Source organism: Pseudomonas sp. TZ252 (genome assembly GCF_056110345.1).
In genome coordinates, this window is record NZ_CM148566.1 from 2,510,082 (window position 1) to 2,565,665 (window position 55,584).

The window sequence follows — 55,584 nt, forward strand, 5'->3', positions numbered from 1 at the left end:
CCTGGTGGAAAACAGCCTGCTGCTGGACGAGACGCAGCGCCGCGAGGCGGCCGGGGTCGAGCTGATCGGCTGGCAGTTTCCCGGCCAGCCGGCACAGGTCCTCGACCTGCTATCGCTGTACGAAGGCGACAACGTCCAGGGCCAGGTGGAATTGCAACAGGGCAACCTCGCTTACCTGGCGCGCCAGGTCCAGACCCGCATCCGCCGCGACTACCTCTGGTACCGCCTGGCCCGGGACGGCTTCGGCCCGGCAGAGCGGCAGGGCGTGAGGACCCTGGTGCGGGACAAGCTGGTGCGCCATCGCTATCTGCACCAGATCGGCCTCTACAGTGATTTCCACCATGAGTCCGATGCGCTGCGGGAACTCGCCGGCAAGGTCAGCGACAAGGACGCCGAGGCCTACTATCGGCGCAACCTGGAGCGTTACCGCAACGTCGCGCAGGTGCAGGCGGCGCATATCCGCCTGGCCGACCAGGCGAGCGCGGACAAGGTCTACGCCGAGTTGCGCGGCGGCCTGGCCTTCGACGAGGCGGTACGCCGCTATTCCCTGGCCGACGACAGGGACCGCGACCCGCCCGGCGACCTAGGCCTGATACGGCCCCAGGACGGCCGGCTCGACCTGCTGCGCAAGACTGCGCTGATCCAGAAGGCCGATACGGTTTCCCAGCCGATGCGCATCGACGGCGCGTTCGAGATCGTCCGGGTGCGTAGCCGCGAGGATCGCCAGTTGCCCCTCGACGACCGCAGCGTGCGCTTCGAGGTGAACCAGGCGGTGGCGCGCGAGCAACTGGCAGCGCAGTTCGAGACGCGCCTGCGCAACCTGCTGGCCGGCGCCAGGGTGGAAGGCCTGTGAAGCGCTGGCTCGGCGTTGCCCTCGGCTGCAGCGGGCTGGCGATCGCCCTGGCCTGCGCCGGCGTGTTGCTGGCGCCTGCCGATATGGCCGCTTCCTCGTCTTCTCCGTCGCCAGCCAGGACGCTTGCGGCACTGCCCGCGGTCGACGACCGTCCGCCGCCGCCGGCGCCGGTGCGATCGCAAGCGGCAGCACCGGCGTACGAGGCGGAGCCGCCGGTGGCGGAACTGGATCGCGAGCAGGCGATCCAGTTCATGCAGATGCTGCGCGACGAGGGCGACCCGCGCAGCCCGCCGCTCGGCGGCCTGCAACCACGCCAGGGCGCGACGGCGCAGGAGCTGGCCGATCCGAAGCAGTACCAGGCCTTCGAGGAACGACAGACCCGCGAACTGGTACAGGCCTACACCAGCGGCGTACAGCAGATACCGGAAATCCGCGCGCGGATCGAGGCGGCCGAACAGGGTGGCGAGCGCAGCGCCGAGGAAATCGACGAGGCTCGCGCCGCCCTTGGACAGTTGGAGATGATGCGCGACAAGCTGCAGCGGGAATCGCCGCAACTGCTGCCCGGCGACAGCGCACCGACATCGCCGGCGGCGCCCTGAGCGTCAGCCTTCGTAGTGCAGGCGGCAGCCTTCGTCGGCCTGCCGGCCCAGCGCTTCGCGGACCTGCGGGCGGGCGTGGCGCAATACCAGGCGGCGGCCCTCGGCGTGCAGGCGGCGGGCTTCCTGCTGCAACAGCACTGCGCCGGCGAAGTCGATGAAGTTCACCTGGCGGGCGTCCAGCACCAGCCGTGGCCTGTCGCATTGGCGCATGAGGCGTTGCAGGTAGTCGCAGGCGCCGAAGAAGATCGAGCCTTCGATGCGCAGCACTTCTTCCTCGTCGTTGCGCTGGCGCAGTACGCGTGGTGTCGAGGTGCGCCGCAGGTAGAAGACCAGCGACGCCAGCACTCCCGCGTAGATGGCGTTCTGCAGCGGCAACAGCAGCGTGGCCAGGGCGGTTAGGCCGGCCACCAGGCATTCGGCGCGGCCGCTGCGGTAGAGCGCGCGGAGCGCCGGGCGGTCGATCAGGCCCCAGGCGATCAGCAGGATGCCTGCGGCCATCGCCGGCAACGGCACATGCTCGATCAGGCGCGCACCGAGCACGGCCAGCAGTGCCACCCAGAGCGCCGAAAACGCACCCGCCAGCGGGGAGCGCGCACCGGCTTCCAGATTCAGCCCGGAGCGGGTGAAGGAGCCCGCCGACAGGCTCGCCGACAGCCAAGGCCCGAGCAGGTTCGACAGGCCCTGGGCGCGGACCTCCTGGTTGGCATCGAACGCGTCTCCCTGGCGCGCGGCCAGGGCGCGGGCGATCGACAGGCTGGTGACCAGCCCGAGCATGCCGCAGGCCACCGCCGCAGGTAGCAGGTCGAGGATCGATCGGGAATCGAAGACCAGCGGATTCCAGCCCGGCAGTGCGCTCGATAAGGCCTGCACATGGGCTACCGAGGCGAAGGTCCCGGGTAGCGCCCAGACCAGCGTGGCACCGCCCAGCAAGCCAAGCAGCAGGGCCGGCCAGCGCGGTCGCAGGCGCCTGACCAGCAGGCTGAGCGCGAAGCTGAAGCCGCCCACCAGCAGCGATGGGCCATCGAACTCGGCGAACCGCGCCAGCAGCCGCCAGCCGTTTCCCGGCGCTGCGCCCTCCCCGCTCGCGGCCAGGCCGAGAAGATAGGGCAGTTGGCCGAGGACGATCAGCAGCGCCGCGCCAAGGGTGAAGCCGAGCATCACCGAATGCGAGACGAAATTGACCAGCGACCCGACGCGCAGGACGCCGAGCAGCCACTGGAAGGCGCCGGCGAGAAAGGTCAGCAGCAGCACGGCCTGGACGTATTGCGGGCTGCCCAGCGGCGCCAGCGGGGCCACCGAACTGAACAGCAGCACCGAGATCGCCGCGGTGGGACCGCTCACCAGGTAGCGCGACGAGCCCCACAGGCAGGCGATCGCCACTGGCAGCATCGCCGCGTACAGGCCGTACTCCGCTGGCAGGCCGGCGATCAGCGCATAGGCCATCGATTGCGGCAGTGCCAGGATTGCGCCATTCAGGCCGACCCAGGCCTCGCGCCCGAGCATGCCCCGGTGCAGCCCCGGTAGCCAGGCGAGGAACGGCAGCAGGCGCGTCCACATGGCGCTATGGCTGGCCGCGAACCGCGGCCAGGGCGTCGCCGCCGTCGCGGCTGGTCACCCCTTGCAGCCAGGCCTCGAGCACCTGCGGGTTGGCCTTGAGCCAGGCGCGGGTCGCCGAGGCCGGAGTCGCCGTGCCTTCCAGCGCGTCGCTCATCAGGCGGTTCTCCATATCCAGGTCGAAGCGCAGGTTGGCCAGCAGCCGCGCCGGGTTCGGGCACTGCGCGGCGTAGCCCTTGCGTGCCAGGGTGTAGACCTGGCCGCGGTCGCCGAAGTACTGCTCGCCGCCTTCCAGGTAGCGCAGGTCATGGCGGATGTTCATCGGGTGCGGCGTCCAGCCGAGGAACACCAGCCAGCGCTGGCGCTTCTCGGCCCGGCCGAGTTCGGCGAGCATCGCCTGCTCGCTGGACTCCACCAGCTTCCAGTCGCCGAGGCCGAACTGGTTGGCGTCGATCATCTTCTGGATCGACTGATTGGCCGGCGCGCCGGAGCCGATCCCGTACAGCTTGCGGTTGAAGCGTTGCCCTTGCGCGGCGAGGTCCTCGAAGCGGTGTACGCCGGCGTCCCAGACGTAGCGCGGCACCGCCAGGGTGAAGCGGGTGCCGTCGAGGTTGCGAGCGAGGCGTTCGACCTGGCCGCTGGCGACGAACTTGTCGTGATAGTCCTGGTGCGCGGGCATCCAGCCGCCGAGGAAGGCGTCCACCTGGCCGTCGCGCAGGCCGCCATAGATGATCGGCACCGACAGGGTATCGATCTTCACCTGGTAGCCGAGGCTTTCCAGGAGAAACGCGGCAGTGGAGTTGGTCACCGCGATATCGCTCCAGCCTGGATCGGCCAGCCTGACGCGGGCACAGGCGGGGTCTTCGGCGTATAGCGAGGCGCTGGCCAGGAACAGGGTGGCGGCCAGCAGGCAGGTGGGAAGCCGGTTCATGGAAGTGCCCTCGTGCTCAGGGTTGCGGGAAGCGCGCGCGGCGCTCGAGATCGTCCAGGTCGATATGGTTGCGCATGTACTGCTGGCTGGCGTCGACCCACGGCTGGTGGTCCCAGCTGGCCAGCCGCCCTCGCGCCAGCGCGGCGGCCACCAGGCGTCGGCGGCGCTGGCTGTCGAGTACGGCGCGGGTGATCGCGGGGATGTCCCAGCGTCGCCGGGCCTCGTCGAGGAACGCCTCGAACGTTCCGCGGTGGGCCGGACTGGCGGCGAGGTTCTCGCGCTCCTGCGGGTCGTTGCGCAGGTCGTAGAGCAGGCAGGGGTCCTGCTCGGAGTAGATGAACTTGTAGTCGCCGCGGCGGATCATCATCAGCGGGCTGAGGGTGCCCTCGGCGGTGTATTCGCCGATCACCTCGTCATGCCCGCTGCCGTCGCGCAGGTGCGGCAGCAGCGAGCGGCCTTCCAGCGGCAGGCGTGGATCGACCTGGCCGCCGGCCAGCTCCACCAGGGTCGGCAGCAGGTCCACGGTGGATACCGAAGCGCCGATGCGGCGCGGCGCGAAGCGCGCCGGCGCATGGACCAGCAGCGGCACGCGCGCGGCCATCTCGAACCAGTGCATCTTGTACCAGAGGCCGCGCTCGCCGAGCATGTCGCCATGGTCGCCGGAGAACACCACGATGGTGTCGTCGGCCAGCCCGCATTCCTCCAGGGTCGCCAGCAGCGCACCGATCTGCGCGTCGACGTAGCTGCAGGCGCCGAAGTAGGCACGCCGGGCGGCGCGGATGCGCTCCTCGGGCAACGGCTTGTCCCACAGGTCGATGACCTTCAGCAGGCGTTGCGAATGAGGGTCCTGCTCCTCCTGGGCGAAGCGCTGGCGCGGCAGCGGGATGTCCTCGTCGCGGTAGAGATTCCAGTAGCTCGCCGGGATGCTGTAGGGGTCGTGCGGATGGGTCATCGACACGGTCAGGCAGAATGGCTGGCCGGCGTGCTGGCGAACATGGTCGTAGAGGTACTGGCGGGCCTTGAACACCACCTCCTCGTCGAAGTCCAGCTGGTTGGTGCGCACGCAGGGACCGGCCTGCAAAACCGAGGACATGTTGTGGTACCAGCTCGGGCGCACCTCCGGCTCGTCCCAGTTCACCGCCCAGCCATAGTCCGCCGGATAGATGTCGCTGGTCAGGCGTTCCTCGTAGCCGTGCAACTGGTCGGGACCGCAGAAGTGCATCTTGCCCGACAGCGCCGTGCGATAGCCGAGGTTGCGCAGGTAGTGGGCGTAGGTGGGGGTATCGGCGGCGAAGTCGGCAGCGTTGTCCCAGGCGCCGATGCGGGTAGGCAAGCGACCGCTGACCAGGGTGAAGCGCGACGGCGCGCAGAGCGGGCTGTTGCAGTATGCCGAGTCGAACACCACGGCCCGTTCGGCGAGGCGCGAGAGGTGAGGCATGCGCAGCGCCGAGCGCGGATCGTGAAGCGGCAGCAGCGGCGCGGCCATCTGGTCGGCCATGATGAACAGGATGTTCGGCGAGGTCTTCATCGGGCGGCTTATCCCATGCGATTGGGTTATGCGATAGTGCTGCGTCGATCATCAGTGCATCGAAATCCCTGGTAAACCGCATGGGGCTGGATGCGTTGGATAAGCCGGGCTTATGTGAGAACACCTCATGCCGCCATCCCTCGACCTGCTCCGGGTATTCGAGTCCGCCGCCCGCCAGCTCAGCTTCACCGCTGCCGCCGAGGAGCTGGGGACCACCCAGCCTGCGGTCAGCCAGCAGATCAAACGCCTGGAGAAGGAGCTGGCGACCCCTCTGTTCCAGCGCGTTCATCGAGGCATCGTGCTCACCGACGCCGGCCAGCTCCTGCTCCGCCACGTGGCCGCCGGCCTCGAGACGATCGATGCCGGCATCGCCGCGCTGGGCGCGCGCCAGCGCCACGAGGTGCTCCAGGTGGCCACCGACTACGCCTTCGCTGCCTACTGGCTGATGCCGCGCCTTCCGCGCTTCCACCAGGCCCATCCGCACCTGGACGTGAGCCTGGTGACCAGCGAGCGCGGCCTGGCCGGCCAGCGCGGCGATATCGACGTGGCGATCCTGTTCGGCGACGGTCGTTCCAAGCACGGCGAAGCGCACCGGCTGTTTCGCGAGGAGGTGTTCCCGGTCTGTAGCCCGCGCCTGGTCGAGGGATTGCAGTTGCCGCTGGCCAAGGCGCACCTGGCGCGCCTGCCGATGCTGCATCTGAAGCCGGCGCAGCACGCCCGCTGGTTCGACTGGCCGGCGTTGTTCGAAGCGTTGGCCATCGATCGGCAGCCGATTCCGGCGGTGCTCAGCTTCGACAACTACACCTTGCTGATCCAGGCGGCCATCGCCGGCCAGGGCGTGGCCATCGGCTGGCGCCACCTGGTCGACGGCCTGCTCGAACAGGGGCTGCTTTGCCGGCCCATTGGCGAGAGCTGCCTGTCGCGATACGGGTACTATGCGGTATTGCCGGAGCGCAAGCGGCGCCAGCGGCTGGTCGACGGTTTCGTCGACTGGCTACAGGCCGAGTTGCAGGCCGGCGGCGCTTGAAGAGGTGACGATGAACGAGTATTCCACCCCCCGCATCCAGGGCTTCCATGCTCACGTCTATTTCGATGCGCAGAGCATCGAGCGAGCCCGCGCCCTTTGCGAAGAGGCGGCGCGGCGCTTTCCGCTGAAGATGGGGCGGGTCCATGAGCGGCCGGTAGGGCCGCATCCGGACTGGAGCTGCCAGCTGGCGTTCGCTCCCGAGGTGTTCGGCGAGCTGGTGCCCTGGCTGGCTATCCATCGGCAGGACCTGGTGGTGTTCATCCACCCGGTCACCGGCAACGATCTGCTCGACCATCGCGACCGAGCCATCTGGATGGGAGCCATTCGCCCGCTGGACCTGTCGATCCTGGACGAAGGCCCGCAACGCTATGACTTCGCCGTGCCTTGAGGCGCGGTCATCGTCATCCAGTCGTGCAGTTCGCATTGCAGCTCGCCCAGTGCCGTCACCAGGTCGTCGACGGCATCGGCGAGCTTGCGCACGGAGCTTTCGCCGCAGGCGATCTCCAGTTGGTGGCAGGCGCGTTCCACGGCGTGGGCGTGGATCAGCGAGGCCATGCCCGCCAGGCGGTGCGCCAGCTCGTTGAGTTCCTGGGTCTGCTCGCGCTCCTGGGCGCGCCGCAGCTTGCGGGTGTCTTCGTTGTTGCTGGTCATCAGCTGCGCGACGAGCAGGCGGCTGATCTCCGGTTGGTTGGCGCGGTCGCCCAGGGCGGCGGTCAGGTCGAACGTTCGCATGGGATCCTCAGATCAGCTCGTGGCGGCGGGCGAAATCGATCAGGCCGGCCAGGGAATGGGCGTTGAGTTTCAGCATGATGCGTGACTTGTAGGTGCTCACGGTTTTCTCGCTGAGGAACAGCTGCTGGGCGATGGCCTTGTTGGTATTGCCGTTGGCCAGGTACTGCAGCACGGTCATCTCGCGGTCGGAAAGGCTTTCCAGCATGCGGGCCTCGTTGTCGCGGCTCTGCTGGTTGATGCTGCGCAACGCCCCGGTGGGGAAGTGGATGTAGCCGGCCAGCACGGCCTTGGCGGCGAGCAGCAGCTCGGAGAGGTTTTCCCTTTTGCTGACGAAGCCCATGGCGCCGGCCTGCAGGCATCGCGGGGCGAACTGCGCCGGATTCTGCCGGGTCAGGACCAGGACCTTGGTGTCCAGCTTCAGGGACTTCAGGCGGGCTATCACTTCGAGACCGTCGATCTTGGGGATGCCGATGTCCAGGATGGCCAGGTCGGGAGACTTCTTGCGGGCTACCTGCAGGGCTTCGGCACCGTTGTCGGCCTCGCCGACGATGGTGAAACCGTCGCGCTCGAACAGCAAGCGCACGGCCAGGCGGATAGCGGGATGATCATCGACGATCAGCACCTTACTCATGCGAACCTTCTTTGAATGCGTTGGCTATTTGGGTGAGGCGCTATTCAAGGCTTCGGCAGAGTCGGCGGACAATAAGACGTTTCTGAAAGTGACCGTGAATTTTTCCTCACGGTTCTGGCAGCGTGCAACGCAAGGCCAGGCGCAGCGGGTTGCCTGCGCCTGGCGAATGCCGCTGTCAGGGTCTGTCAGCGTGCGTTGCGCACGCCTTCGGCCAGCTCGCCGCACAGGGCGAGGACATCCTTGACCGCCTGGGCATTGTCGCGGGCCTTGGCGATCCGGTCGATCAGCGCCGAGCCGACCACCACGCCGTCGGCCAACCGCGCGACCGCGGCGGCGTGTTCGGCGCTGCGGATGCCGAAGCCGATACCGATCGGCAGGTCGGTATGCCGGCGCAGGCGCGCCACCGCTTCCTCGACGTGTTCCAGGGTCGCCGCGTTGGCGCCGGTGACGCCGGCCACCGACACGTAGTAGACGAACCCGGAACTGCCTTCGAGCACCGTCGGCAGGCGCTGGTCGCCGGTGGTCGGGGTGGTCAGGCGGATGAAGTCGAGGCCGGCGGCCTGGGCCGGGTGGCAGAGGTCTTCGTTGTGCTCCGGCGGCAGGTCGACCACGATCAGGCCGTCCACCCCCACCTCCTTCGCCTCGGCGATGAAGCGTTCGACGCCGTAGTGGTGGATCGGGTTGAAGTAGCCCATCAGCACCAGGGGCGTCTCGCTCTCGCCGCTGCGGAATTCGCGGACCATCTGCAACGTCCTGGCCAGGGTCTGGCCGCCGTCGAGGGCGCGGATGTTGGCCAACTGGATGGCCGGGCCGTCCGCCATCGGATCGGTGAACGGCATGCCCAGTTCGATCACGTCGGCTCCGGCCGCCGGCAGGCCTTTGAGGATTTCCAGGGAAGACGCGTAGTCCGGGTCGCCGGCGGTGACGAAGGTCACCAGGGCGGCGCGGTTTTCCTGCTTGAGCTGGGCGAAGCGGGTCTGCAGGCGGCTCATGCTTTCGACTCCTGTTGCATGTGGTGCATGACGGTCTGCATGTCCTTGTCGCCGCGACCGGACAGGTTCACCACCATGATGTGCTCCTTGGGCAGGCTGGGCGCACGCTTGAAGACCTCGGCCAGGGCATGGGAGCTTTCCAGTGCCGGGATGATGCCTTCGAGGCGGCAGCAGGTGTGGAAGGCCTCCAGGGCTTCGTCGTCGGTGATCGAGGTGTACTCGACGCGGCCGGTGTCGTGCAGCCAGGCGTGTTCCGGGCCGATGCCGGGATAGTCGAGGCCGGCGGAGATGGAGTGTGCGTCGATGATCTGGCCATCCGCGTCCTGCAGCAGGAAGGTGCGGTTGCCGTGCAGCACGCCGGGAACCCCGCCGTTCAGGCTGGCCGCGTGCTTGCCGGTGTCGATGCCGTGGCCGGCGGCTTCCACGCCGACGATCTGCACCCCGGCGTCGTCGAGGAACGGGTGGAACAGGCCCATGGCGTTGGAGCCGCCGCCGATGCAGGCGACCAGCGAATCGGGCAGGCGCCCTTCCTTCTCGGCCAGTTGCTCGCGGGTTTCCTTGCCGATCACCGCCTGGAAGTCGCGGACCATCGCCGGGTACGGATGCGGGCCGGCGACCGTGCCGATCAGGTAGAAGGTGCTGTCGACGTTGGTCACCCAGTCGCGCAGCGCCTCGTTCATGGCGTCCTTCAGGGTACCGGTGCCGGCGGTCACCGGGATCACCTCGGCGCCCAGCAGCTTCATGCGGAAGACGTTGGCCTGCTGCCGGTCGATGTCGGTGGTGCCCATGTAGATCACGCACTGCAGGCCGAAACGCGCGGCGACAGTGGCGGTGGCCACGCCGTGCATGCCGGCGCCGGTCTCGGCGATGATGCGTTTCTTGCCCATGCGCCGGGCCAGGAGGATCTGGCCGATGCAGTTGTTGATCTTGTGCGCGCCGGTATGGTTCAGCTCCTCGCGCTTGAGGTAGATCTTCGCCCCGCCGCAGTGCTCGGTCAGGCGCTCGGCGAAGTACAGCGGGCTCGGTCGACCGACGTAGTCGCGCTGGAAGTAGGCCAGTTCCTCCTGGAACGCCGGGTCGTCCTTGGCCTTCTCGTACTCGCGGGCGAGGTCGAGGATCAGCGGCATCAGGGTCTCGGCGACGTACTGGCCGCCGAAGCGGCCGAACAGGCCCTTGGCGTCGGGGCCGTTGCGATAGGAAGTCATGGAGGGCTCCAGGAAATGACGTATGGGCAGAATCTAATCCCCCCGCCGGGTAAAAGAAACCGATAAGATTGCTCAAACCTGTCAGGAAAACTCACGAATAGCCATGAGCCGCGACCTCCCTTCCCTGAATGCCCTGCGCGCTTTCGAAGCCGCTGCCCGGTTGCACAGCATCAGCCTGGCGGCCGAGGAACTGCACGTTACCCATGGCGCCGTGAGCCGGCAGGTGCGGTTGCTCGAGGACGATCTCGGGGTGGCCCTGTTCGGCAAGGATGGACGCGGCGTAAAACTCACCGATTCCGGCGTTCGCCTGCGTGACGCCTGCGGCGATGCGTTCGAGCGACTGCGTGGCGTCTGTGCCGAGCTGCGCCGGCAGACCGCCGAGGCCCCGTTCGTCCTCGGCGTACCCGGCAGCCTGCTGGCGCGCTGGTTCATCCCGCGGCTGGACCAGCTCAACCGTGCCCTCCCCGACCTGCGCCTGCAACTGTCCACCAGCGAGGGCGAGTTCGATCCGCGTCGTCCCGGCCTGGACGCCATGCTCTGGTTCGCCGAGCCGCCCTGGCCGGCGGACATGCAGGTCTTCGAACTGGCGCCCGAGCGCATGGGCCCGGTGGTCAGCCCGCGCCTGGCGCAGGAAACCGGCCTGGCCCAGGCGCCCGCCGCGCGGCTGTTGCAGGAGCCGCTGCTGCATACCGCCTCGCGACCCCAGGCCTGGCCGGCCTGGGCCGCGAGCCAGGGGCTGGCGGCGGAGGCGCTGCGCTATGGCCAGGGGTTCGAGCATCTCTACTACCTGCTGGAAGCGGCGGTGGCGGGCCTCGGCGTGGCCATCGCCCCGGAGGCGCTGGTCCGCGACGATCTCGCCGCAGGCCGCCTGGCGGCGCCCTGGGGCTTCATCGAGACCGATGCGCGCCTGGCCCTGTGGGTACCGGCGCGCCTGCACGATCCGCGTGCCGGGCGCCTGGCGCAATGGTTGCGGGAGCAGTTGGCAGGCTGAGCGCTGGCGATTTGCTGCACTTTTCCGGCTCGGCTAGTGTCCATTGAACAGAGGCGCCCGTCGGGCGCGAAGAACCAGGCATCGTCCGGGGAGAGAGTTCATGTCCAATCACCACACCTACAAGAAGATCGAACTGGTCGGCTCGTCCAAGACCAGCATCGAGGACGCCATCAACAACGCCCTCGCCGAAGCGGCGAAGAGCATCCAGCATCTGGAATGGTTCGAGGTGGTGGATACCCGCGGGCACATCGAGAACGGCGCCGTCGGCCATTACCAGGTGACCCTGAAAGTAGGGTTCCGTATCGCCAATAGCTGATGGCACCCTGGAAACCTGTCCACGATCGCCAGCGCCCTGGGAAGGCCGCCGCGTCTTTCCGCTTCGCCGGATCATGCACAGGCTATGAGGGCGGCGTGCCTCCATGGGCGGCGCGCTCGTCTCAACCTTGCCGCATTTGGCAAGCCTGACCCGTTCGGGTCTTCATCCATGCAACGAGGGAATGTGTTCATGAAGAAGTTGATGTTGGCAGTCGGCCTGTTTGCCGTGGCGGGCAGCGCATTCGCCGCCAAGCCCTGTGAGGAACTGAAAGCCGAGATCGATGCGAAGATCAAGGCCAACGGCGTTCCTGCCTACACCCTGGAAATCGTCGACAAGGGCAGCGTCACCGACAAGAAAGTAGTCGGCACCTGCGACGGCGGCACCAAGGAAATCGTCTACCAGCGCGGCTGATGCAGCGCCTGCGACGAGCAGTATCCGGGGCCGGCTTTCCCATGGGAGCCGGCCCTTTCTTTTTGCCGCGATGAGTACCCTGCCAACGATGGGTCTTGTTGCAGTTCGTCGAGAAAGCGTGCCATCTAACGGATTAATCCAAAAGTCTGTGTTAGGTTTTTCGGCACGCCCAGATGGCCTTGTGCCTTAATTCCGGATTGTCCGACTCATGGAAGACGGATTTCGGAATATTCCTGCTTACCCGCTGTAGCCGCTGGGCCAACATCGCGCCTTTCTGTATTTCAAGGAATGAAATCGTGGCTCTCCATCGCCTGGCCTTTATCTTCCTGTGCCTGCCCCTCATGGCCAGCGCCGCCCCCTTCACCTCCCCCGGTGACCGCGACCTGATCCGCGACCGCCAGCAGCGCCTGCTGGACGAACAGCGCAAGCGCCTGGAGGAACTCCAGCAACTGCCCGGCAAGGGAGCGCCCGCCGCTGCGGATGCCTCCGGCGACGACGAGCGCTGCTTCGAGATCCGCCGCATCGAGCTGGAAGGCGCCGGGCACCTCGACGAAAGCGCGCGTCGCCAACTGCTGGCGCCCTACCAGGGGCGCTGCCTGGGCGTCGGCCAGCTCAATGCGCTGCTCAAGGCCGTCACCGACCATTACCTGGATCGCGGCTACGTCACCACCCGTGCCTACCTGCCACAGCAGGACCTGGCCTCCGGGACCCTGCGCATCATCGTCGTCGAAGGCCGCCTGGAGGGCCTGGACAGCTCCGCGCTGGCCAGCCCGCGCGAACTGGCGATGAGCTTTCCGGGCAGGACCGGCGAGCTGCTCGACCTGCGCGAGCTGGAGCAACTGGTCGACCAGTTGAGCCGCCTGCCGTCGCGCCAGGCGCAACTGGAGCTGGTGCCCGGCAGCGAGGTCGGCGGCAGCCGGGTGCGTCTCAAGGGCGAGCGCGACAAGCCCTGGCGGGTCTCCGCCACGCGCAACAACGACGGCGACGTCAGTACCGGCGAGCAGCAGATGGGCCTGGGCCTGGACTGGGACAGCCCGCTGGGCCTGGCCGACCAGCTCAACCTGCGCGCCAACCGCGACGCGGTGACCGACCGCTGGCGCCATTCCGACAGCCAGAGCCTGTTCTACAGCCTGCCCTGGGGCTGGTGGACCTTCACCTACGGCTACAGCCAGAGCGACTACCGCACGCGCAACGAGGCCAGCGGCTTCCCCTTCAAGCTCGATGGCGACAGCCGCAGCCACCAGTTCCGCGCCGAACGCGTGCTGCACCGCGACGGCGTGAGCAAGACCGCCATGAGCCTGGGGCTCAGCCACCAGCGCACCAACAACTATGTCGAAGACACCCGCCTGGAAGACCAGAGCACGCGGATCACCGAGACCCAGCTCGGCTTCAACCATGGCCGGCGGATCGGCAGTGGCTTCGTCAACCTCGACCTTGGCTGGCAGCAGGGCATCGGCGCCCTTGGCGCGCAGGGTCGCGGCCACCCGCACGCGGGCGATCCGAATGCGCGCTACGACAAGTACAGCCTGACCCTCAGCTACCTGCAGCCGTTCCAGCTATGGGGCGAGCGCTTCAGCTTCGACAGCCTGGCCACCGGGCAAAGGAGCGAGGACGTGCTGTTCAGCCCGCAGCGCATCAGCCTCGGCGGCAACAGCTCGGTGCGCGGCTTCAAGGACCAGACCCTGACCGGCGACAGCGGCGGCTACTGGCGCAACCAGTTGCGCTGGCGGCGTGCGGTGGAATGGGCGCCGCTGCGGCCCTGGCTGCAGGAATACGGCGTGGCCTTCGCCTACGACGTCGGCGTGATCCGCCACGACCGCTACAACGACGGCGCCAGCGGGCGCATGAGCGGCAACGCCATCGAACTGGATGCCCGCGGCCGCTATTTCGCCGCCAGCGTCGGCTTCGCCCGCTCGCTGGAGCGGCCCAGCGCCATCGAGCGGCGCGAGCACCCGATCTATTTCCGGGTCGACGCGTTCTTCTGAAGACGCGGCGACCTCCTGAACGCTTTAGGAAAGCGCCTACCTGCATCGAGGCCCTTTCCTTGGAAAACCTTGCTTAACCTCGCCGGGCCCCTACCCGCCAAGGAGTAACGATATGGACATCCGCAGCCCGCTGAACCAGTGCATCGCCCTGTCCCTGGCCGGCATCCTGTTCCTCAACCCGATCGTCGCCGCGGCGGCGGGGCTGGCGCTGGACAAGGCCGCCGGCGGCAACACCGGCCTGGGCCAGGCGGGCAACGGCGTGCCCATCGTCAATATCGCCACGCCCAACGGCGCCGGGCTGTCGAACAACCATTTCCGCGACTACAACGTCGGCGCCAACGGGCTGATCCTCAACAACGCCACCGGCAAGACCCAGGGTACCCAGCTCGGCGGGATCATCCTCGGCAACCCCAACCTCAAGGGCCAGGCGGCGCAGGTGATCCTCAACCAGGTCACCGGCGGCAACCGCAGCACCCTGGCCGGCTACACCGAGGTGGCCGGGCAGTCGGCGCGGGTGATCGTCGCCAACCCGCACGGCATCACCTGCCAGGGCTGCGGCTTCATCAACACGCCGCGCGCGACCCTCACCACCGGCAAGCCGATCATGGACGGCCAGCGCCTGGAGCGCTTCCAGGTGGACGGCGGCGACATCGTCGTCGAAGGCGCCGAACTGAACGTCGGCAACCTCGAACAGTTCGACCTGATCACCCGCAGCGCCAAGCTCAACGCCAAGCTCTACGCGAAGAACCTCAACATCGTCACCGGCCGCAACGACGTCCAGGCCGACAGCCTGCAGGCCACGCCGCGCGCCGCCGATGGCAGCGAGAAGCCGCAGCTGGCGATTGACAGCTCGGCCCTGGGCGGGATGTACGCCGGGGCGATCCGCCTGGTCGGCACCGAGCAGGGCGTGGGGGTGAAGCTGGCCGGCGACATGGCCGCCAGCGGCGGCGACATCCGCATCGACGCCAGCGGCAAGCTGAGCCTGGCCCAGGCCTCCAGCCAGGGCGACCTGAAGATCGCGGCCCAGGCCGTGGAGCTGAATGGCAAGACCTACGCCGGCGGCAGCGCCGAGATTCGCAGCGCGGAGGAACTGGTCAACCGGCAGAGCCTGGCGGCGCGCGAACGCATCGCGCTGGACGCCGCGCGCCTCGACAACGCCGGGGTGATCGAAGCCGGCGTCGAGCCGGACGAGCGGCGCAACGCGCGCGGCGACCTCGAGCTGCGCAGCGGCACCCTGCGCAACGCCGGCAGCCTGGTGGCCAGCCGCGCGCTGGAAGCGAAGGCGAGCCAGGCGCTGGACAACCAGGGCGGCAGCCTGAAGGGGGCGACCGTCCGGGTCGACGGCGGACACCTGGACAACCGTGGCGGCAAGCTGCTCGCCGAGGGCGAACTGCGGGTCGAGGCGAGCAGCCTGGACAACCGCCAGGACGGCCTGTTGCAGAGCCGGGACCGCGCCGTGGTCAAGACCCGTGGCGATCTCGACAACCGTGGCGGCCAGGTGATCGGCCTGAACGATCTGGAGGTCGGCGCGGCGACGCTCGACAACGGCCAGCAAGGCCTGCTCGGCAGCCAGCAGTCCACCCGCGTCAGCGCCCAGGCGCTGGTCAACCGGGGGGACGGCGAAGTCTCCGGCAAGCGCGTCGAGGCTCGCGTCGGTAGCCTCGACAATCGCGGCGGCAAGCTGATCGGCGACGACCTGCTGGTGGTCGCCAGCGGTGCCATCGACAACCGCCTCGGCTTGTTCTCCGCAGCCAACCGCCTCGACCTGCGGGCGCGCAGCCTGGACAACAGCGGCAAGGGCACGCTGAGCAGCCGGGGCGGCCTGGAGGTCAGCCTCGGCGGCCTGCTGGACAACCGCGATGAAGGCAACCTGCTCAGCCAGGGCGCGCAGCGCGTGACGGTGGGGCAACTGGACAACCGCGCTGGCGGCCTGCTGTCGAGCCGCAGCGAGTTGAACGTCCACGGCGCCAGCCTGGACAACCGTGGCGGCGTGCTGGTGGCCGACGCCGGCCTGAGCGCCACGGGAGGCGCCTTCGACAACCGCGACGGCGGCAGCGCCAGCGGCAAGGCTGGCGTGCGCGTGGAGGTCGCCAGCCTGCGCAACGACCAGGGTGGCAAGCTGCTCAGCGATGGCCGCCTGGACCTCGCAGCGAACGCCGTCGGCAACGCCGGAGGGCGTATCGCCGCCAAGGGCGACCTGCAGGCGACGCTTGGCAGCCTGGCCCAGCAAGGTGGCGAACTGGTCAGCGAAAAGACCCTGAAGGTCGCGGCCGACACGCTCGACAACAGCCAGTCCGGGCTGATCGCCGCGAATGGCGGCATCGCTATCGAGGCGCGGCAGGTCGACAACCGCGCCGGCGAGATTTCCAGCACCTCGAAGGTCGCCGTGAACGCCCGCGAGCAACTGGACAACCGCGGCGGCAAGGTCATCGGCGACAGCGGCCTGCGCCTCACCGTGCAGCGCCTGCTGAACCAGGCCAAGGGGGTGCTGGCCGGGCGCGACGGCCTGAGCCTGGACGGCGGCGAACTGTTCAACGGCGACGGCGGTCGGCTCGACAGCCAGAACAGCCTGAGCGTGAGCCTCGGCGGCGTGCTGGACAACCAGGGCGGCGCGCTGGTCAGCGAAGGCAGCCTGACGGCGCGCGTCGCGCGCCTGGACAACCGTGGCGGAACCTTCTCCAGCGCCGGTGCGCTGGCGCTGACCAGCCAGGCCGCGCTGGACAACCAGGGCGGCAGGCTGCTCAGCGATGCCGGCGTGACGCTGAAGGGCGCCAGCCTCGACAACAGCCGTTCCGGCGTGATCAGCGCCAAGGGTGCGGTGGATATCCGCACCGGCGTGCTGGACAACAGCCGCAACGGCGGCATCGGCAGCAACGCCGGCATCACCCTGGTGGCCGCCCGGCTGGACAACGGCCAGCAGGGCCGGATCAGCGCCAAGGGCCTGCTCGACGCCAACCTGAAAGGCCTCGACCAGCGCGGAGGCGGCGTTCTGGTCAGCGAAACCGGCGTCACCCTCGACCTCAATGGCGGCACGCTGGTCAACCGCGACGGCGGCCTGATCGCCACGCCCGGCGCGCTGCTGCTGCGCCAGCTCGGCGCGGTGGACAACGGCGCCGGCGGGGAAATCTCCAGCGACCGCGCCTTCACCCTCGCCGCCGCCAGCCTGGACAACCGCGGCGGGCGCCTGATCGGCGCCGACAGCCTGACCCTGCGCATCGCCCAGGCCCTGGACAACAGCCTGGCCGGGGTGATCTCCGGCGCCGCCGGCCTGGACATCGCGGCCGCTCGCCTGGACAACAGCGCCAAGGGCACCCTGGCCAGCCGCGCCGGCATCGACCTGCGCGTCGATGGCGCGCTGGACAACCACGCCGAAGGCACCGTTTCCGGCGCCCGCCTGACGCTCGCCAGCGCCTCGCTGGACAACAGCGGCAAGGGCCTGCTCTCTGGCAACGCCGGCCTGAGCGTCGTCACTGGTGCGCTGGACAACGCCGAGGGTGGCCAACTGATCAGCCAGGGCGTGCTGGACGTCAGCAGCGCCGACCTCGACAACCGTGGCGGCGCCCTCAGTGGCAAGCAGTCGCTGCGCCTGAGCGCCGCCAACCTGGACAACCGTGGCGGCCTGCTCACCAGCGACGGCGAACTGGAACTGACGGCAGGGCGCGTCGATTCCGCCGACGGCGGCGAAATCTCCGCCCGGGGCGACCTGCGCCTGACGGTCGAGCGCCTGGTGCAACGCCAGGGCCGGCTGATTGGCGAGCGCGGCGTCAGTCTCGACCTGCGGGGCGGCGACCTGGACAACCAGGGCGGCCTGATCAGTGCCCGCGGCCCGCTGAGCATCGAGCGGCTGAACGTCCTCGACAACCGCCAGGGCGGCGAGATTTCCAGCCAGCAGGGCTTCGAGCTGCTGGCCAGGCGCATCGACAACGGCCAGCAGGGGCGCATCATCAGCGCCGGGAAACTGCGCCTGGACGCCGACGCGCTGGGCAACGCCGGCGCCGGCCTGCTCTCCGGATGGCAGGGCCTGACGGTGACAGGCGGGAGCCTGGACAACAGCGCCGGCGGCACCCTTTCGAGCAAGGACGGCGAGCTGGCCATCAGCCTCGGCGGCGCGCTGGACAACCACGGCCAGGGCGCCCTGGTCAGCAAGGGCGCGCAACGGATCGACGCCGCCAGCCTGGATAACGCCCAGGGCATCGTCTCCGGCGAAAGCGACGTGACCCTGAGCATCGTCGGGAAGCTGGACAACGGCCAGGGCGGCCTGGTCTCGGCGCAGCGCGCGCTGAGCTTCGAGCGCGACGATACGCTGCTGAACAACGCCGGCGGCCGGATCAACGGCGGCAGCCTGCTGCTCAAGGGCGCCAGCCTGGATAACAGCGACGGCCAGTTGATCAGCCAGGGCCGGCTCGACGCCATCCTCGGCGGCGCCCTGGTCAACACCGGCGCGGCGCGCCTGGCCAGCGGCGGCGACCTGCTGCTGCGCAGCGCCAGCGTCGACAACCGCGGCGGCAAGCTGGTCAGCCAGGGGCTGCTGGAGATCACCACCGGCAGCCTCGACAACAGCGCCTCCGGCACCCTCGCCAGCCAGGCCGGCATGAGCCTGCGCCTGGGCGGCGGCGCCCTGCGCAACCAGCAGGACGGCCTGATCTTCAGCCAGGCCGGCGCCCTCGACGTGCAGGCTGGCAGCCTGGACAACCGCCAGGGCACGCTCCAGGCCCAGGGCGACAACCGGCTGCGTATCGGCGGCGCGCTGGACAACCAGGGCGGCCGCCTGGACAGCCGGGCCGGCAACCTCGACCTGCAGAGCGGCAGCCTCGACAACGGCGCCGGCGGCGTGCTCAACAGCGCCAAGGGTTGGCTGACGCTGGTCACCGGGCTGTTCGACAACAGCGCCGGCGTCACCCAGGCGCAGTCGCTGGAGATTCGCGCCGGGCAAGGCGTGCGCAACCAGCAGGGCCATCTCTCGGCGCTGGGCGGCGACAACCGCATCGTCACCGCCGACTTCGACAACCAGGGTGGCGGCCTCTACGCCAGCGGCCTGCTCAGCCTCGACGGCCAGCGTTTCCTCAACCAGGGCGCGGCGGCGGGTCAGGGCGGCAAGGTCGGCGCCGGGCGCATCGACTTCAGCCTGGCCGGCGCGCTGGCCAACCGCTTCGGCCAGTTGGAAAGCGAAAGCGAGCTGCACCTGCGCGCCGCCGCGATCGACAACAGCGGCGGCAGCCTGCGCGCCCTCGGCCGCAGCGGCAGCACGCGGCTGGTCGCTGGCGGCCTGAACAACGCCTACGGCGTGCTGGAAAGCGCCAACCAGGACCTCGACCTGCAACTGGGCAGCCTGGCCAACGCCGGCGGGCGCATCCTCCACACCGGCAATGGCACCTTCGGCCTGGATTCCGGGCAGGTGATCCGCGCCGGCGGCGAACTGACCACCAATGGCCTGCTGGACATCCGCGCCAGCGAATGGACCAACAGCAGCGTGCTGCAAGCCGGACGCCTGAACCTGGACATCGGCACCTTCCGCCAGACGGCCGAGGGCAAGCTGCTGGCGGTGCAGTCCTTCACTGGCCGCGGCGGCGACTGGAGCAACGACGGCCTGCTGGCCAGCGACGGCAGCTTGCGCCTCGAGCTGAGCGGCGGCTACCGTGGCAACGGCCGCGCCACCAGCCTCGGCGACTTCGCCCTGAACGCCGCCAGCCTCGACCTCGGCAATGCCGCCAGCCTCGCCGGCGGCGCCAATGTCACGCTCGGCGCCGGCAACCTGCTGGTCAACCGTGGGCGGATCACCGCCGCCGGCGACCTCGTGGCCAGCGCCGCGAGCCTGAACAACTACGGCACCCTGGGCGGCGGCGGCAACCTGCGATTGAACGCGCCCGCCCTGCTCAACGAGCGCGGGTTGCTGTTCAGTGGCGCCGACATGACCCTGCGCGCCGGCGACATCACCAACCTCTACGGGGATGTGTACAGCCTCGGCAGGCTGGATATCGCCCGCGACGATGCCGGCAACCGTGCCGCCAGCCTGCGCAACCTTTCCGGGGTGATCGAGAGCGGCAAGGACTTCAGCCTGCGTGCCAGCCTGATCGAGAACCGTCGCGCCGTGCTGGAAAGCAAGTCGGGCCTGTACACCGCGAAGATGGAGCAGACCGCCTGCATCGAAGGCGTCAACGCGGGCGACTGCAGCGGCAAGCGCAACGCCATCTGGACCATCACCCAGCGCGACAAGACCGAGGTCACCGCCAGCAGCGCCATGGGGCAACTGCTGGCCGGAGGCGACTTCGCCATCGACGGCGGCACCCTGAACAACCTTTCCAGTCTGATCGGCAGCGGCGGCAACCTCACCGCCAACCTCGAAGTCCTCGACAACCAGGGCCTAGAAACCGGCGAGCTGGAAACCATCCGCGTGCTGCGTACCGCTCGCGGCGGCGATATCGGCGGCATCGACCAGAAGTCGCGCAACTTCACCAACCTCTACTGGTACCAGAGCGCCAATTTCGACCCGGCGCGCGCGGGCGAGATCCCCGCCGCGCTCAACGCGATCCTCAGCGACTGGTCCTTCGAGTACGAATTCCCGAGCAAGGGGCCGACCCCGATCAGCAGTGGCGACCAGTCCTACGCAGCGGTGATCCAGGCCGCCGGCGATGTCACGGTCAATGCCAGCACGCGCATCGACAACGGCGTCACCCGCCCCGGCTACACCTTCGTCGGCAGCGGCCGCCAGGTGGGCGACAGCGCGGTGGGCGGCAGCGGGGTTTCGGTGGTCGTGCCGCTGACCTCGCAACTGCCGCCCGACCTGGCGCGGCGCCAGGTCAACCCGGTTACCCTGCCCGGCTTCAGCCTGCCCCAGGGTGACAACGGCCTGTTCCGTCTCAGCTCGCGCTTCGCCGAGGACGGCAATGGCAGCGCCGCGCTCGGTGCCGGCGCCGACCGCACCCAGGGCGGTAGCGGCGTCTCGGTCGGCCAGCAGGGCGCCGGCAACGCCGCCGGTACCTGGCAGGGCCAGGGCGTGCGAGTCGACGGCCTGGCTGGCGCGGCCAACGTCCAGGGTCAGGGCGGCAGCACGCTCGGCGGTAGCCTGCCGGGCGTCGCCCGGGTCCAGGGCGTGCCCGGCAACGCCACGCCGAGCGCCAGCCACAAGTACCTGATCGAGACCAACCCGGCGCTCACCGAGCTGAAGCAGTTCCTCAACTCGGACTACCTGCTCAGCGGCCTGGGCATGAACCCGGACGATAGCAAGAAGCGCCTCGGCGACGGTCTCTACGAGCAGCGGCTGATCCGCGACGCGGTGGTGGCGCGCACCGGCCAGCGCTACATCGACGGGCTGAGCAGCGACGAGGCACTGTTCCGCTACCTGATGGACAACGCCATCGCTTACAAGGACAAGCTCCAGCTGCAACTGGGCGTGGGTCTGAGCGCGGAGCAGATGGCGGCGCTGACCCACGACATCGTCTGGCTGGAAGAGGTCGAGGTGAACGGCGAGAAGGTCCTCGCGCCGGTGGTCTACCTGGCCCAGGCGGAGGGTCGGCTGGCACCCAACGGTGCGCTGATCCAGGGCCGCGACGTGAAGCTGGTGAGCGGCGGCGACCTGCATAACGTCGGCACCCTGCGCGCGCGGAACGACCTCTCGGCGACGGCCGACAACCTCGACAACAGCGGCCTGATCGAGGCCGGCAAGCGCCTCGACCTGCTCGCCGGCGACTCGATCCGCAACCGCCAGGGCGGGGTCATCGCCGGGCGCGACGTGAGCCTCACCGCGCTGACCGGCGACGTGATCAACGAACGCAGCGTGACCCGCTACGACAGCGCGCTCGACGGCCGCACCTGGGAACGCAGCTTCGCCGACAGCGCCGCGCGGGTGGAGGCGGCGAACAGCCTGAACGTCCAGGCCGGACGCGACATCGCCAACCTCGGCGGGGTGCTGCAGAGCCGCGGCGACCTCAGCCTCGACGCCGGACGCGACGTCACCGTCGCCGCCGTCGAGGACCGCCAGGGCCAGACCCGCTGGAGCACGTCGCGGCTACAGAGCGTGACCCAGCTCGGCGCCGAAGTCAGTGCCGGGCGGGACCTGAACGTCAGCGCCGGGCGCGACCTCAGCGCAGTGGCCAGCGCCCTCGAAGCGCGCCGCGACATCGCCCTCTCCGCCGGGCGCGACGTGACCCTGGCGGCGGCGGCGAACGAGGAGCATGCCTACAGCAAGACCAGGAAGGTCACCTACCAGGAAGACAAGGTTGCCCAGCAAGGCACCCGCGTGGACGCCGGCGGCGACCTGGCGATCAATGCCGGACAGGCCCTGCGCCTGATCGCGAGCCAGGCCAGCGCCGGCGACGAGGCCTACCTGGTGGCCGGCGACAAGCTGGAACTGCTGGCCGCCAACGACAGCAACTACTACCTGTACGACAAGAAGAAGAAAGGCGACTTCGGCCGCAAGGAAACCCGGCGCGACGAAGTCACCGACGTCAAGGCGGTGGGCAGCCAGATCAGCAGCGGCGGCGACCTCACCCTGCTCAGCGGCGGCGACCAGACCTACCAGGGCGCGAAGCTGGAATCGGGCAACGACCTGGCCATCGTCAGCGGCGGCGCGGTGACCTTCGAGGCGGTGAAGGACCTGCACCAGGAAAGCCACGAGAAGAGCAAGGGCGACCTGGCGTGGCAGTCGTCGAAGGGCAAGGGCCAGACCGACGAAACCGTGCGCCAGAGCCAGATCGTGGCCCAGGGGAATCTGGCGATCAAGGCCGTGGAAGGGCTGAAGATCGACCTCAAGCATATCGACCAGAAGACCGTGAGCCAGACCATCGACGCGATGGTGCAGGCGGATCCGCAACTGGCGTGGCTGAAGGAGGCCGAGCAGCGCGGGGATGTGGACTGGCGCATGGTGCAGGAGGTGCACGATAGCTGGAAGTACAGTAACTCGGGCATGGGGCCGGCGACGCAGATAGCTGTCGCCATCGCGGCGGCAGCCATCGGTGGCATGGCGGCAGCGGGAGCGCTCAGTGGAGCAGGAGTGGGTGCCAGTAGCTTCGCCATGGGCGCAGGAGTTGGTGCGGCAGGAAGCCTGTCGGGCACGGCAGCGGTCAGCCTGATCAACAACAAGGGCGATCTCGGGAAGGTGCTGAAAGACAGCTTCAGTAGCGACAGTCTGAAGCAGATTGCTATTGCGAGCCTGACCGGGGGGCTGACGGCTGAGTACTTCGACGGGATTCTTCAGACCAAGACTGATCCGCTTACTGGAAAGGTCACGGTAGACCTCAGCAGCCTATCTGGTGTTGGTCGCTTCGCTGCCAATCAGGCGATGCAGAACGCTACATCCACTGTACTGAGCCAGGCCTTGGGCCAGGGCGGGAGCCTGAACGAGGCGCTGAAGAGCGCGCTCTACAACAGTTTCGCGGCGGCAGGTTTCAACTTCGTCGGCGATATCGGCCAGGAATACAGCCTGAAGCCAGGCGATCCTTCGATGGTGACCATGCACGCCCTGATGGGTGGCCTGGCGGCGCAGGTCAGCGGTGGCGATTTCGCCACGGGCGCCGCGGCGGCTGGCGCCAATGAAGCGCTGGTGGCCAAGCTAGACCAGGCCTTCAAGAGCTTGAGCCCTGAGAACCGTGAAGCCATGGTCACTATGGGGTCGCAATTGGTTGGTGTTCTGGCTGCGGCGGTACGCGATCCCGATGCGACAGGCAAAGCTCTGGAAAGCGCTGCTTGGGTAGCGAAGAACTCGACGCAATACAACTTCCTCAACCATCAGGATGTGGCCGATCTGGATAATGCCTTGCAGAAATGCAAGTCCCAGGGAAATTGCCGTCAGGTAGAGGAAGAGTTCAAGGCGCGTAGCGACGAGAACCGGCGGAGGTTGAATGGCTGCGTGGCTGTGGGTAATTGCGCGGAGATTCGTGCGGAGATCGATGCGGGGTCTACGGCTCTCAACGAGCTGGTGGCCCGGCAGGAAACAGCTAATCCGGGAGGAAGTGACAGCGATATAGCCTACGGTTTCCTGATGGGCCGAAATGTTGTCGACTGGACGACGGCTGGTCAGTTGCACCTGGAGCAGACCGCCAACCTCTGGTGGAACGGTAATCCACAGTGGCAGAAGGAAGTCGGTGCATACCTGGACCAGACGGGGTTCAATCCGTTCGGAATCGGCGTTCCGGCAATGGGCGGTGCCGCTGGCAAGGTAACGGCCAAGGCGCTCATGAATGCGCTGAAGGCGGGAGAGTTGCCCAAAGGAGAGGTGGCCCCAGGAAAGGCTAATCTGCCTACCATTGGGGCGTTGGCGGATGCTGAGGCGGGAATGCCTTATACGCATCCGGTGAAAGAAGCAACTAAAACAAAAATACCAAATCCTCCTCGTGCAGAAGGGAACTTTACTGGTGGCCCCTTAGAAAATGCTATTAAGACTAGCGGTAGGTTTAAGCTAGATGGTGGGCCAGCCAATGGAGTGCTATATAGATCTGATAATAAGGGGAATGTTACAAGTTATGCTGTATATGACTCGACTGGCATGATTATTAAAAGGGTCGATGTAAGCGGGGCTTCGCATGCAAACATACCCACGCCTCATGTAATAGAATATGGTAGAAATATATTGCCAGACGGAAGTGTTAGAGTACAATCTCCATCAACTAAATTAGCTCCGCGCCCTGCTAATTCGGATGAGATACCATGAAAAAAATAGTGTCTTTTAAAGATTTAAAGTGTTTGAGTAATTATGAGTTATGGAGGTCCGGCTGGGAGAATAAGAATGAGATTGATGTATTTTCATATATTTCCTATGAAATCAGGCCAGAAGACTTATTGATCTTAGGGAAATTGGTTTTTCCTGATTTTATCTTGGATAGGGGGGCGGTAATACTGGAGATGAATTATGAGGAAAAAAAATTTAATGACTGGATGGAAAGATTAGAAAATGATATCCAGTCTGTAGAGAGATTCATTAATCATACCCATATTTATGATATTTTTTCCGGGTGCAATGAGGATGTAGAAGATGAAATTTTTGAGCAGCTTGCTCATATGCTTTCTCTATCATGGCGCTTAATTTTAAAAGAGAAATTTCCAGATAGAGATTTTTCGGTTTTGCTATCTTGCTCAGATCAAGATTATGGCCCTACTATTACTTTTTTTCAGAAATAAATATACTTTATTAAATAAAGAATAAATAAAGGGGTAGATTTATTTTACCTACTCTAATTTTCTAAGCAGGGAGGCTTCAGCGCAGACGCCGTAAGGAGGCTCCGCGATGCCTAGGCAAGGGCGAGTGGTTTTACCGAATTATCCGCTTCACGTGGTCCAGCGGGGACACAATCGGCAAGTGGTATTCGCCGAGGACGAGGACTACCAGCGTTACCTCTCCGATCTACGGGACCTCAAGGATGCCTTTGGTATCAAGGTCTACGCATTTTGCCTGATGACCAACCATGTCCATCTGCTCTTGGCGCCTGGTGATTCGCTGTCTGGCTTGGCGCGACTGATGAAAACGCTGGCGGCGCGCACGACACGATATCGGAATCGCTTGGAGGGCCGTTCCGGAACATTGTGGGAAAGTCGCTATAAATCGAGTGTCGTACAGAGCGATGCCTACCTGCTGGCGTGTTGCCGGTACATCGAGCTTAACCCTGTTCGGGCGCGGATGGTGGACGATGTGGCGGCCTATCCCTGGTCAAGTTATGGGCTGCGGGCGGATTGGTTGAAGGAGCCAAACTGGTTGGATATGGATCCCTGCTTCATTGAGCTAGGTCAGACGGCCGAAGAGAGATATCGGCGATACGTAACGTTCATGAAAGAGGCGATACCGGCCGAGGAATTGAGGCTGATTCGCGAGGCGGTTCAGCGTGGACAACTGACGGGCAATCAACGGTTCGTGGACGAGATCGAGCGGGTAGCCGGGGTGAGAATAGAGCGGCGTGGGCAAGGGCGGCCGAGATTAGAGCAGGGAAAATAAATCTGTCCCCTTTTTTCTTCAGGAAAATGGGCTGAGCGAGGACACCGCCCGCAAAGAGCTTCTCAGCACGGCCGCCATGATGGTGGACAATGGCTGGAACCAGGCCTTGGCCGGCACAGACATCAACGCTGCCCGGGCTGCTCAGTATCTGCGTACGGAGCTGGGCACAGGCCCGGACAGCAATCTCTTCCAGGTGACCCAGGCTGACTACTACAACGAGCGGGTGGGGCTGACGGCGCTATTCAAGAACAAGGAGGCCCTGACCAGCGTTCTGGAAAACATAGCCCTAGCGAATCCCGCGAGCTATACGAGGGACCCCGCGAACCGTGCGGAAGTGCTGAATGCCAAAGGTGAAGGTAGCCAAGCGGGCTTTGGGCTGGCACTGGAAGGGATCGTCAGCGCGCCTTCAAAAACTGCCTTGTGGTTGATGGGTGCGCTAACCTGTTCAAGCTGTGCGGAGCGGGATATCCAGAACGCTTGGAACTCGGTTGCCTCGTTACCTGAAGACATCCGTATGAAAGGCTATCTGGATGCCTTGCACACCATGCAAGGCCAGGGTGCCAGCGTGGTGCGGGACAACGCCGCGAGTTCGACTGCATTGGGAGTTGAGGTTGGGCTGGCCATTGATGGAGGGTTGGCAGGGGCAGGCAAGGGCGTCGTTACGGATGGTCCGAAAGGAATACTTACACTGAAAGATTTTCCTGATGTCTCTACCAAGATAAGCCAGAAGCAGCTTCGCCATATTGCTGGAACACAGCAGCTTGAGGCACGGGGAGGCGGTGGTTTCTTAAACAGTGTCTCTGATGCTCAAAAAGTGCTTGATGCCTACCATACCGGCCAAGTGAAAATCCTAGGGAGAAATGCTCAGGGATTCCCAGTAGTCAAGTTTGAGGGCGTTACTGGAACTAACGTTAATCTCGGTGTTGGTATAACTGATCAGGCAACCAATGTATTTATTATCAAGGGCACAAAGAGTCCAAGTATTGTCCCTACAAATCCAAACTGGAGTCCCAAATGAGTAGCCAGCCAACGTTGGAAGAATGGAATTTTCAAGTGTTAATGCTAATTCAAGCGTTGGTAGGTGCGATATCTGCCAATTTTAGAATGATTGCATTGTTATGGGATGGCGATGAGTGGGTATTGAGATTTTATCTTGAAGAGAGCAACGAAGAGGACGTTGAGGAGATTGAGGATGTTGTTTGCCAATATACGGCATATCAGGGCTCTAGTTTGAGATGCAGGTCTGAGTTGATCGTGGGGCGTGAACGCCTTCCGGGGCTTTCGGAGGTGGGTAGGGTTGTATACCGTCGCAGAGAGTCTTTTGATATTTAGTTGGGGCAAAAGGTAGCTCCGGCGCAGAAAGTGCTATCAATCAAGGCAGGCTTAATTCTCAGCTCCTGTCTGAGGAGGTTGCGAATGGCCACGCGTTCCAGAAACATTTAGTCGAACGGCAAGAGTTTGTTGATCTTGCGCCAACAGCATAAAGGGGACAGATTTATTTTCCCTACTCTAATTTTCTAAGCAGGGAGGCTCCAGTGCAGACGCCGTAAGGAGGCTCCGCGATGCCTAGGCAAGGGCGAGTGGTTTTACCGAATTATCCGCTTCACGTGGTCCAGCGGGGACACAATCGGCAAGTGGTATTCGCCGAGGACGAGGACTACCAGCGTTACCTCTCCGATCTACGGGACCTCAAGGATGCCTTTGGTATCAAGGTCTACGCATTTTGCCTGATGACCAACCATGTCCATCTGCTCTTGGCGCCTGGTGATTCGCTGTCTGGCTTGGCGCAACTGATGAAAACGCTGGCGGCGCGCACGACACGATATCGGAATCGCTTGGAGGGCCGTTCCGGAACGTTGTGGGAAAGTCGCTATAAATCGAGTGTCGTACAGAGCGATGCCTACCTGCTGGCGTGTTGCCGGTACATCGAACTGAACCCTGTTCGGGCGCGGATGGTGGACGATGTGGCGGCCTATCCCTGGTCAAGTTATGGGCTGCGGGCGGATTGGTTGAAGGAGCCAAACTGGTTGGATATGGATTCCTGCTTCATTGAGCTAGGTCAGACGGCCGAAGAGAGATATCGGCGATACGTAACGTTCATGAAAGAGGCGATACCGGCCGAGGAATTGAGGCTGATTCGCGAGGCGGTTCAGCGTGGACAACTGACGGGCAATCAACGGTTCGTGGACGAGATCGAGCGGGTAGCCGGGGTGAGAATAGAGCGGCGTGGGCAAGGGCGGCCGAGATTAGAGTAGGGAAAATAAATCTGTCCCCTTTTTTCTTATCAGACAGATAGTCTTGGGCGTGTTGAGAAGGTTGAGTCCAACCTCTCGCTGACGAAGAGTGACCGGAATACTTATCAGCAGTGCATTGCTGGTAAATGCGGGGTTAGTGGCGATGAAGGTGGCCATCTGATTGCAAGTATCTTCAATGGGCCAGGTGAGAAGCTGAACCTGCTTCCCATGAATGGGAACTTGAATAAAGGTGCCTGGAAGTCCATGGAGAACACTTGGTCATCTGCGCTCAAGCAAGGGCAGATGGTCAGTGTGAAAATTGAGCCTGTCTATTCTGGCTCATCTGTGCGTCCTGATAGATTTACTGTCAGATACTCTATTGATGGTGGTCGCCCTGTCATTGTCGATTTCAAAAACTCACCGGGTGGTATTTGATGGGCGATCAAGAGTTATATCAGAAAATTGGACAGCTTTTAGTCGATGCTGGCCCAGCGGATGCTAGGGAAATAATAGTTCGGGCGGAGCTTTTCTCAGAGGGCGATGGAGGGAAGTATGAGTTTGACTATGTTGATCAGTCTGGTGAGTTGAACTGGTTTGATCCGGATGGGCGTGCTGTAGGGGATTTGACAGAGTTGCTGGTCCAATTGCGCGATTATTTTTCAGCCAACAATTTGACCGCTGGAGAGGGGGGGTGGTCTGGATGTGTAATTAAATTACACGTTGATGAAATGAAATTTGGTATTGCATTCAACTACGGTAAGTAGTGTTGTTTTCAATAAAAATAGCCCCGGCACTCCCGGGGCTATTGAATCGGCGGCGACGGTGGCAAAACGTTCAGTTCTGGGCGTGACTGCCCTATGATCGGCCTTAGCCATGGTCAGCTCCTTCTTAGCTGCTTGTGGTTAGCGGGCCGTAGGTGTTGACGCACCTACGGCCCGCGTCTTTTTGCACCGAATGAAAGGGACAGATTTATTTTCTCTACTCTAAATTTTCTGAGCATGGAGGCTCCAGCGCAGATGCCGTAAAGGAAATTCGCGATGCCTAGGTAAGGGCGCATGGTTTAGCGAATTATTTGCTTTGAGCGTTTCAGAGTGGGCGCAGTCGCCGAAATTAGAGTAGTAAAAATAAATCTGTCCCCTTTTTTTGTCAAAAAAATATTTTTCTGCTTTTTGGTAGCCCAAAAAAATAAATTTGAGATCTCCTCGGTTTATGAGGTTGATCTGCTTGAAGTTAATTTTACTGAGATAGAGAATAGGCTGTGTTCTTTATATGAAGAGCATGTTTTAGTTGGAGAGGTAGGTAGAATAGTAGCTTTTTCAGATATGGTCTCATGGGTTCTGTATGAAGAGGTTTTAGAAGAGATAGGGGTTTTGGTTATGTTGGATGAAACGAAATCTGTATATTCAAATTTTGATTTTGGCGAGTTCGTTAGTAGAGAGTTTATGATGGAGCAGGCTGATTTGGGTTTATACCGGAAAGAGTACGTAGATAAACTTATTTCTAATTATTAACATAAAGGAAGAATTTTTATTTTCCCTATCCTAATTTCTGAACACGGAGGCTCCAGCGCAGGTTCCGTCAAGGGGGCAAGATGCCTAGGTAAGGGAGAATGGTTTAGCGAGTTATTTGCTTTGAGTGTTTCTGCGTGGCGCAGTTTCTGAAATTAGCAGCATAAAGGGGACAGATTTATTTTCCCTACTCTAGTTTTCTAAGCAAGGAGGCTCCGCGATGCCTAGGCAAGGGCGAGTGGTTTACCGAATTATCCGCTTCACATGGTCCAGCGGGGACACAGTCGCCAAGTGGTATTCGCCGAGGACGAGGACTACCAACGCTACCTCTCCGATCCTCAAAACCTCGAGGATGCCTTCGATAACAAGCTCCATGCATTTTGCTGAATAACCACCCATATCCATCTGCTCCTGGCGGCTTGCCGACCCTCCTTTCTACTGCCCCGTCGCACAGCGCCCCAATGTACTAGTACACCGGAAACCGCCGTCTCCCGTTGAACGGGCGGGCCCCGGCCCCCTACCATTCGCAGCACACCGACCCGCGCAAAGGGAGCGGGATGCCGCGTAGGCAGGCCGCCATGGAAGGAGAAGCAAATATGCCGGTACTGGCTCTGAGACTCACCGCCCTGGCGGCCCTTGCGATCAGCGTGTCGGGGTGCGTCATGGAGGCCTATGGCAGTCGCGCGCGTAGCGATGCGCAATCCTGGATCGGCTTGCCGATCCAGGACGTGATCAAGCGCTTCGGCGAGCCGGAACGCGTGACGGGGGATGCCGCCAGGCAGAAGTACGTGTGGAAGGAGTACGAGAACTATAGCCACGACTACGACTACACCTACTACGAGCAGGGCCATGGCAATACGCCCAACAGCTCGGTCCTGAACCAGAAGACCGACACGGCCAACCAGAGCGGCTATTACACCTGCATCTACGAGTTCTTTGCCGACGCCTCGGGCAGGGTGGTCGATGCGACCGCGCGGGGTGAGTGCCGCTAGTTCCGGGCGCCCTTCACGCTGCAAAGGGCGATTGGCTCAGCCAGCCACCGCCTTGTCTCCGACGTCGCAGAGACGCCTCAGTCCAACGCGGAGGCGTCCCCTCCCCTCGCTCCGCCGTGATCGCCAGGCCGCCCTGCCTCACCCGGGTCCTGGTCCGGTCCTTGGCCTTGAAACCCGGCCGTTGCAGCCAGTAGCCGCGCAGGTTGATGCGGGGCGCCAGGCGGTTGTCGTCGCGTTCGTCCAGCGGCGCTCCGGGGTTTCCCCGGCGCCTCACAGCAGGATCAGCAGCGCTCCTACCAGCAGCCCCGCCAGGCTGAAGGGTAGCGTTTGCAGGGCCAGCCGCTTGCCGCCCACCAGCACGACCAGGCCGGCCTTGACCAGGCTGTTGCTCAGGGCGGCAAGGGCGATGCCGCGGCTGGCCACGCCTGGATCGAGTTCGCCCTGCGCCGCGCGGGCCAGGGACAGGGTGATCGCGTCGACGTCGGCGAGGCCGGAGAGCAGCGCGACCGCGTAGATGCCGGCATCGCCGAACAGCCGCCGGCCGACCTCCACCAACAGCAGGATCGCGCTCAGCAGGGCGGCGAAGCGCAGGGCCGGGAGCAGTTCGAAGGGGTTGCGCAGGCCTGGCTCGTCGGGCGCCTCCTGGCTGGCGCGGCCGCCGCGCAGGGCGTGGAACAGCGTGCCGCCAAGGTAGACGAGGGTGGTGGCGGCGAATGGCAGGGCCAGTTCCTTCAGCAAGGCCGGGTGGATCGCGCCGATCTCGACGAGGATGCGCGGGAACATCAGCGCCGAGGTCGCCAGCAGGGCGCACGCCAACAGGGCGTCGGGCATGCGCTCGCGCAGGCGCGCCAGGGTCAGGGTCATCACTGTGGAGGACACCAGGCCGCCGAGCACCGCGGTCAGCAACAGGCCCTTGCGCGAGCCGATCAGGCGGATGGCCAGGTAGGCGGAGAAACCGAGGGCGGCGATCAGCACCACCATCCACCAGGTCAGGTAGGGATTGAAGAACGCCCAGGGACCATAGCCCTGGTTGGGCAGCACCGGCAGCAGGACCACGGAAATGAACAGCAGCTTGAGGGTGCCCGATAGCTCCTCGGCGGTCAGGCGCTTCAGCAGGGCGTGGAGCTTGTCCTTGAGGCTCAGCAGCAGGGTCAGCACGATGCCGCCGGCGGCAGCCAGCAGGCGCTGTTCGGTGAGGGCGAGGCTGCCGAGGAGGAAGGTCATCAGTAGGGCGATCTCGGTGGTCATGCCCTGGTCGCCGCCACGCCTGACATCGCTCACGTAGCCGGCCACGGCCAGCGCCGCGAGGGCCAGCAGCAAGGCTACCCAGACTGCGCTGCCCAGTTCGCCCGCGAGCAGGGTGGCGAAGCCGCCGAGCAGGCCGGCCAGGCTGAAGGTGCGGATTCCGGCGATCTGCCGCGCATCTTCGTGGTCGCGCTCCTGCCAGCCGCGCTCGGCGCCGATCAGGAGGCCGATGGCCAGGGCCGTGCACAGGCTCAACAACAGATCCAGGGAAAGCGTCATGCTCGATTCCATTCGCCGGGAGAGAGGATGGCGACGTGCCTGTGCGCACCATAGCAGCAGACGACCCCGAGGCGCCCGCACGGCGGTGCGCCGTCCACCAAGAGCCCGTCGCTGCCGCCGATATCCATCGGGTTCTCCGCCCCGGTGTAGGCGCACGGGAGCTGGCGTAGGGAAAGTCCGCTGTTTTTCGGCCGCTGACGGTTCTCTTTCCGCGTGCTCCGACGGCCGCCAACAGTAAAAAAACCACGGCCAATCCTGATAGGCGGAGGGGCGCCTCGTTCCTAGACTGGCGGGGAAACATCAGGAGACGTCAATCATCATGCATATTCAATCATCTCAGCAGAACCCGTCTTTCGTGGCTGAGTTGAGCCAGGCCGTGGCCGGGCGCCTGGGACAGGTCGAGGCCCGCCAGGTGGCCACTCCCCGGGAGGCGCAACAACTGGCCCAGCGCCAGGAAGCACCGAAGGGCGAGGGCCTGCTCTCCCGCCTGGGGGCCGCCCTCGCGCGTCCCTTCGTGGCGATCATCGAGTGGCTGGGCAAACTGCTGGGGAGCCGTGCCCACGCCTCCACCCAGGCGCCGCTCTCCCGTCAGGACGCGCCGCCTGCCGCCAGTCTCTCGGCCGCCGAGATCAAGCAGATTATGCTGCAAAAGGCACTGCCCCTGACCTTGGGCGGACTTGGCAAGGCGAGCGAGCTGGCGACTTTGACAGCGGAGAGGCTGGCGAAGGATCACACGCGCCTGGCCAGCGGCGACGGCGCCCTGCGCTCGCTGGCCACCGCCCTGGTCGGGATTCGCGATGGCAGCCGGATCGAGGCTTCCCGTACCCAGGCTGCCCGCCTGCTCGAACAGAGCGTTGGGGGGATCGCGCTGCAACAGTGGGGGACCGCGGGCGGTGCCGCCAGCCAGCATGTACTCAGCGCAAGCCCGGAGCAACTGCGCGAAATCGCCGTCCAACTGCATGCGGTAATGGACAAGGTCGCCCTGTTGCGCCACGCGGTAGAGAGCGAGGTAAAGGGCGAGCCTGTCGACAAGGCGCTGGCGGATGGACTGGTGGAGCACTTCGGGCTGGAGGCGGAGCAGTACCTCGGCGAACACCCGGACGGGCCGTACAGCGATGCCGAGGTGATGGCGCTCGGTCTCTATACCAACGGCGAGTACCAGCACCTGAATCGTTCCCTGCGTCAGGGGCGAGAGCTGGATGCTGGCCAGGCGTTGATCGACCGGGGCATGTCTGCCGCGTTCGAAAAGAGCGGACCGGCTGAACAGGTCGTGAAGACCTTCCGCGGCACCCAGGGCAGGGATGCCTTCGAGGCGGTGAAAGAGGGCCAGGTCGGCCACGACGCCGGCTATCTCTCCACCTCCCGGGACCCCAGCGTTGCCAGGAGCTTCGCGGGCCTGGGCACGATAACCACCCTGTTCGGCAGATCCGGGATCGATGTCAGCGAGATATCGATCGAGGGCGATGAGCAGGAGATCCTCTACGACAAGGGGACCGACATGCGCGTGCTTCTCAGCGCCAAGGATGGGCAGGGTGTGACCCGTCGGGTGCTCGAAGAGGCCACGCTGGGGGAACGGAGCGGCCACGGCGAGGGACTGCTCGATGCCCTGGACCTGGCAACCGGGACGGATCGTTCAGGCAAGCCCCAGGAACAGGACCTGCGCCTGAGAATGCGCGGCCTCGACCTGGCCTGACCGGTCGACGGCAGAGACGGACACTCCCAAGGGGTGTCCGTTTTCGTTTGCGCCGTACAGCGTCGGGCGCAATGGGCGGCAAGGATGCCTGGCTGGCTGCCACCGGTGGGTGGCGGACACCGGTGCCCGGCGTCCCACCTCGATCCTGCGAACGAGACGCAGTCAGAATTCTCCGAGTATGCTTCCTGCATAACGAAACGATCGGAATAACTGTGGTAACTTTGCCGCCCACCGAGATGGCCTATTGATGGCTCATACGGTTCGTGCATCGCTTCCCGCACGATTCTTTCGGATTTCCAAGGCCGGCCGGGAGCGCCGGTTGATCGACGCATTCGTATTTCAAGGAAAGAAATCGTGGCCACCCCATTTCGCCCCTCGCCTTGGCGCGCCGCCGTGCCGCCTGGCCTTCCTCGATTTTCACTACGCCCTCTTTTCCGCACACGGGGCGGCTAGAAGCCGCTCCGCGTCGATAGCGTTTTTTTCCAGGAGAACCCCATGAGTCACAGCGCCAAGAAAACACTACTGCCGCTCCTCGCCGTTGCCACCCTGGCCGGCCTGGCGGGCTGCGCCACCGAGACCTCCACCGCGTTGCCGGTACAGCAGGTCGAGAGCGTCAACCGACCCTACAGCGGCGTGCGTTCGCCGATTGCGGTAGGCAAGTTCGACAACCGCTCCAGCTACATGCGCGGGATCTTTTCCGATGGCGTCGACCGCCTCGGCGGCCAGGCCAAGACCATTCTCATCACCCACCTGCAGCAGACCAATCGCTTCAACGTGCTGGACCGCGACAACATGAGCGAGATCCAGCAGGAAGCGGCGATCAAGGGCCAGGCCCAGCGCCTGAAGGGTGCCGACTACGTGGTGACCGGCGACGTCACCGAGTTCGGCCGCAAGGAAGTCGGCGACCGCCAGCTGTTCGGCATCCTTGGCCGCGGCAAGTCGCAGATCGCCTACGCCAAGGTGGCGCTGAACATCGTCAACATCTCTACCTCGGAGGTCGTCTATTCGACCCAGGGCGCTGGCGAGTACGCCCTGTCCAACCGCGAGGTGATCGGCTTCGGCGGCACCGCCAGCTACGACTCGACCCTCAACGGCAAGGTTCTCGACCTGGCCATGCGCGAGGCGGTGAACAAGTTGGTCAACGCGGTCGATAGCGGGGCCTGGAAGCCACAGAACCAATAATCCACCAGAAACCAGGGAATCACGGCACACATGAGCAAGACGATCACATGGACGGCGGCGCTGCTGGGGAGCATGGCGCTGGCCGGGTGCAGCGGACCGAAGACGCTGTACCAGTGGGAGGGCTACCAGGCCCAGGTCCACGAATACTTCAAGGGTGAATCCAAGGAGGCCCAGGCGCAGGCGCTGGAAGCCGACCTCGAGAAGATCCGGGCGAAGAACGGCGCGGTACCGCCGGGCTACCACGCCCAGCTGGGGCTGCTCTATTCCAGCATCGGCAAGGACGACCAGATGGTCCGCGAGTTCGAGACCGAGAAGGCGCTGTTTCCCGAGTCGGCGACCTACATGGACTTCCTCCTGAACAACGCCCGTGGAGGTGCCCGTTGAAACTCGCCCGACTGTCCGGCCTGGTGGCCGGTTTCACCCTGCTGGCCCTGCTCGGCGGCTGCGCGCCGACCAAGAGCGTCGACTACTCGGCGTTCAAGCAGGCCAAGCCGCGCTCGATCCTGGTCCTGCCGCCGCTGAACGAGTCGCCCGACGTGAAGGCGACCTACAGCATGCTCTCGCAGGTCACCTTCCCGCTGGCCGAGGCCGGCTACTACGTGGTGCCGGTGGCGCTGGCCGACGAGACCTTCCGCCAGAACGGCCTGACCAGCGCCGGCGACGTGCACCAGGTGTCCCCGGCCAAGCTGCGCGAGATCTATGGCGCCGACGCGGCGCTGTACGTCACGGTGAGCGACTACGGCACGCGCTACATGGTGATCAGCAGCGCGACCATCGTCACCGCCAGCGCCAAGCTGGTCGACCTGCGATCCGGCACCACCCTGTGGACCGGCTCGGCGACCGCCTCCAGCGAGGAAGGCAACGGCGGCAACAACGGCGGCCTGGTGGGCATGCTGATCACCGCGGCGGTCAAGCAGATCATCAACAGTTCGGTGGAGGACGCCGGTTATCCGATCGCCGGGATGACCAGTGCGCGCCTGCTCTCGGCCGGCCAGCCGGGCGGACTGTTGTACGGCCCGCGCTCGCCGAGGTACGGCAGCGACTGAGCCGTGCGCCGGGGCTACGGGGACGTTTCCGTGGCCTCGGCGCAAGCCGCCGGGAGGGGCTTGGCCGCTGCGTTGCGCTTGGCCATGTACTGGCGGATCAGGTCGTCGAGCAACGCCCGGATGGCGCGCCGCTCGTCCAGCCGCAGGCGGCCGATGGCCTCGAACTGCAGGCGCAGGTCTTCCGGTAGCGCCTGCCGCTCGCTGCGCTCGCAGACCAGCCAGTCGAGGGGCACCGCGAAACGTCCGGCGATGGTTTGCAGCACCACCAGCGACGGGTGCCCGCCCTTGGTTTCGAAGTGCCGCAACTGGCTCACGGTGACGCCCAATCGCTCGGCCATCTGCCGTTGGGTCAGGGCGTTCTGCTGGCGTAGGCGTAGGAGATTCTGCGCGAAGCTCATGGAAAACTCTCCAAGTCAGGGGAAATCCTTTCCACCGCCCCGGTGATGCGGGCGATGGCGGTTGTCTCCATCATCGGCGTTCGCACTCTTCGACTCTGCCCTACCGTTCCGGCGCGGGCCTGGGAAAGCTCCGGGTCGTGAGTCCGAGGTTTCCCCGCGTGCCGTCTTTTTCGATTCAGTAGAGGCTGAAGCGACGGGCTACCGTCCCGTTGGCCTGCGTCGGCGGCAGTTTGGCTCCGCGGCGAAGCGATAGGACGCGAGGGCCTTGCGCCTGGCGAGGACTAGTCCGCTTGCGCCCCCTGCGCCAGGGCGTTGCCGACGCCCACCAGCAGCGCCCGGGTCTGCGCCACGATGGCGCTGCGGTAGGCCTCGTAGCGGGCGTCGCTGATGGCGTTGTCGTTGCGCGCGCCGCCGCCGCTCGCCGGTACGCCGGTGTAGTAGTTGTTCATCACCGGTACATGGATGTGCCCGGCGGGAATCTCCAGGCGGAACGCGTCGCGCAGCACCGTGTTGCGGTAGGCGCTCTCGTTGGACAGGTAGTCGCCGCCACCGCCGTTGCGCGCGCAGATCCGTCGGTTCGGCGGGAGCACCAGGGAGGGATCGGGCATGGCGTTCATCACCCCGTTGGTCGGCACGTTTTCGGTGCGCGGGTTGGCGCAATCGGGGAAGAAGTCGTAGTTGGTGTGCCAGGTGACGTCGAAGCCTTCCGTGGCCTGGCTGGTAGCGCCCGGCGGCCGCTCGATGCCGCGCCAGGTATCGGCGGCGAGCAACTGGCGGACCGGCAGCGAGGCCTTGGAGAACTGTGCCGGCAGGTTCTGCCGCCAGCGGCTGGCGCTGTCGTAGCCGAGCCAGCGGCGCGGCGGGTTGATATTGCAGCCGGAGCCCCGCAGGGAAATCGGCGCGGTGCCGGGATTGGTCACGCTGCCCAGGGGAAGCACGTAGTTGGGCAAAGCGCTGTCGGCGGGGCAGTAGACGATGCCGTCGTTGCCGGCGGAGGAGCCGTGGAAGCGGCCGTTCCAGGCCTCCAGCCAGAACTGGTTGGCGCCGCCCTGGCTGATGGTGATGGAGGCGTCGACCCGGCGCGGGCCGGGGCGGAACCAGGGGCCCAGGGTGTCTTCCTGCATGCCGCGGTTGAACGGGTCGTAGCTGACCGGCAACAGGTAGGCCTCGATACGCAGCAGGCTGCCGTCGGCCAGCCTGAACTCGCGGCCGTCCAGCGCAAGGGCGGTGGCGCCCGAGGGGTTGCCGTTGCGCAGGCCGGTGTTCGCCGTCCCGGGAGTGCCCAGGGTGAAGACGTCGAAGCCGCTGATGATCATCCGCCGGTAGCGCGAGCCGTCGGCGGCGTAGCGGCGTGGCAGGTCGATGTCCAGCTGTCCGCGCGAGGCGCGTTCGAAGCGCCATTGCAGTGCCTGGGCCTGGGCCTTGCCGAGGTGGAAGGATGGCGCCCACTGGCGCAGGGTGCGGGTCATGTAGAGGCGCGTCCAGTAGAGCATGCGGTCATCGCTGGCCGGCAGCGCGCCGGCGGGAATGGCGCGGCGACCCTGGGCCCGGTCGACGGCGGCGCGCCACAGCGCGCGGCCCTCTTCGGTGACCAGCTTCAGTGCCTTGGCGTAGCTGGTGACCGGGGTGCGGCCGTCGGCGGCGCACAGGCGCTTGGCGAAGGCCGGTTCGAAGCCGTCGAAGCCGGCGCCCTTGACGATGCGCTCGGCCAGCGGCGTCTGGTCGTGGGTGACGACGTTGGCGCCGCTGAACGGCAGCGGCGTGTCGAGCCGGCGCTCCTCGTAGGACAACGCTGCCTCGCGGTTCCAGGAGCAGGCGACGCTGGGCGGCTTGCGGGCGCCGGCGAGGTCGCCGTTGGCGGCCCAGCCGGCGCCGGGCAGCAGGGCTGCCGAGACGGCCAGGGTGAAGAGGGAGTATCGGCTTGCGTGACGGGCGTAGCGCATCGGGTGGACTCCTGTTCTTGTTCGGTTCATGGGTCGATCGGTGCGGCGGGCGGAGCGCGGGCGAGCGGCGCCCGCCGGCGGCGGGGGCCGGGACCGACGCAAGGTGCGTCGCGGGTTGCTGCGGTGGCGGACGGGAGGGCGGTGCTAGGGGGCGCGTGTCGCCGGTAGACGGAGGCGCGCGGAGGGAGGGTTGCGGGACGACGCGGAGGCGTCTGGGAAAGTCAGGTCCTTTGCCATGGATGCACCGATCGTTGTTCTTGCTGTTGTGGGGCGTCGGTGGGTGCACGGCCGGACTTCGCACCCGTGCGGCATTCTTGGAGGCGCCGGCGTGGTGCGTCCAACGAATTTATGTGGCCGCCGGGGATAGGAAAAGTTGATGGCGAACCGGTGCCGAAGCCCCCTGCCCCGGTACTTTCGCTGGCGCTGCGGCAATCCACCGCACTGGCGCGTTCGCTCGGGCTGGTCTTTGCTCTCCGGGGTCCGGCGGCTCGCCGGCGAGTCTTGCGGTGCGCCGCGAGCGGACGGGCGTTCGGTCCTTCTGCAGGCAAATGCCCTTGTTTTCGGAGAAGGACACGGATCGTTGATCGCTGTTTCGACCAAGGAGGTCAGATGAAAAGGAAGATGCTGGCGGCTTCGCTGCTGCTGTGGATGTTCTCGCTGACGGCGCAGGCGGACTGCGCGGTGCTCGGGCCGGGGGAAGATCCCTGCGCGGGCCCGGTGCTGGGACCGACCGTCTGCGAGTGCCCGTGATGACCGACTGTACCCTCGACCAGGGACAGGGAGCGTTCGATTACCAACCAGGAGGTTGCAAATGAAGAAAGTACTGTTGGCTGTGTTCCTGCTCTGTGGCTTCTCTCTTACCGCCCAGGCCGCGTGCCCGGTTTTCGGCCCGTCCGAGGACCCGTGCAGCGGGCCGGTGTTCGGTCCGTCGACCTGCGAATGCCCTTGAGGTAGGTCGTCTGGCGGGCCCGGTGCAGCGGGCCCGCTTCCGGATGGATCGCTCGCTCGAAGTTGCCTTCTTTAATTCTCCCTTCCCCGCGCCGCCCTACTTTTCCCGCTCGTCCATCGTCGCCTCGAACGTTGCCATGAAATCAGCGTCGATGGACAACTCTTATATTCAATAGTTGTACGATCTGAGTTTGTTGTAGTCATTTGCTTAGTTGGCTATCCATATGATTGACCTAAAGCAATTATAAGTTTAATTGGATTAGCTTTCTAAGTCTTTGGAAAGAGCCGTGAACGACCCTGTAATATCTGGTTGTAGAGCCGTGTAATGATGTTTCAGGATATTTCATTAATTTTGTAGATTATTGTTTTTCCTTTGTTTTTTTAAAAACAGCTACCAGATTTAGATAGATATTAATTAACTCGGCCACGTTTTTTCCTGTTCTATCATTGGCCTTCCTTGGGCGCAGGCCTGCCGAAACTGATTATCTTCAGGTCCTCGAAAAGTTCATACATCGACCGCCTTGGGCGAAGCATTCGTACGCCGGAAATCTGTCCGGCCGCACGGATGTTTTCAGCATGTTCTCTGGATGAGTTTCCCGATAAACATCAATTAGAGGAGTTTCCCTATGTGCGGTCTCGCGGGTTGGGTGGATTACACGCGCAAGCTCGACGACGAATTTCCGGCGATCTTCGCCATGACCGATACGCTCGCCTTGCGCGGGCCGGATGCCGAGGGCATCTGGAAGCACCGCAACGCCCTGCTGGGTCACCGGCGGCTGGCGGTCATCGACCTCAGCGGCGGCGTGCAGCCGATGTCCTATCGCTTTCCCACCGGCCAGGAGGTCACCCTCGTCTACACCGGCGAGGTGTACAACCACGATGCCCTGCGCGAGCGGTTGCGCCGGGCCGGACATGAGTTCCGCACCCGCAGCGATACCGAGGTGGTTCTGCACGCCTATCTGCAATGGGGCGAGCGTTGTTGCGAGTACCTGACCGGGATGTTCGCCTTCGCCGTCTTCGATGGCCGCGACGGCCACCTGCTGCTGGTGCGCGACCGCCTGGGCATCAAGCCGCTGTATTACGCGCGGCACCGCGAGGGACTGCTGTTCGGCTCGGAGATCAAGTCCATCCTGGCGCATCCGGAATTCGCCGCCAGGCTCGACGCGGTCGGCCTGGTCGACCTCCTGACGCTGTCCCGGGGCACTTCGCAGACGCCGTTCCGCGAGGTCCAGGAACTGCTGCCCGGCCACCTGCTGTCCTGGCGTCCCAATTCCCAGGCGAAGTTGCGCCGCTACTGGGAGGTGCGCCGCCAGGAGCATGCCGACGACCTGCAGAGCACCGTGCAGCGCACCCGCGAACTGGTCACCCGCGCCCTGGGGGCGCAATTGCACGCCGACGTTCCGGTGTGTTCGCTGCTATCGGGTGGGCTCGATTCGACCGCCCTGACCGGCATCGCCCAGCGCATCGCGAAGGCGGAGCACGGCGGCGACATCAATTCGTTCTCGGTGGACTTCGTCGGCCAGGCCGAGCAGTTCCGCAGCGACGACCTGCGTCCCGACCAGGACCAGCCGTTCGCCCTGCTGGCCGCGCAGTACATCGGCAGCCGTCATCGCACCGTGCTCATCGACAATGCCGAACTGGTCTGCGAACGAGCGCGCGAAGAGGTATTCCGGGCCAAGGACGTACCTTTCACCTTCGGCGACATGGATACCTCGCTGCACCTGATGTTCGGCGAGATCCGCCGGCATTCCACGGTGGCCATCTCCGGTGAAGGCGCCGACGAGCTGTTCGGTGGCTACGGCTGGTTCCGCGATCCGCAGGCGGTGGCTGCGGCGCGCTTCCCCTGGGCCTCCAGGGTGCGCCTGCCGGCCGGCTTCATCGACGCCGGTTTCAACCGCCGCTGCGATCTCCTCCAGTACCAGCAGGCCAGCTACGACGATGGGCTGCGCCAGGTCGAACACCTGGCCGGCGACAGCCCGGAGGAGCGGCGGATGCGCGAGTTCAGCCATCTGCATCTGAAGCGCTGGATGGTGCTGCTGCTCGAACGCAAGGATCGCCTGAGCATGTGCAACGGCCTGGAGGTGCGGGTGCCCTACACCGACCATGAGCTGGTGGAGTACGTCTACAACGTGCCCTGGTCGATCAAGAGCCGGGACGGCGAGGAGAAGTGGCTGCTCAAGCGGGCCTGCGCCGACTATGTCCCGGAAGCCGTGCTCAAGCGCCGCAAGAGCCCTTATCCGACTTCTGCCAACCTCGGCTACGAGCGTTTCCTGCGCGGGAGCGTGCGGCGCCTGCTGGAGGACGCGGCGAACCCGGTGTTCGGCATCGTTTCGCGAGAGTTCCTGGCCGCCGAACTGGAGCATCCGGAGGGGTACTTCAACACCCAGGTGAGCCGCCACAACCTGGAGACCGCACTGGCGCTGGAAGGCTGGCTCAGGTTGTACGGGCTCTCCGCCTGAGCGTGACGCGGGGCGTGGCGGGTTCGGGCTGCTGTCCGGCCCGCCGGCGTCTTCAGGCGTCGGGCATTTCGCCGCGTTCGCCGAGCCCCACCGGCATGCCTTCCACGCCGGCATGGAACAGCAGGGCTTCCACCGGTTCGGCCCCGGCTATCAGGCGATGGATGATGTTCATCAGGCAACCCGCCGCCTCGCCTTCCAGCACCCGCGTGCTCTGGGCTCCGTCGCGGGTCTCCAGGCGCAGTTCGCCCTTGAGCACGTAAAGCGCGCTGGGCATCGGATGGACCTGCCAGTCCAGGCGTTCGTGGGCGGCCAGGCTCAGGCGCTGCACGGTGAGCTGCGGCTGGCCAAGGGGATAGCCGAGGTAGAGCGAGCCGTTCCAGGCGCAGCCGCTGCGCAGCAGGGTTTCGCGGTGCGGACTGGTTGCGGCCGGGAGGTCGCGGCTGGGTGGGAACACATGCACGTGGCTGGGGCGAAGGTCCATCGGGCGTCCTGCGCTTGTCGGTGTTTTTCCTCAGTCAAGCCGGCTTTCACCGCCTGCTCCACTGCCGCTTCTGCTAGGCGGCAGCGGGCCATCAACGTTCGAGGCTCGTCTGCAGGCTGCTAGGCCATGTTGCGGTGCGCCTTGCCAGTGCTTCCGGTTTCGAGAGGACATCTGTTCCCTGCCTGCACTGGTATATGCTTGAACACTGAATATTCGTCCCCTGCCCGGGGCAGGCAGGTCCGGGAAGTGGATCCTTGGAGGTACATATGTCGCGATCGCTGCGCAAATCGAAGAAACTCGTCATTCCTCCCCGTCCTCGCGATGAGGTCGTGCGCGCGCGCCCGGCCTTGGGAGAACATCAGAAGCAGGTCGAGAACGCCTTTGCCCTGGCCTTCGAACGCTACGAAAAAACCTTCGAAGAGCTGGCCAAGGTTTAAGCATGTCGCAAGACCAGCAAGGGATACGCTATCTCTCCGTTGCAGATCTCGTTCGCCTCAATGAGTTGCTCATCCTGGCCCAGACTCCGGACGAGCCGATAGGCGTCCTCAAACCGAACGAGTTGGAGTCCGCACAGCAACGGCCAGCCAACCATCGTTACTATGCTCGAACCGACGATATCATCACGCTGGCTGCGGTCTTTGCGGAAAGCTTGGCAATGAACCACTGCTTTGCCAATGGCAACAAACGCACGGCGGCGGCGGCCGCTACGGTTTTCCTCCTGCTCAATGGCATAGAGCTGACGGGGCCCGCTCAGGACTTCGTCGACATCATGGTCGCCCTCGTGACTCGTGAAGCGAGCGTTCAGGACCTGGAAGACTGGATGTTCTACTGGCACAGACCATTCGACGCTTACAACCTGCCGGACAGCGACGCTTTCGAGCGAATGGTCGCCCGCTTGGGCATTGGTTAGTCCGTAGAACGCCTTCTCAAGCCTCGCGGATGAACCGCACGGGTACCCGCTCGGTCAGCCAGACGCCGTTCTCCGCCTGGTGGAATAGGTGCCCGGCCAGGTGCATGTCGCGCGCGTCGATTTCCAGCAGAACCGGGCTGCCGTAGCGGCGGCCGACTTCCAGGGCGGTGGCGCGGCGGGCGGAGAGATGGACGTGGTGGCGGCTGCCGGGAACCAGGCCGCGCTCGCGGATGGAGTCGAGGAAGCGGCTGGCGGTGCCGTGGTAGAGCACTGCGGGCGGGACCGCGGGGGCGTAGGCGATGGCCACCGCGGCATGCGAGTGGCCTTGCACGGCGCGGATGCGCTGGCCATCGGCGGAGAGGGCGAAGCGCTTCTTGTCGTTGTTCTCGACCACCGCGCCGAGCAGCATGCGGTCGAGGGCGCGGCCGTCCCGCGCCGCGCCGGCGATCAGGGCGTCGATGTCGGCCCAGCCTTCGCCGTCCAGCGTCAGGCCGATGGCCTCGGGCTGGTGGCGAAGGACATAGCTGAGGAACTTGCTGGTGTCGTCGAGGGTTTTCCGATCCATTCCATGGTCCTTGTGCGTGCCATCCCGGCGCGGGAACCTCAGGCGCCGCCGAGGAAGTCCATCTTGCCCAGTTCGACGCCGTTGTGGCGGAGGATGGCGTAGGCGGTGGTGACGTGGAAGAAGAAGTTGGGCAGGGCGAAGCCGAAGAGGAAGTCGCGGCCGTTGAAGCTGATCTCCTGGCCGCGCACCTTGAGGGTCACGTTGCGCTCTTCGGCGCCGTCCAGTTGTTCCTCGCGGATGCCCTCGAGGAACTCGACGGTGCGGGCGATGCGTGCCTGGAGTTCGTCGAAGGTGGTTTCCGTATCCGCGTAGCTCGGCACTTCCAGCCCGGCCAGCCGCGCGCCGGCGCCCTTGGCGGCGTCGCTGGCGATCTGCACCTGGCGCGCCAGGGGGAACATGTCCGGCGCCAGCCGGGCGTCGATGAAGATGCGCGGATCGATGTTCTTCGCTTCGGCGTGGGCGGCGGCTTTCTTCAGGATCGCCGAGAGGTTGCCGAGGGTGCGCAGGAAGGTCGGGATCGAAGCCTGGTAGATCGACAGGGACATGGACGTGCTCCAGACAGGGGATAAAGGTGCGTCGAAGGCGGCGCGTCCAGCAGTCTACCCGGCTTTCACGCCAGCGCCAGGGGGCCCGCCTCGTCCCAGTGCGGATCGGCCGCCATCCGTTCGACCAGGAAGTCCAGCAGCGCCCGCAGCGCCGGCGGCATCTGCCGGCGCGAGGCGTACACCGCGTGGATGCCGAGCACCTGCGGCGACCACTCCGGCAGCAGCGCCACCAGGCGTCCGCTACGGATCAGCGGGGCTGCCGAGTACAGCGGCTGCTGGCTGATCCCGGCACCGGCGGCGGCGGCCTCCAGCAGCACGGTGGATTCGTTGGCGCTGAGACTGCCACCCACCGGCACGCTGGTCGGCTCGCCGTCGCGCTCGAACTGCCAGAGACTGCGGCCGAAGTAGGAGTAGGTCAGGCAGTTGTGCAGCGCCAGGTCCTCCGGGCGCCGCGGGGTGCCGTGGCCGCGCAGGTAGTCCGGCGCGGCGCAGATCACCGAGCGGCATTCGCCGAGGCGGCGGGCGATCAGGTTGGGGTCGAGCTGGTTGGCGATGCGCAGGGCCAGGTCGATGCGCTCCTCCACCAGGTTGACCACCTGGCTGTTGACCTGCAGGTCGATGGCGGTGCCCGGGTAGCGCTCGACGAAGGCGGCGGCGGCACGGGTCAGCCAGGCCTGGGCGAAGGACAGGCTGCTGGTGATGCGCAGAGTGCCGCGCGGGCTGTCGCGGCGGGTCTGGCCGGTGGCCTGCATGGCGTCGGCCACGGCGAGCATCTCGCGGCACTGTGGCAACAGCTCCGCGCCGGCGTCGGTCAGGCTCAGGCGGCGGGTGCTGCGGTGCAGCAGGCGTGCGCCGACCCACTCCTCCAACTCGGCGAGGTAGCGCGAGACCATCGCCCGGGACATGTCCAGACGCTCGGCGGCGGCGGTCTGGCTGCCGCTGTCGATGACTTCGACGAAGACGCGAGTGGCGGTCAGGCGGTCCATGATTCGCTCGATCCATGCAACAAAGCTGTGATTATTGCGGGGCTTTTTGCGCGCTTTCAAGCAACTAACATGGCAAGCCTCTGATCCCACTGCCTGGAGAACCGCTCATGTCGCGCCATGGATTGCTTCGTTCCCTGTTCGCCGCCGCCGCCCTGCTGGGTGCCGCCGGCGTCTTCGCCGCCAGCGCCGAACCGCTGCGGCTGGAGGTCTACAACCCCGGCGAGAAGGCGATCTTCGCCGTGTCCTCGGAACTGCTGGTGGGCCAGCGCGAGGCGATGCTGATCGACGCGCAGTTCTCCCGCGCCGACGCCGAGCAACTGGTCAAGCGTATCCAGGCCAGCGGCAAGACCCTCAGCACTATCTACATCAGCCACGGCGACCCGGACTTCTACTTCGGCCTCGACGTGCTGAAGGCCGCCTTCCCCGAGGCGAAGATCCTCGCGACGGCGCAGACCGTCGCACACATCCAGGCGACCAAGGATGCCAAGCTGGCCTACTGGGGGCCGATCCTCAAGGACAACGCGCCGACGTCGCTGGTGGTGCCGGAGCCGCTGAAGGGCGACCAGTTGAAGCTGGAAGGCCATGCCCTGAAGGTGGTCGACCTGAAGGGGCCGAGCCCGGACCGCACGGTGCTGTGGATTCCGTCGCTGAAGACGGTGGTTGGTGGCGTGCTGGTGGAATCCGGTTCGCACGTCTGGACCGCCGATACCCAGACCCAGGCCTCGCGCCAGGCCTGGGTGGCGATGCTCGACCGGATCGAGGCGCTGCAACCGCGGCGCGTGGTGCCCGGCCATTTCACCGGCGAGGAGCCGAAGGGCCTGGACGGCGTGCGCTTCACCCGTGACTACCTGAAGGCCCTGGAAGCCGAACTGCCCAAGGCCAGGGATTCCGCCGCGCTGGTCGAGGCGATGAAGCGCCGCTACCCGAACCTGCCGGGCGAGGAAGGCCTGGAGCTGAGCGCCAAGGTGCTCAAGGGCGAGATGCAGTGGCCCTGAGCCGCGCCCGCCGATAGCCGCTGATCGAGGCGTCCCCTGCGGGGCGTCTCGTGGAGACCGAGATGAACGACCTCACCCTGCATTACCTCTACGATCCGCTCTGCGGCTGGTGCTACGGCGCCTCGCCGCTGCTCGCCGCCGCCCGCGAGGTGACGGGTCTGGACGTACGCCTGCATGGCGGCGGCATGATGACCGATGCCAACCGCCAGCCGGTCGGCGCCGGTCTGCGCCACTACGTGATGCCCCATGACCTGCGGATCGCCCAACTGACCGGTCAGCCGTTCGGCAAGGACTACTTCGACGGCCTGCTGCGCGACACCAGCGCGGTATTCGACTCGGCCCCGCCGACCGCCGCCGTGCTTGCCGCCGAAGCGCTCGACGGCCTCGGCGCGGCGATGCTGGCGCGGATCCAGCGTGCCCACTACGTCGAGGGCCGGCGTATCGCCGAGCGTCCGGTGCTGCTCGAGCTGGGTGCCGAACTGGGGCTTGGCGAGGGCTTCGCCGAGGCGTTCGACGCCTGCTCCGGCGAGCCGCTGCGCGCGCACTTCGCCGACAGTCGGCGGCTGATGAACCGTCTCGGCGCCGCTGGCTTCCCGACCTTCGCCCTGGAGCGCGACGGCCGCCTGCAGGTGCTCGACACCGGGCGCTACCTCGGCCAGCCGGACGACTGGCGGGCTTTCCTCGAAACGCAGCTGCGCCTTGCCGGCGGCAGCGGTGCCGTGGGCGGGGCCGCGGCGCCGCTCTGCCGCATCGACGGTTGCGCCTGAATCCCGCCGCCGCGCAAGCGGACTGAACTTGTCCGGCTGCGTCGTCCTCCCATGTAGACATGCCCGCTCGCCGACGCGAGCGGATGTCCATCCACAGCTCCGGAGGAGTCGACATGAAGAAGACGGCATCGGCGGTCTGGCAAGGCGGCCTGAAAGACGGCAAGGGCACCCTTTCCACTGAAAGTGGCGCGCTCAAGGACAACCCCTATGGCTTCAATACCCGCTTCGAGGGCGCACCGGGAACCAACCCGGAAGAGCTGATCGGCGCGGCCCACGCCGGCTGCTTCAGCATGGCCCTGTCGATGATGCTCGGCGAGGCCGGCCTGACCGCCGAACGTATCGAGACCCGCGCCGAGGTCACCCTCGACAAGCAGTCCGACGGTTTCGCCATCACTGCCGTGCACCTGGTGCTCAGGGCGCGCGTGCCGGGGGCGGACGCGCAGACCTTCGAGCAGATCGCCAACAAGGCCAAGGCCGGTTGCCCGGTATCCAAGGTGCTCAACGCGAAGATCAGCCTGGACGCCAGCCTCGACGGCTGAGCGGAACGCTTCCCCAGCCCGGCGAACTGGCCCTGGCCTGCCGCAGTCGAATGCGGCAGGATGCGCTGCGCAGCACTCGGCTGCCAGGCATCGACGAGGAGTGACGGGTCATGAAAACCATCGGGCTGGGGATTGCCGCCTTGCTGTTCAGCGCCACGGCGCTGGCCGCGCCGAAGCCGTGCGAGGAACTCAAGGCGGAGATCGAGACCAAGATCCAGTCGGCCGGGGTGACCTCCTACACCCTGGAGATCGTGCGCAACGACGAAGTCAGCGACCCGAACATGGTGGTCGGCAGTTGCGAGAACGGCACCAAGAAGATCATCTACCAGAAGAACGACGACTGAGCCGCTGCGTTTCAGTACGGCGGGCAGCGGCTGGTCTGGAAGTTCGAACGGGCGACCACCTCGCCACGCTCGTCGCTCAGTAGCGCCAGCGCCCTGCGCAATTGCGGGCGCACCTCCAGGCGATAGCGCCGGCCCGCCTCGAAGCCGTCATAGACCACCTGCTGGTAGCAGTTGATCTGCACCGGCTCGCCGAAGCCGCCGCCCCCGCCGCCGGAACCGCCATAGAGTTCGTACTGGAAGCGCACCTCCAGCACATGGCGTCCCGGAGTGACCTGGAAGTAGCGCCCGTCGCTCAACCGCTCGCCGTCCAGGCGCTCGGCCAGCAGGGTGTTGGCCGGCGCGCTGCGCAGCTCGACCCAGGCCATCTGCGGGTCCGGCTGCGGCAGCGGTCCGGCGCAGCCGGCGAGGAGCAGCAGCGCGAGCGGGACGAGACGGGTGAGTGGACGCATGGGGCGGGCTCCGGAGGGCGTTCAGCTCCTAGCATAGCGCCCTCGCCTTGCGCCGTTCAGACCTTCGCGCAGCGTCCCTCGCGGCCGCGCGCCAGTTCCCTGTTGTCCTGGTCGTAGAGCTTCGCCCAGGGACGGAAGCCGATGTGCCCGGCCTCCAGGCGGTAGCGCTGGCCGGCGCTGAAGTCCTTGAACTTGAGGTTGAGCTGGCAATCGCGCCAGAGCGGGCTGTCCACGGGGCCGATGTTGGTCGGGTCGACGGTGAACTGGTAGCGCACCGTGAGTTCGCGGGTGCCGGGATCGACCTCGAAGTAGCGCGTGCGGTCCCAGCTCTTGTCGTCGACTTCCACGGCGGCGAGATCGGCGTCGGGCTGGGTATCGAGGTCGACCCAGGCGCGGTTCGGGTCGGGGGTGGGCATCAGCAGTGAGCAGCCGCTCAGGACGAGCAGGCCACCGGCAAGCAGCAGCGTACGCATAGAAGACTCCGAAGCTCCTTTAACCCGGCCGCCATCCGTCGCGCCTTGGAAAAACGCCTTGCGTTCCTCCGCCTCGCCGGATCGCGGACCGGTGCTGGTAGGGCGGCGGGCGGTCCGCGTGCTGTGCTATGTTCCGCCCATGCCACGCCGCCTTCGCCATCCGCTTGCTGACCTTCGACTGCCCCGTTGGGTTCCCTGCCTGGCGCTGTTGGCGCTGAGCGGTTGCTCGACCGTCTCCTACTACGGGCAACTGGCCAGCGGCCAGTTCGCCCTGCTGCGCGCCCGCGAGCCGGCCGCCGCGGTGATCGCCGACCCGCAGCGCGACGCGCGCTTGCGCGAACGCCTGGCGAAGGCGGAAAAGGCCCGGCAATTCGCCAGCGAACGCCTCGGCCTGCCGGACAACCGCAGCTATCGCCTGTACGCCGATATCGGCCGGCCCTACGTGGTATGGAACGTGTTCGCCACCCCGGAGCTGTCGCTGCAGCCGGTCACCCATTGCTTCCCCATCGCCGGCTGCGTGGCCTACCGCGGCTACTACAGCGAGGCCGCCGCGCGCGCCGAGGCGGCGCGCCAGCGGGCGCTCGGCGACGACGTCTACGTCGGCGGGGTGCAGGCCTACTCGACCCTCGGCTGGTTCGACGATCCGATCCTCAGCAGCATGCTGCGCTGGGACGACGAACGGCTGGCGACCTTGATCTTCCACGAACTGGCGCACCAGAAGTTCTACCTGCGCGACGACACCGCCTTCAACGAATCCTTCGCCACCTTCGTCGAACAGGAAGGTACCCGCCAGTGGCGCGAGTATCGTGGACTGCCGCCGGCGGACGGCCGCGAGGAGAAGCGCCGCGAGCAGTTCACCGCGCTGGTCCTGGCCAGTCGTGCGCGCCTCGAAGCACTTTATGCCGGGCCGTTGGACGATGCCGCCAAGCGTGCCGGCAAGGCTGCCGAATTCCAGCGCCTGCGCCGCGAGTACGCGGCGCTGAGCCAGCGCGAATGGGGTGGCGAGTCGCCGTTCAAGGCCTGGATCGACGCGCCGTTCAACAATGCCAAGCTGCTTCCCTTCGGCCTCTACGACCAATGGGTGGCGGCGTTCGCCGTGCTGTTCCGCCAGGTCGGCGGCAACTGGCCGGCGTTCTATGCGCGGGTCCGTGCCCTTGGCCAGCTCCCCCTGGCGGAGCGCCAGGCGGCGTTGCAGCGGCTGGCCGCCGCAGCGCCCTGACGCCTGCTCAGGCGGCGAGCTGGTCGGCGTAGCACCAGCGCGTGGCCAGCCGGCCGATCGGCCAGAGCAGCGCCAACAGGCCGACGCCGAGCAGCGCCACCAGCAGCGTATAGCCGATGCCAGCGGGCGCCAGGCCGAGGATCATCAGCAGCGCCAGCCCCCCGCCGACCGCCAGCAGCGCGACGCTCCAGAGCAGCATGGCGACCACCGCGAGCAGCAGCGCGCGGCCGGCGGCGAAGCGTTGCAGGCGCGCCGGCAGGCGCGTGCAGACGGCGCCGAAGAGCAGCGCCGCGGGCAGCGCCACGCCGCTCAGGTACAGGCCGTATAGCCAAGGCTCGTCGTAGCGCAGCAGGGCGTAGGGAAGGAACTGCATCAGCTTGAAACACAGCGTGGCGAAACACAGCGCGGCGCCCAGGGCGACCTGCCAGGCAGCGACGCGGGCTTCTTCCCCTTCGGCCAGGCGCGGCGAGTTCACCCGGCTGCCGAGCAGCACCAGCCCCAACGGCAGCAGGCTGCCCAGGAGCAGGTAGACCCAGCTCATCGCTTCGTTGAACGCCATCAGCCAGACGCCGTAGCTGGATTGCGCCGTCACCCACTGGTAGAACGGCAGCGTCAGCGGTGCCAGGCCGATCCCGGCGAGCATGCCGCAGACCAGGTTGAGCAGACCGTAGCCGATCAGCAGCAGCGCCAGCGGGCGGAACTCGACGAGCTGCCGCTTCTCGCGGTAGGCATGCAGCACCAGCAGGTTGGCCGCCGCGTAGAACACCAGGCCGGTGAACCAGTGCGGCGCCATCAGTTGCAGGTGCTCGGAGAAACGCTGGCGGATCTCGCCGATGTCGTTGTACCACTGGATGCCCAGGCTTACGGCGAAGGACAGGCAGGTGACCAGCGCCAGCACCGCGATGAACGCATAGGGCTGGGTGGTGGCGGGCACCTCTCTGGCCGGCGGCTGCACCGGGGCGGTGGGGGTGGCGAAGGGATTGTCGGTCATGTCAGGCGTCCTTGTCTGAAACGGAGCATGGGTCAGTGGGATTCCAACACCTGCCGCAGGGCGGCGAGGTCGGCGCAGTAATGGGTCGGCTGGTGCGCGCGCAGTTCGTCTTCGCTGCCGAAGCCGTAGCCGACGCCGATGCAGGCGACACCGTTGCGGCTGGCGCCGAGCAGGTCGTGCATGCGGTCGCCGATCATCAGGCAATGCTCCGCTGCCAGGCCTTCGCTGTCGAGCAGATGGCGGATCAGTTCGTCCTTGTGCGTGCGCGTGCCGTCCAGCTCGCTGCCGTAGATCGCCTTGAAGTGACGGTCGAAGGCGAAGTGGCGGGCGATCTCGCGGGCGAACACGCCGGGCTTGCTGGTCGCGACGTAGAGCGTGTGGCCGCGTCCGACCAGGGCTTCGAGCAGCTCGGGAATGCCGTCGAACACGCGGTTCTCGTAGAGACCGGTGACCCTGAAGCGCTCGCGGTAGTGGTTCACCGCCTCCCAGGCGCGCGCTTCGTCGAAGCCGTAGGTCTGCATGAAGCACTGCAACAGCGGGGGGCCGATGAAGTGTTCCAGGCGCGCCAGGTCCGGCTCGTCGATGCCCAGGCGGGCGAGGGCGAACTGCACCGAGCGGGTGATGCCCTCGCGTGGGTCGGTGAGGGTGCCGTCGAGATCGAAGAGGATGTTCGGGTAGCGCAGCGTGGCGTCACGCATGGTAGTCCTCGGCGATGTGCAGGTCCTTGAGCTTCACGTAGTTGCCGGCGGTGTAGGTGAAGAAGCCGCGCTCCTTGTCGCTCAGCGGACGGGCCTTCTTCGCCGGGCTGCCGACGTAGAGGAAGCCGCTCTCCAGCACCTTGCCCGGCGGCACCAGGCTGCCGGCGCCGAGGATCACTTGGTCCTCGATCACCGCGCCGTCCATGACGATCGAGCCCATCCCCACCAGCACCCGGTTGCCGATGCTGCAACCGTGCAGCAGGACCTTGTGCCCGACGGTCACTTCGTCGCCGATGCTCAGCGGAAAACCGTCCGGGTTGAAGGGGCCGGCGTGGGTGATGTGCAGCACGCTGCCGTCCTGGATGCTGCTGCGCTGGCCGATGCGGATGCGGTGCATGTCGCCGCGGATCACCACCAGCGGCCAGACCGAGCTGTCGGCGCCGATCTCGATGTCGCCGACGAGCACGGCCGAGGGATCGACGAAGACCCGCTCGCCGAGCAGTGGCGTTTTGCCCTGGTAGGAACGAATGGTCACGATAGTTTTCCTCAGGCTGCGGATGCCGCCGATTGTATTTAAGATGGTCGGGTATTTCCTTAGCCAAGGTTGCCAACGTGAGCGCGAATCCCCTTCTGCAGGCCTACGACCTGCCGCCTTTCTCCTCCATTCGCCCGGAACACGTGAAGCCGGCCATCGAGCGGATCCTCGCCGATAACCGCGCCGCCATCGCCCGCCTGCTGGAAACCCAGCGCGAGCAGCCGACCTGGAAGGGCCTGGTGCTGGCGATGGACGAACTCAACGACCGTCTGGGCGCCGCCTGGAGTCCGGTCAGCCACCTCAACGCGGTGTGCAACAGCGCCGAGCTGCGCGAGGCCTATGAGGCCTGTCTGCCGGAGCTGTCGGCCTACTCCACCGAGCTGGGGCAGAACCGCGCCCTGTTCGAGGCCTACGAGGCGCTGGCGAAGAGCCCCGAGGCGGCCGGCTTCGACGTGGCCCAGAAAACCATCCTCGAACACGCCCTGCGCGACTTCCGCCTGTCCGGCATCGACTTGCCGGCGGACAAGCAGAAGCGCTATGCCGAGGTGCAGTCGCGCCTGTCCGAGCTGGGTAGCCGTTTCTCCAACCAGCTGCTCGACGCCACCCAGGCCTGGACCAAGCATGTCACCGACGAAGCCGCGCTGGCCGGCCTGACCGATTCGGCCAAGGCCCAGATGAAGCAGGCCGCCGAGGCCAAGGGCCTGGACGGCTGGCTGATCAGCCTGGAGTTCCCCAGCTACTACGCGGTGATGACCTATGCCGATGACCGCGCCCTGCGCGAAGAGGTATACGCCGCCTATTGCACCCGCGCCTCCGACCAGGGCCCGAACGCCGGGCAGAACGACAACGGTCCGGTGATGGAAGAGATCCTCGACCTGCGCCAGGAGCTGGCCGGCCTGCTCGGCTTCGCCAACTACGCCGAGCTGTCGCTGGCGACCAAGATGGCCGAGTCCAGCGACCAGGTGCTCAGCTTCCTCCGCGACCTGGCGGTGCGCAGCAAGCCGTTCGCCGCCCGCGACCTGGAGCAGCTGCGCGCCTACGCCGCCGAGCAGGGCTGCACCGAATTGCAGAGCTGGGACGCCGGCTACTACGCCGAGAAACTCCGCGAGGCGCGCTACAGCGTGTCCCAGGAGGCGCTGCGTGCCTACTTCCCGGTGGACAAGGTGCTTTCCGGCCTGTTCGCCATCGTCGAGCGCCTCTACGGCATCCAGATCCGCGAACTGCACGATTTCGAACGCTGGCACGCCGACGTACGCCTGTTCGAGATCCTCGAGAACGGCGAGCACGTCGGCCGCTTCTACTTCGACCTCTATGCCCGCGCCAACAAGCGCGGCGGTGCCTGGATGGACGGCGCCCGCGACCGCCGGCGCGACGCCCAGGGCCGGCTGATCGACCCGGTGGCCTACCTGGTGTGCAACTTCACCCCGGCGGTGAACGGCAAGCCGGCGCTGCTGACCCACGACGAGGTCACTACCCTGTTCCACGAGTTCGGCCATGGCCTGCACCACCTGCTGACCCGCGTCGAGCATGCCGCCGCCTCCGGGATCAACGGGGTGGCCTGGGACGCCGTCGAGCTGCCCAGCCAGTTCATGGAGAACTGGTGCTGGGAACCGGAAGGCCTGGCGCTGATCTCCGCCCACTACGAGACCGGCGAGGCGCTGCCGCAGGACCTGCTGGAGAAGATGCTGGCGGCGAAGAACTTCCAGTCCGGGATGATGATGGTCCGCCAGCTGGAGTTCTCCCTCTTCGACTTCGAGCTGCACGCCACCCACGGCGACGGCCGCAGCGTGCTGCAGGTGCTCGAGGGCATCCGCGACGAAGTGGCGGTGATGCGTCCGCCGGCGTACAACCGCTTCGCCAACAGCTTCGCGCACATCTTCGCCGGCGGCTACGCGGCCGGTTACTACAGCTACAAGTGGGCCGAGGTGCTGTCCGCCGATGCCTTCTCGCGTTTCGAGGAAGAAGGCGTGTTCAACCCCGATACCGGGCGTGCCTTCCGCGAGGCGATCCTGGCCCGCGGCGGCTCCCGCGAGCCGATGCTGTTGTTCGTCGATTTCCGCGGTCGCGAGCCGTCCATCGACGCCCTGCTGCGTCACTCCGGGCTGGTCGGGGAGGCCGCATGAGCCCGGCGATCACCAGGAAGCGCTTCATCGCCGGGGCGGTCTGCCCGGCGTGCAGCGAACAGGACAAGATCCAGATGTGGGAAGAGGACGGCGTGCCGCACCGCGAATGCGTGGCCTGCGGCTACGCCGACACGCTCAACGCCCAGGGCCAGTCGATCCCGAAGGAGCTGGGTACGCGGGTCAACCAGAACGCGCTGAAGCCGGCCAACCCGAAGGTGCAGTCGGTGCAGTTCTTCCCCAATCCCAAGCTGAAGAAGAAGCCCGACGCCTGACCGCTCGCCGCCGACCGGCGGCGATGGCTGTGGGCCGGGGCCTGGTGCGATACTGTATCCATATACAGTATTTCGCCGGGTTTCCCTCATGAGCGCTCCCCTGCCCCCGCGCGGTCGCGGTACCGCCAGCAACCCCCTCAACCGCTTCGCCCCGACCCACAGCGAGGCCTTCGACGATGGCTGGGAGCAGGACGTGCCGCCGATCCAGCTCACCGAGGTGCGCGAGGAGATCGCCCGCACGGTGATCTCCCGCAACCAGTCGCCGGACCTCCCTTTCGATCGTTCGATCAATCCCTACCGTGGTTGCGAGCATGGCTGCATCTACTGCTATGCGCGGCCCAGCCATGCCTATTGGGACCTCTCGCCGGGGATCGATTTCGAGACCCGGCTGATCGCCAAGAGCAACGTCGCCAGCGCGCTGGAGCAGGAACTGAGCAAGCCCGGCTATCGCTGCGCGCCGATCAACCTGGGCGCCAATACCGACCCCTACCAGCCGCTGGAGCGCGAACGCCGCCTGACCCGCCAGGTGCTGGAGGTGCTGCTGCGCTTCCGTCACCCGCTGACCATCGTCACCAAGGGCTCGCTGATCCTTCGCGACCTCGACCTGCTGCGCGAACTGGCGGAGCAGAACCTGGTGGCGGTGATGATCAGCCTGACCACCCTCGACGACGAGCTGAAGCGCATTCTCGAACCGCGCGCGGCGGCGCCCTCGGCGCGACTGCGGGCGATCCGCACGCTCAGCGGCAACGGCATCCCGGTGGGCGTGCTCTGCTCGCCGATGATCCCGATGGTCAACGACATGGAGCTGGAGCGCCTGCTCCAGGCGGCGCGGGATGCCGGCGCGCGCAGCGCCGCGTACATGCTCCTGCGCCTGCCGCGCGAAGTCGGCCCGCTGTTCGAGGAATGGCTGGCGGCGCACTACCCGCAACGCGCCGAGCATGTGATGAGCCTGGTCCGCCAATGCCGTGGCGGCGAGGTCTACGACAGCCGCTTCGGCCACCGCTTTCGTGGCCAGGGACCGTTCGCCGACCTGCTGGCGCAGCGTTTCGCGGTGGCCATGAAGCGCCTCGGGCTGGAGCGCCGCGAGGGC

54 protein-coding genes and 1 pseudogene (2 of these 55 running past the window's edge) are annotated in these 55,584 nt (G+C 65.8%); 36 read left to right on the forward strand and 19 right to left on the reverse strand.

The window, feature by feature from the left end; translation table 11 throughout:
- Positions 1–853, forward strand: the 3' portion of a protein-coding gene (locus ACYAF3_RS11545; RefSeq protein ID WP_003114640.1) for a peptidylprolyl isomerase. 434 nt of this gene lie to the left of the window's left edge; 853 of the gene's 1,287 nt are visible here — the last part of the coding sequence; the start codon falls outside the window, past its left edge; the stop codon is at positions 851–853.
- Entirely contained in the window at positions 850–1,452 is a 603-nt protein-coding gene (locus ACYAF3_RS11550; RefSeq protein WP_003458422.1) for a hypothetical protein, read from the forward strand. The genes ACYAF3_RS11545 and ACYAF3_RS11550 overlap by 4 nt, the downstream gene beginning before the upstream one ends.
- Before the next feature lie 3 nt (positions 1,453–1,455).
- Here ACYAF3_RS11550 and ACYAF3_RS11555 read toward each other — a convergent pair whose 3' ends face one another.
- Genes ACYAF3_RS11555 through betC form a run of 3 tightly spaced genes read right to left on the reverse strand, consistent with a single transcriptional unit; the run spans position 1,456 to position 5,465 of the window.
- Entirely contained in the window at positions 1,456–3,009 is a 1,554-nt protein-coding gene (locus tag ACYAF3_RS11555) for a SulP family inorganic anion transporter (RefSeq protein WP_009875636.1), read from the reverse strand.
- Between the two features lie 4 nt (positions 3,010–3,013).
- A complete protein-coding gene (locus ACYAF3_RS11560; RefSeq protein WP_128669660.1) occupies positions 3,014–3,937 on the reverse strand; it encodes a choline ABC transporter substrate-binding protein in 924 nt (307 codons plus the stop codon).
- A 16-nt stretch (positions 3,938–3,953) separates the two neighbouring features.
- Entirely contained in the window at positions 3,954–5,465 is a 1,512-nt protein-coding gene (gene betC / locus ACYAF3_RS11565) for a choline-sulfatase (protein WP_003120673.1), read from the reverse strand.
- A gap of 127 nt (positions 5,466–5,592) precedes the next feature.
- Here betC and ACYAF3_RS11570 point away from each other — a divergent pair, with 127 nt between their 5' ends.
- Together ACYAF3_RS11570 and ACYAF3_RS11575 are read left to right on the forward strand one after the other, a co-directional pair.
- The gene (locus ACYAF3_RS11570; RefSeq protein ID WP_010792427.1) at positions 5,593–6,492 is read left to right on the forward strand and encodes a choline sulfate utilization transcriptional regulator; all 900 of its coding nucleotides are present in this window, start codon (positions 5,593–5,595) and stop codon (positions 6,490–6,492) included.
- 10 nt (positions 6,493–6,502) lie between these two features.
- A complete protein-coding gene (locus ACYAF3_RS11575; protein ID WP_003114635.1) occupies positions 6,503–6,880 on the forward strand; it encodes a DOPA 4,5-dioxygenase family protein in 378 nt (125 codons plus the stop codon).
- On the opposite strand, the gene ACYAF3_RS11580 is transcribed toward ACYAF3_RS11575, so the two are convergent.
- The 4 genes from ACYAF3_RS11580 to trpB form a co-directional block, all read right to left on the reverse strand.
- Positions 6,859–7,224, reverse strand: coding sequence for an Hpt domain-containing protein (locus tag ACYAF3_RS11580; protein WP_003097330.1), 366 nt, complete (start codon positions 7,222–7,224; stop codon positions 6,859–6,861). The genes ACYAF3_RS11575 and ACYAF3_RS11580 overlap by 22 nt on opposite strands.
- 7 nt (positions 7,225–7,231) lie before the next feature.
- Positions 7,232–7,855 (reverse strand): response regulator transcription factor, encoded by a 624-nt coding sequence (locus ACYAF3_RS11585; RefSeq protein ID WP_003111192.1) that lies wholly within the window; start codon positions 7,853–7,855, stop codon positions 7,232–7,234.
- A 185-nt stretch (positions 7,856–8,040) separates the two neighbouring features.
- Positions 8,041–8,847 (reverse strand): tryptophan synthase subunit alpha, encoded by an 807-nt coding sequence (gene trpA, locus ACYAF3_RS11590; RefSeq protein WP_003158557.1) that lies wholly within the window; start codon positions 8,845–8,847, stop codon positions 8,041–8,043.
- On the reverse strand, positions 8,844–10,052 hold the full coding sequence (gene trpB, locus ACYAF3_RS11595; RefSeq protein ID WP_003097340.1) for a tryptophan synthase subunit beta: 1,209 nt from the start codon (positions 10,050–10,052) through the stop codon (positions 8,844–8,846). The genes trpA and trpB overlap by 4 nt, the downstream gene beginning before the upstream one ends.
- Before the next feature lie 103 nt (positions 10,053–10,155).
- Between trpB and trpI the strand changes: the two genes are divergently transcribed.
- The 15 genes and pseudogenes from trpI to ACYAF3_RS11670 all read left to right on the forward strand — a co-directional run bounded on the left by trpI (position 10,156) and on the right by ACYAF3_RS11670 (position 30,409).
- Positions 10,156–11,043, forward strand: coding sequence for a trpBA operon transcriptional activator TrpI (gene trpI, locus ACYAF3_RS11600; RefSeq protein ID WP_003122282.1), 888 nt, complete (start codon positions 10,156–10,158; stop codon positions 11,041–11,043).
- Between the two features lie 100 nt (positions 11,044–11,143).
- On the forward strand, positions 11,144–11,359 hold the full coding sequence (locus tag ACYAF3_RS11605) for a dodecin (RefSeq protein WP_003097345.1): 216 nt from the start codon (positions 11,144–11,146) through the stop codon (positions 11,357–11,359).
- 183 nt (positions 11,360–11,542) lie between these two features.
- Complete coding sequence (locus tag ACYAF3_RS11610) at positions 11,543–11,770, forward strand: DUF1161 domain-containing protein (RefSeq protein WP_003097347.1); 228 nt, start codon at positions 11,543–11,545, stop codon at positions 11,768–11,770.
- Positions 11,771–12,066: 296 nt separating this feature from the next.
- Complete coding sequence (gene tpsB2 / locus ACYAF3_RS11615; RefSeq protein WP_023095012.1) at positions 12,067–13,755, forward strand: two-partner secretion system transporter TpsB2; 1,689 nt, start codon at positions 12,067–12,069, stop codon at positions 13,753–13,755.
- Between the two features lie 112 nt (positions 13,756–13,867).
- On the forward strand, positions 13,868–24,400 hold the full coding sequence (tpsA2, locus tag ACYAF3_RS11620; RefSeq protein WP_049688261.1) for a two-partner secretion system putative hemagglutinin TpsA2: 10,533 nt from the start codon (positions 13,868–13,870) through the stop codon (positions 24,398–24,400).
- Positions 24,397–24,867, forward strand: a complete 471-nt coding sequence (locus ACYAF3_RS11625; protein ID WP_153274314.1) for a hypothetical protein — start codon at positions 24,397–24,399, stop codon at positions 24,865–24,867. Before tpsA2 ends, ACYAF3_RS11625 begins: the two co-directional genes overlap by 4 nt.
- A 106-nt stretch (positions 24,868–24,973) precedes the next feature.
- Entirely contained in the window at positions 24,974–25,675 is a 702-nt protein-coding gene (locus tag ACYAF3_RS11630; protein ID WP_023083833.1) for a transposase, read from the forward strand.
- A 76-nt stretch (positions 25,676–25,751) separates the two neighbouring features.
- Positions 25,752–26,693, forward strand: coding sequence for a hypothetical protein (locus ACYAF3_RS11635; RefSeq protein ID WP_023131438.1), 942 nt, complete (start codon positions 25,752–25,754; stop codon positions 26,691–26,693).
- The gene (locus ACYAF3_RS11640) at positions 26,690–27,007 is read left to right on the forward strand and encodes a MafI2 family immunity protein (RefSeq protein WP_019485604.1); all 318 of its coding nucleotides are present in this window, start codon (positions 26,690–26,692) and stop codon (positions 27,005–27,007) included. Before ACYAF3_RS11635 ends, ACYAF3_RS11640 begins: the two co-directional genes overlap by 4 nt.
- 230 nt (positions 27,008–27,237) lie before the next feature.
- Positions 27,238–27,930: a transposase gene (locus tag ACYAF3_RS11645; protein ID WP_034082442.1), complete on the forward strand. Its 693-nt coding sequence runs from the start codon at positions 27,238–27,240 to the stop codon at positions 27,928–27,930.
- 78 nt (positions 27,931–28,008) lie between these two features.
- Positions 28,009–28,344, forward strand: a complete 336-nt coding sequence (locus tag ACYAF3_RS11650) for a DNA/RNA non-specific endonuclease (protein ID WP_071535845.1) — start codon at positions 28,009–28,011, stop codon at positions 28,342–28,344.
- Positions 28,344–28,673 carry a hypothetical protein gene (locus tag ACYAF3_RS11655; RefSeq protein ID WP_049347895.1) on the forward strand — a complete coding sequence of 110 codons (330 nt, stop codon included), beginning with the start codon at positions 28,344–28,346 and terminating at the stop codon, positions 28,671–28,673. Before ACYAF3_RS11650 ends, ACYAF3_RS11655 begins: the two co-directional genes overlap by 1 nt.
- Positions 28,674–29,000: 327 nt before the next feature.
- Positions 29,001–29,420 (forward strand): hypothetical protein, encoded by a 420-nt coding sequence (locus ACYAF3_RS11660; RefSeq protein ID WP_170954362.1) that lies wholly within the window; start codon positions 29,001–29,003, stop codon positions 29,418–29,420.
- Positions 29,421–29,637: 217 nt separating this feature from the next.
- Positions 29,638–29,801, forward strand: a pseudogene (locus ACYAF3_RS11665) (transposase); the annotation flags it as partial.
- Between the two features lie 212 nt (positions 29,802–30,013).
- A complete protein-coding gene (locus ACYAF3_RS11670; protein ID WP_128669707.1) occupies positions 30,014–30,409 on the forward strand; it encodes a hypothetical protein in 396 nt (131 codons plus the stop codon).
- A gap of 270 nt (positions 30,410–30,679) precedes the next feature.
- Here the strand turns inward: ACYAF3_RS11670 and ACYAF3_RS11675 are convergent, their stop codons facing one another.
- A complete protein-coding gene (locus ACYAF3_RS11675; protein WP_003122278.1) occupies positions 30,680–32,089 on the reverse strand; it encodes an MgtC/SapB family protein in 1,410 nt (469 codons plus the stop codon).
- A gap of 163 nt (positions 32,090–32,252) precedes the next feature.
- Here ACYAF3_RS11675 and exoT point away from each other — a divergent pair, with 163 nt between their 5' ends.
- The 4 genes from exoT to ACYAF3_RS11695 all read left to right on the forward strand — a co-directional run bounded on the left by exoT (position 32,253) and on the right by ACYAF3_RS11695 (position 35,854).
- On the forward strand, positions 32,253–33,626 hold the full coding sequence (gene exoT / locus ACYAF3_RS11680; RefSeq protein WP_003104308.1) for a T3SS effector bifunctional cytotoxin exoenzyme T: 1,374 nt from the start codon (positions 32,253–32,255) through the stop codon (positions 33,624–33,626).
- Between the two features lie 495 nt (positions 33,627–34,121).
- Positions 34,122–34,808 carry a CsgG/HfaB family protein gene (locus ACYAF3_RS11685; protein WP_003104306.1) on the forward strand — a complete coding sequence of 229 codons (687 nt, stop codon included), beginning with the start codon at positions 34,122–34,124 and terminating at the stop codon, positions 34,806–34,808.
- 30 nt (positions 34,809–34,838) lie between these two features.
- Complete coding sequence (locus ACYAF3_RS11690; protein WP_003083569.1) at positions 34,839–35,192, forward strand: DUF4810 domain-containing protein; 354 nt, start codon at positions 34,839–34,841, stop codon at positions 35,190–35,192.
- The gene (locus ACYAF3_RS11695; RefSeq protein ID WP_003083573.1) at positions 35,189–35,854 is read left to right on the forward strand and encodes a DUF799 domain-containing protein; all 666 of its coding nucleotides are present in this window, start codon (positions 35,189–35,191) and stop codon (positions 35,852–35,854) included. Before ACYAF3_RS11690 ends, ACYAF3_RS11695 begins: the two co-directional genes overlap by 4 nt.
- Positions 35,855–35,868: 14 nt before the next feature.
- Here ACYAF3_RS11695 and ACYAF3_RS11700 read toward each other — a convergent pair whose 3' ends face one another.
- Entirely contained in the window at positions 35,869–36,252 is a 384-nt protein-coding gene (locus ACYAF3_RS11700; protein ID WP_003104304.1) for a helix-turn-helix domain-containing protein, read from the reverse strand.
- Positions 36,253–36,533: 281 nt separating this feature from the next.
- Complete coding sequence (locus ACYAF3_RS11705; RefSeq protein WP_003104301.1) at positions 36,534–38,195, reverse strand: hypothetical protein; 1,662 nt, start codon at positions 38,193–38,195, stop codon at positions 36,534–36,536.
- 609 nt (positions 38,196–38,804) lie between these two features.
- Here ACYAF3_RS11705 and ACYAF3_RS11710 point away from each other — a divergent pair.
- The 3 genes from ACYAF3_RS11710 to asnB all read left to right on the forward strand — a co-directional run bounded on the left by ACYAF3_RS11710 (position 38,805) and on the right by asnB (position 41,602).
- On the forward strand, positions 38,805–38,945 hold the full coding sequence (locus ACYAF3_RS11710; protein ID WP_003083582.1) for a PA0050 family protein: 141 nt from the start codon (positions 38,805–38,807) through the stop codon (positions 38,943–38,945).
- Between the two features lie 61 nt (positions 38,946–39,006).
- The gene (locus tag ACYAF3_RS11715; RefSeq protein WP_003083584.1) at positions 39,007–39,144 is read left to right on the forward strand and encodes a PA0050 family protein; all 138 of its coding nucleotides are present in this window, start codon (positions 39,007–39,009) and stop codon (positions 39,142–39,144) included.
- A gap of 625 nt (positions 39,145–39,769) precedes the next feature.
- Complete coding sequence (gene asnB / locus ACYAF3_RS11720) at positions 39,770–41,602, forward strand: asparagine synthase (glutamine-hydrolyzing) (protein WP_012613433.1); 1,833 nt, start codon at positions 39,770–39,772, stop codon at positions 41,600–41,602.
- Between the two features lie 52 nt (positions 41,603–41,654).
- Here asnB and ACYAF3_RS11725 read toward each other — a convergent pair whose 3' ends face one another.
- On the reverse strand, positions 41,655–42,083 hold the full coding sequence (locus tag ACYAF3_RS11725; protein ID WP_003083588.1) for a cupin domain-containing protein: 429 nt from the start codon (positions 42,081–42,083) through the stop codon (positions 41,655–41,657).
- Positions 42,084–42,349: 266 nt separating this feature from the next.
- On the opposite strand from ACYAF3_RS11725, the gene ACYAF3_RS11730 reads away from it, so the two are divergent.
- Together ACYAF3_RS11730 and ACYAF3_RS11735 are read left to right on the forward strand one after the other, a co-directional pair.
- Positions 42,350–42,520: a hypothetical protein gene (locus ACYAF3_RS11730; protein ID WP_003111525.1), complete on the forward strand. Its 171-nt coding sequence runs from the start codon at positions 42,350–42,352 to the stop codon at positions 42,518–42,520.
- Positions 42,521–42,522: 2 nt separating this feature from the next.
- Positions 42,523–42,993: a type II toxin-antitoxin system death-on-curing family toxin gene (locus ACYAF3_RS11735; protein ID WP_003111524.1), complete on the forward strand. Its 471-nt coding sequence runs from the start codon at positions 42,523–42,525 to the stop codon at positions 42,991–42,993.
- Between the two features lie 16 nt (positions 42,994–43,009).
- Here ACYAF3_RS11735 and ACYAF3_RS11740 read toward each other — a convergent pair whose 3' ends face one another.
- The 3 genes from ACYAF3_RS11740 to osaR form a co-directional block, all read right to left on the reverse strand.
- Complete coding sequence (locus tag ACYAF3_RS11740; protein WP_003111523.1) at positions 43,010–43,558, reverse strand: RNA 2'-phosphotransferase; 549 nt, start codon at positions 43,556–43,558, stop codon at positions 43,010–43,012.
- Between the two features lie 38 nt (positions 43,559–43,596).
- Positions 43,597–44,103: a DUF1993 domain-containing protein gene (locus tag ACYAF3_RS11745; protein WP_003083593.1), complete on the reverse strand. Its 507-nt coding sequence runs from the start codon at positions 44,101–44,103 to the stop codon at positions 43,597–43,599.
- Between the two features lie 65 nt (positions 44,104–44,168).
- Entirely contained in the window at positions 44,169–45,089 is a 921-nt protein-coding gene (gene osaR, locus ACYAF3_RS11750) for an oxidative stress response transcriptional regulator OsaR (protein WP_003128174.1), read from the reverse strand.
- A 107-nt stretch (positions 45,090–45,196) separates the two neighbouring features.
- Here osaR and ACYAF3_RS11755 point away from each other — a divergent pair, with 107 nt between their 5' ends.
- The 4 genes from ACYAF3_RS11755 (at position 45,197) to ACYAF3_RS11770 (ending at position 47,734) form a co-directional block, all read left to right on the forward strand.
- Positions 45,197–46,084: an MBL fold metallo-hydrolase gene (locus tag ACYAF3_RS11755; RefSeq protein ID WP_003083599.1), complete on the forward strand. Its 888-nt coding sequence runs from the start codon at positions 45,197–45,199 to the stop codon at positions 46,082–46,084.
- A gap of 62 nt (positions 46,085–46,146) precedes the next feature.
- Positions 46,147–46,851 (forward strand): disulfide reductase DsbM, encoded by a 705-nt coding sequence (gene dsbM, locus ACYAF3_RS11760; protein ID WP_003111521.1) that lies wholly within the window; start codon positions 46,147–46,149, stop codon positions 46,849–46,851.
- Positions 46,852–46,934: 83 nt separating this feature from the next.
- A complete protein-coding gene (locus ACYAF3_RS11765; protein WP_003118563.1) occupies positions 46,935–47,390 on the forward strand; it encodes an OsmC family protein in 456 nt (151 codons plus the stop codon).
- Positions 47,391–47,500: 110 nt separating this feature from the next.
- Positions 47,501–47,734, forward strand: a complete 234-nt coding sequence (locus tag ACYAF3_RS11770) for a DUF1161 domain-containing protein (protein WP_003083610.1) — start codon at positions 47,501–47,503, stop codon at positions 47,732–47,734.
- A gap of 11 nt (positions 47,735–47,745) precedes the next feature.
- Here the strand turns inward: ACYAF3_RS11770 and ACYAF3_RS11775 are convergent, their stop codons facing one another.
- Complete coding sequence (locus ACYAF3_RS11775; protein WP_003083612.1) at positions 47,746–48,183, reverse strand: PA0061/PA0062 family lipoprotein; 438 nt, start codon at positions 48,181–48,183, stop codon at positions 47,746–47,748.
- A gap of 56 nt (positions 48,184–48,239) precedes the next feature.
- Positions 48,240–48,656, reverse strand: coding sequence for a PA0061/PA0062 family lipoprotein (locus ACYAF3_RS11780; protein WP_003083614.1), 417 nt, complete (start codon positions 48,654–48,656; stop codon positions 48,240–48,242).
- Positions 48,657–48,747: 91 nt separating this feature from the next.
- On the opposite strand from ACYAF3_RS11780, the gene ACYAF3_RS11785 reads away from it, so the two are divergent.
- Positions 48,748–49,875: an aminopeptidase gene (locus ACYAF3_RS11785; protein WP_003118564.1), complete on the forward strand. Its 1,128-nt coding sequence runs from the start codon at positions 48,748–48,750 to the stop codon at positions 49,873–49,875.
- A gap of 7 nt (positions 49,876–49,882) precedes the next feature.
- On the opposite strand, the gene ACYAF3_RS11790 is transcribed toward ACYAF3_RS11785, so the two are convergent.
- Genes ACYAF3_RS11790 through ACYAF3_RS11800 form a run of 3 tightly spaced genes read right to left on the reverse strand, consistent with a single transcriptional unit; the run spans position 49,883 to position 52,099 of the window.
- Positions 49,883–50,866, reverse strand: coding sequence for a hypothetical protein (locus ACYAF3_RS11790; RefSeq protein ID WP_003114660.1), 984 nt, complete (start codon positions 50,864–50,866; stop codon positions 49,883–49,885).
- 32 nt (positions 50,867–50,898) lie between these two features.
- Positions 50,899–51,564, reverse strand: a complete 666-nt coding sequence (locus ACYAF3_RS11795) for an HAD family hydrolase (protein WP_003106611.1) — start codon at positions 51,562–51,564, stop codon at positions 50,899–50,901.
- Positions 51,557–52,099, reverse strand: coding sequence for a gamma carbonic anhydrase family protein (locus ACYAF3_RS11800; protein WP_003106612.1), 543 nt, complete (start codon positions 52,097–52,099; stop codon positions 51,557–51,559). The genes ACYAF3_RS11795 and ACYAF3_RS11800 overlap by 8 nt, the downstream gene beginning before the upstream one ends.
- Positions 52,100–52,176: 77 nt before the next feature.
- Here ACYAF3_RS11800 and prlC point away from each other — a divergent pair, with 77 nt between their 5' ends.
- The 3 genes from prlC to ACYAF3_RS11815 all read left to right on the forward strand — a co-directional run.
- A complete protein-coding gene (prlC, locus tag ACYAF3_RS11805; RefSeq protein WP_003083621.1) occupies positions 52,177–54,222 on the forward strand; it encodes an oligopeptidase A in 2,046 nt (681 codons plus the stop codon).
- Positions 54,219–54,494 (forward strand): YheV family putative zinc ribbon protein, encoded by a 276-nt coding sequence (locus ACYAF3_RS11810; RefSeq protein ID WP_009875645.1) that lies wholly within the window; start codon positions 54,219–54,221, stop codon positions 54,492–54,494. Before prlC ends, ACYAF3_RS11810 begins: the two co-directional genes overlap by 4 nt.
- Before the next feature lie 88 nt (positions 54,495–54,582).
- Positions 54,583–55,584, forward strand: partial view of a PA0069 family radical SAM protein gene (locus ACYAF3_RS11815; RefSeq protein WP_088003201.1) — the 5' portion only. Its footprint extends 57 nt past the window's final position; 1,002 of the gene's 1,059 nt are visible here — the first part of the coding sequence; its start codon is at positions 54,583–54,585; its stop codon lies beyond the right edge, outside the window.

Bases quoted from the DNA above. Each gene is read 5' to 3' on its own strand.
- ACYAF3_RS11555 (WP_009875636.1), bottom strand. From the start codon at position 3,009: ATGTGGACGCGCCTGCTGCCGTTCCTCGCCTGGCTACCGGGGCTGCAC.
- ACYAF3_RS11560 (WP_128669660.1), bottom strand. From the start codon at position 3,937: ATGAACCGGCTTCCCACCTGCCTGCTGGCCGCCACCCTGTTCCTGGCC.
- betC (WP_003120673.1), bottom strand. From the start codon at position 5,465: ATGAAGACCTCGCCGAACATCCTGTTCATCATGGCCGACCAGATGGCC.
- ACYAF3_RS11570 (WP_010792427.1), top strand. From the start codon at position 5,593: ATGCCGCCATCCCTCGACCTGCTCCGGGTATTCGAGTCCGCCGCCCGC.
- ACYAF3_RS11575 (WP_003114635.1), top strand. From the start codon at position 6,503: ATGAACGAGTATTCCACCCCCCGCATCCAGGGCTTCCATGCTCACGTC.
- ACYAF3_RS11580 (WP_003097330.1), bottom strand. From the start codon at position 7,224: ATGCGAACGTTCGACCTGACCGCCGCCCTGGGCGACCGCGCCAACCAA.
- ACYAF3_RS11585 (WP_003111192.1), bottom strand. From the start codon at position 7,855: ATGAGTAAGGTGCTGATCGTCGATGATCATCCCGCTATCCGCCTGGCC.
- trpA (WP_003158557.1), bottom strand. From the start codon at position 8,847: ATGAGCCGCCTGCAGACCCGCTTCGCCCAGCTCAAGCAGGAAAACCGC.
- trpB (WP_003097340.1), bottom strand. From the start codon at position 10,052: ATGACTTCCTATCGCAACGGCCCCGACGCCAAGGGCCTGTTCGGCCGC.
- trpI (WP_003122282.1), top strand. From the start codon at position 10,156: ATGAGCCGCGACCTCCCTTCCCTGAATGCCCTGCGCGCTTTCGAAGCC.
- ACYAF3_RS11605 (WP_003097345.1), top strand. From the start codon at position 11,144: ATGTCCAATCACCACACCTACAAGAAGATCGAACTGGTCGGCTCGTCC.
- tpsA2 (WP_049688261.1), top strand. From the start codon at position 13,868: ATGGACATCCGCAGCCCGCTGAACCAGTGCATCGCCCTGTCCCTGGCC.
- ACYAF3_RS11625 (WP_153274314.1), top strand. From the start codon at position 24,397: ATGAAAAAAATAGTGTCTTTTAAAGATTTAAAGTGTTTGAGTAATTAT.
- ACYAF3_RS11630 (WP_023083833.1), top strand. From the start codon at position 24,974: ATGCCTAGGCAAGGGCGAGTGGTTTTACCGAATTATCCGCTTCACGTG.
- ACYAF3_RS11635 (WP_023131438.1), top strand. From the start codon at position 25,752: ATGATGGTGGACAATGGCTGGAACCAGGCCTTGGCCGGCACAGACATC.
- ACYAF3_RS11640 (WP_019485604.1), top strand. From the start codon at position 26,690: ATGAGTAGCCAGCCAACGTTGGAAGAATGGAATTTTCAAGTGTTAATG.
- ACYAF3_RS11645 (WP_034082442.1), top strand. From the start codon at position 27,238: ATGCCTAGGCAAGGGCGAGTGGTTTTACCGAATTATCCGCTTCACGTG.
- ACYAF3_RS11655 (WP_049347895.1), top strand. From the start codon at position 28,344: ATGGGCGATCAAGAGTTATATCAGAAAATTGGACAGCTTTTAGTCGAT.
- ACYAF3_RS11670 (WP_128669707.1), top strand. From the start codon at position 30,014: ATGCCGGTACTGGCTCTGAGACTCACCGCCCTGGCGGCCCTTGCGATC.
- exoT (WP_003104308.1), top strand. From the start codon at position 32,253: ATGCATATTCAATCATCTCAGCAGAACCCGTCTTTCGTGGCTGAGTTG.
- ACYAF3_RS11685 (WP_003104306.1), top strand. From the start codon at position 34,122: ATGAGTCACAGCGCCAAGAAAACACTACTGCCGCTCCTCGCCGTTGCC.
- ACYAF3_RS11690 (WP_003083569.1), top strand. From the start codon at position 34,839: ATGAGCAAGACGATCACATGGACGGCGGCGCTGCTGGGGAGCATGGCG.
- ACYAF3_RS11700 (WP_003104304.1), bottom strand. From the start codon at position 36,252: ATGAGCTTCGCGCAGAATCTCCTACGCCTACGCCAGCAGAACGCCCTG.
- ACYAF3_RS11705 (WP_003104301.1), bottom strand. From the start codon at position 38,195: ATGCGCTACGCCCGTCACGCAAGCCGATACTCCCTCTTCACCCTGGCC.
- ACYAF3_RS11710 (WP_003083582.1), top strand. From the start codon at position 38,805: ATGAAAAGGAAGATGCTGGCGGCTTCGCTGCTGCTGTGGATGTTCTCG.
- ACYAF3_RS11715 (WP_003083584.1), top strand. From the start codon at position 39,007: ATGAAGAAAGTACTGTTGGCTGTGTTCCTGCTCTGTGGCTTCTCTCTT.
- asnB (WP_012613433.1), top strand. From the start codon at position 39,770: ATGTGCGGTCTCGCGGGTTGGGTGGATTACACGCGCAAGCTCGACGAC.
- ACYAF3_RS11725 (WP_003083588.1), bottom strand. From the start codon at position 42,083: ATGGACCTTCGCCCCAGCCACGTGCATGTGTTCCCACCCAGCCGCGAC.
- ACYAF3_RS11730 (WP_003111525.1), top strand. From the start codon at position 42,350: ATGTCGCGATCGCTGCGCAAATCGAAGAAACTCGTCATTCCTCCCCGT.
- ACYAF3_RS11735 (WP_003111524.1), top strand. From the start codon at position 42,523: ATGTCGCAAGACCAGCAAGGGATACGCTATCTCTCCGTTGCAGATCTC.
- ACYAF3_RS11740 (WP_003111523.1), bottom strand. From the start codon at position 43,558: ATGGATCGGAAAACCCTCGACGACACCAGCAAGTTCCTCAGCTATGTC.
- ACYAF3_RS11745 (WP_003083593.1), bottom strand. From the start codon at position 44,103: ATGTCCCTGTCGATCTACCAGGCTTCGATCCCGACCTTCCTGCGCACC.
- osaR (WP_003128174.1), bottom strand. From the start codon at position 45,089: ATGGACCGCCTGACCGCCACTCGCGTCTTCGTCGAAGTCATCGACAGC.
- ACYAF3_RS11755 (WP_003083599.1), top strand. From the start codon at position 45,197: ATGTCGCGCCATGGATTGCTTCGTTCCCTGTTCGCCGCCGCCGCCCTG.
- dsbM (WP_003111521.1), top strand. From the start codon at position 46,147: ATGAACGACCTCACCCTGCATTACCTCTACGATCCGCTCTGCGGCTGG.
- ACYAF3_RS11765 (WP_003118563.1), top strand. From the start codon at position 46,935: ATGTCCATCCACAGCTCCGGAGGAGTCGACATGAAGAAGACGGCATCG.
- ACYAF3_RS11770 (WP_003083610.1), top strand. From the start codon at position 47,501: ATGAAAACCATCGGGCTGGGGATTGCCGCCTTGCTGTTCAGCGCCACG.
- ACYAF3_RS11775 (WP_003083612.1), bottom strand. From the start codon at position 48,183: ATGCGTCCACTCACCCGTCTCGTCCCGCTCGCGCTGCTGCTCCTCGCC.
- ACYAF3_RS11780 (WP_003083614.1), bottom strand. From the start codon at position 48,656: ATGCGTACGCTGCTGCTTGCCGGTGGCCTGCTCGTCCTGAGCGGCTGC.
- ACYAF3_RS11790 (WP_003114660.1), bottom strand. From the start codon at position 50,866: ATGACCGACAATCCCTTCGCCACCCCCACCGCCCCGGTGCAGCCGCCG.
- ACYAF3_RS11795 (WP_003106611.1), bottom strand. From the start codon at position 51,564: ATGCGTGACGCCACGCTGCGCTACCCGAACATCCTCTTCGATCTCGAC.
- ACYAF3_RS11810 (WP_009875645.1), top strand. From the start codon at position 54,219: ATGAGCCCGGCGATCACCAGGAAGCGCTTCATCGCCGGGGCGGTCTGC.